General features: G+C 62.0%; 67 protein-coding genes and 2 pseudogenes (1 of these 69 cut by a window edge). 33 read left to right on the forward strand and 36 right to left on the reverse strand.

The features are described from left to right. Window positions 1-45 precede the first annotated feature (45 nt). The 3 genes from NKJ77_RS21650 to NKJ77_RS21660 all read right to left on the reverse strand — a co-directional run bounded on the left by NKJ77_RS21650 (window position 46) and on the right by NKJ77_RS21660 (window position 3,486). Window positions 46-1,203 (reverse strand): amino acid ABC transporter permease, encoded by a 1,158-nt coding sequence (locus tag NKJ77_RS21650; protein ID WP_031195954.1) that lies wholly within the window; start codon window positions 1,201-1,203, stop codon window positions 46-48. 4 nt (window positions 1,204-1,207) lie between these two features. Continuing rightward, window positions 1,208-2,395, reverse strand: coding sequence for an amino acid ABC transporter permease (locus NKJ77_RS21655; protein WP_023671481.1), 1,188 nt, complete (start codon window positions 2,393-2,395; stop codon window positions 1,208-1,210). Between the two features lie 62 nt (window positions 2,396-2,457). Continuing rightward, the gene (locus NKJ77_RS21660) at window positions 2,458-3,486 is read right to left on the reverse strand and encodes an amino acid ABC transporter substrate-binding protein (protein ID WP_023671480.1); all 1,029 of its coding nucleotides are present in this window, start codon (window positions 3,484-3,486) and stop codon (window positions 2,458-2,460) included. Between the two features lie 458 nt (window positions 3,487-3,944). On the opposite strand from NKJ77_RS21660, the gene NKJ77_RS21665 reads away from it, so the two are divergent. From NKJ77_RS21665 to NKJ77_RS21685, 5 genes are all read left to right on the forward strand, one after another. Continuing rightward, a complete protein-coding gene (locus tag NKJ77_RS21665; protein WP_023832810.1) occupies window positions 3,945-5,114 on the forward strand; it encodes a cystathionine beta-lyase in 1,170 nt (389 codons plus the stop codon). A 225-nt stretch (window positions 5,115-5,339) separates the two neighbouring features. Beyond that, a complete protein-coding gene (locus NKJ77_RS21670; protein WP_023684330.1) occupies window positions 5,340-6,494 on the forward strand; it encodes an HPP family protein in 1,155 nt (384 codons plus the stop codon). A gap of 38 nt (window positions 6,495-6,532) precedes the next feature. Beyond that, window positions 6,533-7,201 (forward strand): RNA polymerase sigma factor, encoded by a 669-nt coding sequence (locus tag NKJ77_RS21675; protein ID WP_031195951.1) that lies wholly within the window; start codon window positions 6,533-6,535, stop codon window positions 7,199-7,201. 115 nt (window positions 7,202-7,316) lie between these two features. Next, window positions 7,317-7,841: a DUF4142 domain-containing protein gene (locus tag NKJ77_RS21680; RefSeq protein ID WP_352535739.1), complete on the forward strand. Its 525-nt coding sequence runs from the start codon at window positions 7,317-7,319 to the stop codon at window positions 7,839-7,841. 10 nt (window positions 7,842-7,851) lie between these two features. After that, window positions 7,852-8,163, forward strand: a complete 312-nt coding sequence (locus NKJ77_RS21685) for a cupredoxin domain-containing protein (protein ID WP_023832808.1) — start codon at window positions 7,852-7,854, stop codon at window positions 8,161-8,163. On the opposite strand, the gene NKJ77_RS21690 is transcribed toward NKJ77_RS21685, so the two are convergent. After that, window positions 8,139-9,023, reverse strand: a complete 885-nt coding sequence (locus NKJ77_RS21690) for a crotonase/enoyl-CoA hydratase family protein (protein ID WP_023832807.1) — start codon at window positions 9,021-9,023, stop codon at window positions 8,139-8,141. The genes NKJ77_RS21685 and NKJ77_RS21690 overlap by 25 nt on opposite strands. Window positions 9,024-9,104: 81 nt before the next feature. Here NKJ77_RS21690 and NKJ77_RS21695 point away from each other — a divergent pair, with 81 nt between their 5' ends. Next, window positions 9,105-9,695, forward strand: coding sequence for a TetR/AcrR family transcriptional regulator (locus NKJ77_RS21695; protein ID WP_352535740.1), 591 nt, complete (start codon window positions 9,105-9,107; stop codon window positions 9,693-9,695). A gap of 99 nt (window positions 9,696-9,794) precedes the next feature. Here NKJ77_RS21695 and NKJ77_RS21700 read toward each other — a convergent pair whose 3' ends face one another. Both NKJ77_RS21700 and NKJ77_RS21705 read right to left on the reverse strand, forming a co-directional pair. Next, window positions 9,795-11,021: an anion transporter gene (locus tag NKJ77_RS21700; protein ID WP_352535741.1), complete on the reverse strand. Its 1,227-nt coding sequence runs from the start codon at window positions 11,019-11,021 to the stop codon at window positions 9,795-9,797. A gap of 766 nt (window positions 11,022-11,787) precedes the next feature. After that, the gene (locus tag NKJ77_RS21705) at window positions 11,788-12,024 is read right to left on the reverse strand and encodes a hypothetical protein (protein WP_023671471.1); all 237 of its coding nucleotides are present in this window, start codon (window positions 12,022-12,024) and stop codon (window positions 11,788-11,790) included. Between the two features lie 273 nt (window positions 12,025-12,297). On the opposite strand from NKJ77_RS21705, the gene NKJ77_RS21710 reads away from it, so the two are divergent. Next, the gene (locus NKJ77_RS21710; RefSeq protein WP_023730432.1) at window positions 12,298-12,624 is read left to right on the forward strand and encodes a hypothetical protein; all 327 of its coding nucleotides are present in this window, start codon (window positions 12,298-12,300) and stop codon (window positions 12,622-12,624) included. A 294-nt stretch (window positions 12,625-12,918) separates the two neighbouring features. On the opposite strand, the gene NKJ77_RS21715 is transcribed toward NKJ77_RS21710, so the two are convergent. Next, window positions 12,919-13,122, reverse strand: coding sequence for an HWE histidine kinase domain-containing protein (locus NKJ77_RS21715; RefSeq protein ID WP_352535761.1), 204 nt, complete (start codon window positions 13,120-13,122; stop codon window positions 12,919-12,921). Here NKJ77_RS21715 and NKJ77_RS21720 point away from each other — a divergent pair. From NKJ77_RS21720 to NKJ77_RS21745, 6 genes and pseudogenes are all read left to right on the forward strand, one after another. Continuing rightward, entirely contained in the window at window positions 13,061-13,510 is a 450-nt protein-coding gene (locus NKJ77_RS21720) for a hypothetical protein (protein WP_352535742.1), read from the forward strand. The two genes, NKJ77_RS21715 and NKJ77_RS21720, sit on opposite strands and share 62 nt — an antisense overlap. A gap of 105 nt (window positions 13,511-13,615) precedes the next feature. Continuing rightward, a pseudogene (locus NKJ77_RS21725) lies at window positions 13,616-13,957 on the forward strand (FUSC family protein); the annotation flags it as partial. Between the two features lie 180 nt (window positions 13,958-14,137). After that, complete coding sequence (locus tag NKJ77_RS21730; RefSeq protein WP_352535743.1) at window positions 14,138-14,290, forward strand: Thivi_2564 family membrane protein; 153 nt, start codon at window positions 14,138-14,140, stop codon at window positions 14,288-14,290. 28 nt (window positions 14,291-14,318) lie between these two features. After that, window positions 14,319-14,612, forward strand: coding sequence for a hypothetical protein (locus NKJ77_RS21735; RefSeq protein WP_023734282.1), 294 nt, complete (start codon window positions 14,319-14,321; stop codon window positions 14,610-14,612). A 161-nt stretch (window positions 14,613-14,773) separates the two neighbouring features. After that, on the forward strand, window positions 14,774-15,244 hold the full coding sequence (locus NKJ77_RS21740; RefSeq protein WP_352535744.1) for a GFA family protein: 471 nt from the start codon (window positions 14,774-14,776) through the stop codon (window positions 15,242-15,244). Window positions 15,245-15,811: 567 nt separating this feature from the next. Beyond that, the gene (locus tag NKJ77_RS21745; protein WP_023835341.1) at window positions 15,812-16,006 is read left to right on the forward strand and encodes a hypothetical protein; all 195 of its coding nucleotides are present in this window, start codon (window positions 15,812-15,814) and stop codon (window positions 16,004-16,006) included. 83 nt (window positions 16,007-16,089) lie between these two features. On the opposite strand, the gene waaF is transcribed toward NKJ77_RS21745, so the two are convergent. Next, on the reverse strand, window positions 16,090-17,112 hold the full coding sequence (gene waaF / locus NKJ77_RS21750) for a lipopolysaccharide heptosyltransferase II (protein ID WP_352535745.1): 1,023 nt from the start codon (window positions 17,110-17,112) through the stop codon (window positions 16,090-16,092). Further along, window positions 17,109-18,050: a glycosyltransferase gene (locus NKJ77_RS21755; RefSeq protein WP_023808296.1), complete on the reverse strand. Its 942-nt coding sequence runs from the start codon at window positions 18,048-18,050 to the stop codon at window positions 17,109-17,111. The genes waaF and NKJ77_RS21755 overlap by 4 nt, the downstream gene beginning before the upstream one ends. 489 nt (window positions 18,051-18,539) lie before the next feature. On the opposite strand from NKJ77_RS21755, the gene NKJ77_RS21760 reads away from it, so the two are divergent. Next, window positions 18,540-19,133, forward strand: coding sequence for a glycosyltransferase family 25 protein (locus NKJ77_RS21760; protein ID WP_198029717.1), 594 nt, complete (start codon window positions 18,540-18,542; stop codon window positions 19,131-19,133). A 269-nt stretch (window positions 19,134-19,402) separates the two neighbouring features. Here NKJ77_RS21760 and msrA read toward each other — a convergent pair whose 3' ends face one another. The 6 genes from msrA to NKJ77_RS21790 all read right to left on the reverse strand — a co-directional run bounded on the left by msrA (window position 19,403) and on the right by NKJ77_RS21790 (window position 21,721). Next, window positions 19,403-19,921: a peptide-methionine (S)-S-oxide reductase MsrA gene (gene msrA / locus NKJ77_RS21765; protein ID WP_352535746.1), complete on the reverse strand. Its 519-nt coding sequence runs from the start codon at window positions 19,919-19,921 to the stop codon at window positions 19,403-19,405. Window positions 19,922-19,989: 68 nt separating this feature from the next. Beyond that, window positions 19,990-20,313 carry a hypothetical protein gene (locus NKJ77_RS21770; RefSeq protein ID WP_023689880.1) on the reverse strand — a complete coding sequence of 108 codons (324 nt, stop codon included), beginning with the start codon at window positions 20,311-20,313 and terminating at the stop codon, window positions 19,990-19,992. A gap of 3 nt (window positions 20,314-20,316) precedes the next feature. Beyond that, window positions 20,317-20,508: a hypothetical protein gene (locus NKJ77_RS21775; RefSeq protein ID WP_023671459.1), complete on the reverse strand. Its 192-nt coding sequence runs from the start codon at window positions 20,506-20,508 to the stop codon at window positions 20,317-20,319. Further along, window positions 20,493-20,732: a hypothetical protein gene (locus NKJ77_RS21780; RefSeq protein WP_023734290.1), complete on the reverse strand. Its 240-nt coding sequence runs from the start codon at window positions 20,730-20,732 to the stop codon at window positions 20,493-20,495. The genes NKJ77_RS21775 and NKJ77_RS21780 overlap by 16 nt, the downstream gene beginning before the upstream one ends. Window positions 20,733-20,828: 96 nt before the next feature. Then, window positions 20,829-21,263 carry a Pam3-gp28 family putative phage holin gene (locus NKJ77_RS21785; protein WP_352535747.1) on the reverse strand — a complete coding sequence of 145 codons (435 nt, stop codon included), beginning with the start codon at window positions 21,261-21,263 and terminating at the stop codon, window positions 20,829-20,831. A 2-nt stretch (window positions 21,264-21,265) separates the two neighbouring features. After that, the gene (locus NKJ77_RS21790) at window positions 21,266-21,721 is read right to left on the reverse strand and encodes a glycoside hydrolase family 108 protein (RefSeq protein ID WP_502902124.1); all 456 of its coding nucleotides are present in this window, start codon (window positions 21,719-21,721) and stop codon (window positions 21,266-21,268) included. 52 nt (window positions 21,722-21,773) lie between these two features. Here NKJ77_RS21790 and NKJ77_RS21795 point away from each other — a divergent pair, with 52 nt between their 5' ends. Then, window positions 21,774-22,097, forward strand: a complete 324-nt coding sequence (locus NKJ77_RS21795; RefSeq protein ID WP_156937223.1) for an LbetaH domain-containing protein — start codon at window positions 21,774-21,776, stop codon at window positions 22,095-22,097. Here the strand turns inward: NKJ77_RS21795 and NKJ77_RS21800 are convergent. Further along, window positions 22,094-23,875 (reverse strand): phage terminase large subunit family protein, encoded by a 1,782-nt coding sequence (locus NKJ77_RS21800; protein WP_352535748.1) that lies wholly within the window; start codon window positions 23,873-23,875, stop codon window positions 22,094-22,096. The two genes, NKJ77_RS21795 and NKJ77_RS21800, sit on opposite strands and share 4 nt — an antisense overlap. A 241-nt stretch (window positions 23,876-24,116) precedes the next feature. Next, window positions 24,117-24,428 carry a hypothetical protein gene (locus NKJ77_RS21805; RefSeq protein WP_155922511.1) on the reverse strand — a complete coding sequence of 104 codons (312 nt, stop codon included), beginning with the start codon at window positions 24,426-24,428 and terminating at the stop codon, window positions 24,117-24,119. Between the two features lie 372 nt (window positions 24,429-24,800). Between NKJ77_RS21805 and NKJ77_RS21810 the strand changes: the two genes are divergently transcribed. After that, entirely contained in the window at window positions 24,801-25,688 is an 888-nt protein-coding gene (locus tag NKJ77_RS21810) for a HEAT repeat domain-containing protein (protein WP_352535749.1), read from the forward strand. A gap of 334 nt (window positions 25,689-26,022) precedes the next feature. Here NKJ77_RS21810 and NKJ77_RS21815 read toward each other — a convergent pair whose 3' ends face one another. The 4 genes and pseudogenes from NKJ77_RS21815 to NKJ77_RS21830 all read right to left on the reverse strand — a co-directional run. Next, window positions 26,023-26,760 carry a terminase large subunit domain-containing protein gene (locus NKJ77_RS21815; RefSeq protein ID WP_352535762.1) on the reverse strand — a complete coding sequence of 246 codons (738 nt, stop codon included), beginning with the start codon at window positions 26,758-26,760 and terminating at the stop codon, window positions 26,023-26,025. Continuing rightward, window positions 26,660-27,046 (reverse strand): hypothetical protein, encoded by a 387-nt coding sequence (locus tag NKJ77_RS21820; protein ID WP_352535750.1) that lies wholly within the window; start codon window positions 27,044-27,046, stop codon window positions 26,660-26,662. Before NKJ77_RS21820 ends, NKJ77_RS21815 begins: the two co-directional genes overlap by 101 nt. After that, entirely contained in the window at window positions 27,039-27,464 is a 426-nt protein-coding gene (locus tag NKJ77_RS21825; RefSeq protein ID WP_352535751.1) for a hypothetical protein, read from the reverse strand. The genes NKJ77_RS21820 and NKJ77_RS21825 overlap by 8 nt, the downstream gene beginning before the upstream one ends. A 440-nt stretch (window positions 27,465-27,904) precedes the next feature. Then, window positions 27,905-28,233: pseudogene (locus NKJ77_RS21830) on the reverse strand (integrase core domain-containing protein); the annotation flags it as partial. Window positions 28,234-28,519: 286 nt separating this feature from the next. Between NKJ77_RS21830 and NKJ77_RS21835 the strand changes: the two are divergent. Further along, window positions 28,520-28,804 (forward strand): DUF3892 domain-containing protein, encoded by a 285-nt coding sequence (locus NKJ77_RS21835; RefSeq protein WP_352535752.1) that lies wholly within the window; start codon window positions 28,520-28,522, stop codon window positions 28,802-28,804. Here NKJ77_RS21835 and NKJ77_RS21840 read toward each other — a convergent pair. Together NKJ77_RS21840 and NKJ77_RS21845 are read right to left on the reverse strand one after the other, a co-directional pair. Further along, window positions 28,743-28,943: a hypothetical protein gene (locus NKJ77_RS21840; protein ID WP_352535763.1), complete on the reverse strand. Its 201-nt coding sequence runs from the start codon at window positions 28,941-28,943 to the stop codon at window positions 28,743-28,745. The genes NKJ77_RS21835 and NKJ77_RS21840 overlap by 62 nt on opposite strands. Beyond that, window positions 28,918-29,070: a hypothetical protein gene (locus NKJ77_RS21845; RefSeq protein WP_352535753.1), complete on the reverse strand. Its 153-nt coding sequence runs from the start codon at window positions 29,068-29,070 to the stop codon at window positions 28,918-28,920. The genes NKJ77_RS21840 and NKJ77_RS21845 overlap by 26 nt, the downstream gene beginning before the upstream one ends. Between NKJ77_RS21845 and NKJ77_RS21850 the strand changes: the two genes are divergently transcribed. From NKJ77_RS21850 to NKJ77_RS21875, 6 genes are all read left to right on the forward strand, one after another. Next, window positions 29,060-29,617: a hypothetical protein gene (locus NKJ77_RS21850; protein WP_352535754.1), complete on the forward strand. Its 558-nt coding sequence runs from the start codon at window positions 29,060-29,062 to the stop codon at window positions 29,615-29,617. The genes NKJ77_RS21845 and NKJ77_RS21850 overlap by 11 nt on opposite strands. A 94-nt stretch (window positions 29,618-29,711) precedes the next feature. Then, window positions 29,712-30,527, forward strand: a complete 816-nt coding sequence (locus NKJ77_RS21855) for a class I SAM-dependent methyltransferase (RefSeq protein WP_352535756.1) — start codon at window positions 29,712-29,714, stop codon at window positions 30,525-30,527. A 247-nt stretch (window positions 30,528-30,774) separates the two neighbouring features. Then, the gene (locus NKJ77_RS21860) at window positions 30,775-31,218 is read left to right on the forward strand and encodes a Ros/MucR family transcriptional regulator (protein WP_023671447.1); all 444 of its coding nucleotides are present in this window, start codon (window positions 30,775-30,777) and stop codon (window positions 31,216-31,218) included. A gap of 42 nt (window positions 31,219-31,260) precedes the next feature. Continuing rightward, window positions 31,261-31,455, forward strand: coding sequence for a hypothetical protein (locus NKJ77_RS21865; protein WP_023689866.1), 195 nt, complete (start codon window positions 31,261-31,263; stop codon window positions 31,453-31,455). 128 nt (window positions 31,456-31,583) lie between these two features. Then, entirely contained in the window at window positions 31,584-31,853 is a 270-nt protein-coding gene (locus tag NKJ77_RS21870) for a hypothetical protein (RefSeq protein ID WP_352497259.1), read from the forward strand. A 94-nt stretch (window positions 31,854-31,947) separates the two neighbouring features. Next, window positions 31,948-32,253, forward strand: a complete 306-nt coding sequence (locus NKJ77_RS21875; protein ID WP_023671444.1) for a hypothetical protein — start codon at window positions 31,948-31,950, stop codon at window positions 32,251-32,253. A 22-nt stretch (window positions 32,254-32,275) separates the two neighbouring features. On the opposite strand, the gene NKJ77_RS21880 is transcribed toward NKJ77_RS21875, so the two are convergent. Both NKJ77_RS21880 and NKJ77_RS21885 read right to left on the reverse strand, forming a co-directional pair. Further along, a complete protein-coding gene (locus NKJ77_RS21880; protein WP_023693743.1) occupies window positions 32,276-32,689 on the reverse strand; it encodes a DoxX family protein in 414 nt (137 codons plus the stop codon). 145 nt (window positions 32,690-32,834) lie between these two features. Further along, window positions 32,835-33,338 carry an Lrp/AsnC family transcriptional regulator gene (locus NKJ77_RS21885; RefSeq protein WP_023671442.1) on the reverse strand — a complete coding sequence of 168 codons (504 nt, stop codon included), beginning with the start codon at window positions 33,336-33,338 and terminating at the stop codon, window positions 32,835-32,837. A gap of 84 nt (window positions 33,339-33,422) precedes the next feature. Between NKJ77_RS21885 and NKJ77_RS21890 the strand changes: the two genes are divergently transcribed. The 4 genes from NKJ77_RS21890 to NKJ77_RS21905 all read left to right on the forward strand — a co-directional run bounded on the left by NKJ77_RS21890 (window position 33,423) and on the right by NKJ77_RS21905 (window position 35,415). Beyond that, entirely contained in the window at window positions 33,423-33,980 is a 558-nt protein-coding gene (locus NKJ77_RS21890; protein ID WP_023697757.1) for an RBBP9/YdeN family alpha/beta hydrolase, read from the forward strand. 83 nt (window positions 33,981-34,063) lie between these two features. Beyond that, entirely contained in the window at window positions 34,064-34,429 is a 366-nt protein-coding gene (locus NKJ77_RS21895; RefSeq protein ID WP_023697758.1) for a VOC family protein, read from the forward strand. A 402-nt stretch (window positions 34,430-34,831) separates the two neighbouring features. Then, window positions 34,832-35,008 carry a hypothetical protein gene (locus NKJ77_RS21900; RefSeq protein ID WP_023671438.1) on the forward strand — a complete coding sequence of 59 codons (177 nt, stop codon included), beginning with the start codon at window positions 34,832-34,834 and terminating at the stop codon, window positions 35,006-35,008. Between the two features lie 113 nt (window positions 35,009-35,121). Beyond that, entirely contained in the window at window positions 35,122-35,415 is a 294-nt protein-coding gene (locus NKJ77_RS21905; RefSeq protein WP_023685943.1) for a DUF982 domain-containing protein, read from the forward strand. Window positions 35,416-35,464: 49 nt separating this feature from the next. Here the strand turns inward: NKJ77_RS21905 and NKJ77_RS21910 are convergent, their stop codons facing one another. Next, window positions 35,465-36,184 (reverse strand): Crp/Fnr family transcriptional regulator, encoded by a 720-nt coding sequence (locus NKJ77_RS21910; protein ID WP_023671436.1) that lies wholly within the window; start codon window positions 36,182-36,184, stop codon window positions 35,465-35,467. 283 nt (window positions 36,185-36,467) lie between these two features. On the opposite strand from NKJ77_RS21910, the gene NKJ77_RS21915 reads away from it, so the two are divergent. Together NKJ77_RS21915 and NKJ77_RS21920 are read left to right on the forward strand one after the other, a co-directional pair. Beyond that, window positions 36,468-36,698: a DUF6894 family protein gene (locus NKJ77_RS21915; protein WP_023671435.1), complete on the forward strand. Its 231-nt coding sequence runs from the start codon at window positions 36,468-36,470 to the stop codon at window positions 36,696-36,698. Window positions 36,699-36,804: 106 nt separating this feature from the next. Further along, the gene (locus NKJ77_RS21920) at window positions 36,805-37,305 is read left to right on the forward strand and encodes a hypothetical protein (protein ID WP_023671434.1); all 501 of its coding nucleotides are present in this window, start codon (window positions 36,805-36,807) and stop codon (window positions 37,303-37,305) included. Window positions 37,306-37,342: 37 nt separating this feature from the next. Here the strand turns inward: NKJ77_RS21920 and NKJ77_RS21925 are convergent, their stop codons facing one another. The 3 genes from NKJ77_RS21925 to NKJ77_RS21935 form a co-directional block, all read right to left on the reverse strand. Continuing rightward, window positions 37,343-39,457: an EAL domain-containing protein gene (locus NKJ77_RS21925; protein WP_023819043.1), complete on the reverse strand. Its 2,115-nt coding sequence runs from the start codon at window positions 39,455-39,457 to the stop codon at window positions 37,343-37,345. A gap of 145 nt (window positions 39,458-39,602) precedes the next feature. After that, complete coding sequence (locus NKJ77_RS21930) at window positions 39,603-40,160, reverse strand: RNA polymerase sigma factor (protein ID WP_023689856.1); 558 nt, start codon at window positions 40,158-40,160, stop codon at window positions 39,603-39,605. A gap of 151 nt (window positions 40,161-40,311) precedes the next feature. Next, on the reverse strand, window positions 40,312-40,701 hold the full coding sequence (locus tag NKJ77_RS21935) for a DUF427 domain-containing protein (protein ID WP_023824480.1): 390 nt from the start codon (window positions 40,699-40,701) through the stop codon (window positions 40,312-40,314). An 818-nt stretch (window positions 40,702-41,519) separates the two neighbouring features. Between NKJ77_RS21935 and NKJ77_RS21940 the strand changes: the two genes are divergently transcribed. From NKJ77_RS21940 to NKJ77_RS21955, 4 genes are read left to right on the forward strand one after another with little or no spacing between them, the layout of a single operon-like run. Beyond that, complete coding sequence (locus NKJ77_RS21940; RefSeq protein WP_023685937.1) at window positions 41,520-42,011, forward strand: Csu type fimbrial protein; 492 nt, start codon at window positions 41,520-41,522, stop codon at window positions 42,009-42,011. Between the two features lie 26 nt (window positions 42,012-42,037). Next, entirely contained in the window at window positions 42,038-42,760 is a 723-nt protein-coding gene (locus NKJ77_RS21945; RefSeq protein WP_023715167.1) for a fimbrial biogenesis chaperone, read from the forward strand. Then, complete coding sequence (locus tag NKJ77_RS21950; protein ID WP_352535757.1) at window positions 42,732-45,149, forward strand: fimbria/pilus outer membrane usher protein; 2,418 nt, start codon at window positions 42,732-42,734, stop codon at window positions 45,147-45,149. Before NKJ77_RS21945 ends, NKJ77_RS21950 begins: the two co-directional genes overlap by 29 nt. A 14-nt stretch (window positions 45,150-45,163) precedes the next feature. Then, window positions 45,164-46,108 carry a Csu type fimbrial protein gene (locus NKJ77_RS21955; RefSeq protein ID WP_023827213.1) on the forward strand — a complete coding sequence of 315 codons (945 nt, stop codon included), beginning with the start codon at window positions 45,164-45,166 and terminating at the stop codon, window positions 46,106-46,108. On the opposite strand, the gene NKJ77_RS21960 is transcribed toward NKJ77_RS21955, so the two are convergent. From NKJ77_RS21960 to NKJ77_RS21990, 7 genes are all read right to left on the reverse strand, one after another. Then, a complete protein-coding gene (locus NKJ77_RS21960; RefSeq protein WP_023727091.1) occupies window positions 46,102-47,088 on the reverse strand; it encodes a branched-chain amino acid ABC transporter permease in 987 nt (328 codons plus the stop codon). The genes NKJ77_RS21955 and NKJ77_RS21960 overlap by 7 nt on opposite strands. Before the next feature lies 1 nt (window position 47,089). Continuing rightward, window positions 47,090-47,977, reverse strand: coding sequence for a branched-chain amino acid ABC transporter permease (locus tag NKJ77_RS21965; protein ID WP_023693757.1), 888 nt, complete (start codon window positions 47,975-47,977; stop codon window positions 47,090-47,092). Window positions 47,978-48,155: 178 nt separating this feature from the next. Continuing rightward, entirely contained in the window at window positions 48,156-48,860 is a 705-nt protein-coding gene (locus NKJ77_RS21970) for an ABC transporter ATP-binding protein (RefSeq protein WP_023727088.1), read from the reverse strand. After that, window positions 48,857-49,648, reverse strand: a complete 792-nt coding sequence (locus tag NKJ77_RS21975; RefSeq protein ID WP_352535758.1) for an ABC transporter ATP-binding protein — start codon at window positions 49,646-49,648, stop codon at window positions 48,857-48,859. Before NKJ77_RS21975 ends, NKJ77_RS21970 begins: the two co-directional genes overlap by 4 nt. A gap of 14 nt (window positions 49,649-49,662) precedes the next feature. Then, on the reverse strand, window positions 49,663-50,871 hold the full coding sequence (locus NKJ77_RS21980) for an ABC transporter substrate-binding protein (RefSeq protein WP_023689847.1): 1,209 nt from the start codon (window positions 50,869-50,871) through the stop codon (window positions 49,663-49,665). Between the two features lie 208 nt (window positions 50,872-51,079). Further along, window positions 51,080-52,138, reverse strand: a complete 1,059-nt coding sequence (locus NKJ77_RS21985) for a GSU2403 family nucleotidyltransferase fold protein (protein WP_032898147.1) — start codon at window positions 52,136-52,138, stop codon at window positions 51,080-51,082. Between the two features lie 210 nt (window positions 52,139-52,348). Continuing rightward, window positions 52,349-52,568, reverse strand: partial view of a YdeI/OmpD-associated family protein gene (locus NKJ77_RS21990; protein ID WP_023693762.1) — the 3' end only. Its footprint extends 377 nt past the window's final position; the window shows 220 of its 597 coding nt (coding positions 378-597); its start codon lies off the right edge, out of view — the gene reads right to left on this strand; its stop codon occupies window positions 52,349-52,351.

Below are 52,568 nucleotides of genomic sequence, written 5' to 3' on the forward strand. Positions count from 1 at the left end.
CATGTCGTTGTCCCAAAACCGCTAAACACTTTTGGGCGACATGCATCAACGTTTGTGGCCGGTGTCGAGCCGGCGTTCCGTGTACATCGAATAGCGCGACATGCCGAAGCAGAACAGCCAGAAGACGAAGGCTGCAAAGATGAGACCGGATCTCGCGGTCTGTGGCGTCGCCCAATTGGCGTCCGAGAAGTTCTGCTTGACGACGCCAAGCAGGTCAAACATCGAGATGATGATGACGAGGCTTGTGTCCTTGAACATACCGATGAAGGTATTGACGATGCCGGGGATGACCAGCTTCAGTGCCTGCGGCAGCACGATCAGCACCATCTTCTGCCAGTAGCCCAGGCCAAGCGAATCCGCCCCCTCATACTGGCCCTTGGGGATCGCCTGCAGGCCGCCGCGCACCACTTCGGCCATGTAGGCGGCGGCAAACAGCGAGACGCCGATCAGCGCCCTGAGATATTTGTCGAACGAAACACCAGCGGGCAGAAACAGCGGCAGCATGACGCTGGCAAAGAACAGAACGGTGATCAGCGGGATGCCGCGAACGAACTCGATGAAGACCACGCACAGTGTCTTGACGATCGGCATCTTGGAGCGCCGGCCGAGCGCCAGCACGATGCCCATCGGCAGCGACACGGCAATGCCGACAAAGGACAGGCTCAGTGTCACCAGCAGCCCGCCCCATAGCTGGGTCTCCACATGCGGCAGGCCGAAGATGCCGCCGACCAGGAGCACGAACGCGATGATCGGCAGTGCCAGGAATAGAAGAATGGCGTTCAACCCCTTGCGCGGCACGCGTGGCATCAGCAACGGCACCAGCAGCGCCACGAACAGGACGGCGACCAGGATCGGCCGCCAGCGCTCTTCCAGGGGATAGCGGCCAAGCATCAGCTGGCCGAACTTCGCGTTGACGAAGGCCCAGCAGGCGCCTGACCAGCCGTCCGGCTGGATGCCGCCTTGCGCCACCGTGGCGCATACAGTCCGGTCCGGCCCCGTCCACTGGGCGTTGATGAAGGCCCAGTTGACGATGGGCGGCACGATCATCATCACCAGCGCAATAGCCACTACAGTCAGGATGACGTCGCCCACCGAACCGATCAGGTTCTTGCGAACCCAGGCCAAAGGCCCCCGCACGCCGGCCGGGGCTTGTTGAGCGAGTGCCATTTCGGTCCGCACCCAGGAGGTATCATGTTCCTGCATGGTCTTACCTCTCCACCAGCGCCATCCTGGCGTTGACCACATTCATCACCGCCGACGTCACCAGGCTGATGATGAGATAGACGACCATCATGATCAGCACGCCCTCGACCGCTTGACCGGTCTGGTTCAGCACTGTGCCGGCGATCGCCGTCAGGTCGGGGTAACCGATGGCAATGGCCAGCGACGAGTTCTTGGTCAGGTTGAGATACTGGCTGGTCAGCGGCGGGATGACGATCCGCATGGCTTGGGGAACGACGACAAGCCGCAGGATAGATCCCGGCCGTAGCCCCAAGGCGCCAGCCGCTTCGGTCTGACCCTTGCTGACGCCGAGAATGCCGGCGCGCACGATCTCGGCGATGAAGGAAGCCGTGTAACAGGACAGCGCCAAATAAAGAGACAGGAACTCCGGCCCGATCTGAAAGCCTCCGGTCAGGTTGAAGGTCGATTGTTTTGGAAAGTCGAAGCTCAAGGGAAAGCCGCTCAGCGCATAGGCCAGGAGCGGCAGGCCGACGATCAGCGCCGCCGAAGTCCAGAATACGGGAAACTGCTGGCCGGTTGCCATTTGCCGCTGGCGTGCCGTGCGCGCGACAAAAAACGCCATGGCGATGCCGACAAGCAAGGCGACAAACATCAGCCAGGAGCCGTCGCCCCAGATAGCGCGCGGAAAATAGAAACCGCGTTGGTTGAGGAAAGAGCCGAACGGCAAATTGAAACTGTCGCGAGGCGCCGGCAGTACCGCGAGCACGCCTGAATACCAGAAGAAGATCACCAGCAGCGGCGGGATGTTGCGGAACACCTCGACATAGACCGTGCAAATCTTGCGAACCAGCCAGTTGCGCGATAACCGGCCGACGCCGACAATGAAGCCAATGATGGTCGCGGTGATAATGCCGGCAACGGCGACTATAATGGTGTTGATAAGCCCGACGACAATGGCCTGGCCATAGGTCGAATCAGAATCATAAGCGATGGGCCTGACTGGAATGTCAAAGCCTGCTCGGTTGTTCAGGAAGCCAAAACCGGAAGTAATATGCAGGCGCTGCAGGTTGACGATGACGTTGTGGACGATCCACCAGACGCCCGCCACCAGCAAGATGACAACCACCGCCTGGAAGAAAAACCCGCGGACTTTCGGATCGTTGATGAAGGAACCGCGGCTCGGCTCCTCGCGAAGAACTTCCTGCGATGCCATTGCTCATCCCCTGGAAAGAGAAACCGGAAGGCAGATGATCTGCCTTCCGGATCACATTTCGATCAGCGGATCGGCGGTGCGTATTGCAGGCCGCCCTTGGTCCACAGCGCATTGATGCCGCGCGCGATCTTCAGCGGGCTGCCGGTGCCGACATTGCGCTCGAACATCTCACCGTAATTCCCGACTGCCTTGACGATGTTGACGACCCAGTCATTGCTCACGCCAAGGTCGGTTCCGATCTTGGTTTCGGCTTCCTGACCGAGCACGCGCTTGATCTCCGGATTATCCGAGGTCTTCATCTCTTCGACATTGGCCTGGGTGATGCCCAGTTCCTCTGCCTGCAACAGGGCGAAGTAGGTCCACTTGACGATATGGTACCACTGGTCGTCCCCCTGGCGTACGGCGGGGCCGAGCGGCTCTTTGGAGATGATCTCGGGCAGCACGACATGGTCGGCCGGCGCACTCAGCGTCAGGCGGATGCCATAGAGGCCGGATTGGTCGGTGGTGTAGACGTCGCAGCGGCCGGCGTCATAGGCAGCGTTGACCTCTTCCAGCTTTTCGAAGACGACCGGGTTGTACTCCATCTTGTTCGCCTTGAAGTAATCGGCGAGGTTGAGCTCGGTGGTGGTGCCGCTCTGCACGCAGACTGCCGCACCTGAAAGCTGCAGCGCCGAATTGACGCCAGGCAGTTTCTTGGCGTTGATCATGAAACCCTGGCCGTCATAATAGGTGACGCCGATGAAGTTCAGGCCAAGCGCGGTATCGCGATTGATGGTCCATGTGGTGTTGCGCGACAGGAGATCGATCTCGCCCGACTGCAACGCGGTGAAGCGCTCCTTGGCGCTGAGCGGCGTGAACTTGACCTTGGAGGCATCGCCGAAGACTGCACCAGCGACAGCGCGGCAGAAATCCGCGTCGATGCCTTTCCAATCGCCTTTGTCGTCAGGCGCCGAGAAGCCGGCCAGGCCCGTCGAGACACCGCACTGGATGAAGCCCTTCGCCTTGACGGTATCGAGCGTTGTCGCCGACGCGGCCGAAGCCATCCATCCAAGCGCAGCGGCACCGAGAATGCCAATTGCAATATGTTTCATAACCCACAGACCCTTTTCTGTTTTCAGGTAAACCCTGATCCTCAGGCAAATCCTGATCTTTTCCCGCGTGAACCCGGCTCCCATCCGGCTCATTCCGGAACCTCGCGTCGTAACCGACGCCCGGCCCCTCCCATTCACGAACTGCATCGAAGGCGATTATCTCTGTGGGGTCAAGGGAAATGACCGTTTCACGACAGCTTTGAAAACCAATTGCCGCAAATGCCTGAATTGCGGACAACACCCTCAGGAAAGCAGCAAGCCCCGCAAACAAAAACGGCAAAGTCCGTCGACGCTAATCCACATCCACTCATGAAATCCGCGGCTCTGGATTGCCACGCGTTCCAGACTATTCATAGGGGAATTGGCCTATGCAAAGGGCACCGCGTGGCGGGCGCCCGCTGTTGCACGGCCAATGCCGCCGCTCTATGGCTAGCGCTTTCACCACAAGGCGAAGAGCAATGGCGACTGACGGCAACGAAATGGGTATCAACACGCGGCTTGCCCATTCGGGCAACAATCCGCACGACTATTTCGGCTTCGTCAATCCGCCGATCGTGCATGCCTCGACCGTGCTCTATCCCAATGCGTCGGTGATGGCGGCGCGCAGCCAGAAATACACCTATGGCACACGCGGCACGCCGACCACCGATGCGTTGGCGCATGCGATCGACGCGCTGGAAGGCTCCGCCGGCACAATAATCGTGCCGTCGGGCCTGGCGGCGGTGACCGTCCCGTTGCTGGCGTTTCTCTCGGCAGGCGATCACATCCTGATTGTCGATTCCGTCTACCATCCGACCCGCAATTTCGCCGACACGATGCTGAAGCGGCTGGGTGTCGAGGTCGAGTATTACGATCCGCATGCCGGCGCCGGCATCGCCAGCTTGATCAAGCCGAACACCAAAGTCGTGTTTACGGAATCACCGGCCTCCAACACCTTCGAGGTGCAGGACGTTCCGGCGATCGCCAAGGCGGCGCATGAAACGGGCGCCATCGTCATGATGGACAACACCTGGGCAACGCCGCTCTATTTCCGTCCGCTCGACCACGGCGTCGATATCTCGATCCATGCGGCGACGAAATATCCGGCCGGGCATTCGGACGTGCTGCTGGGCACAGTGTCTGCCAATGCCAACTGCTGGAAGCAGCTTTGCGAGACGTTCTACACGATGGGCTGCTGCGCCGGCCCCGACGACGTCTACCAAGTCCTGCGCGGCCTGCGCACGATGGGCGTTCGGCTGGATCACCATCAAAAGAGCGCGCTTTCGATTGCCACCTGGCTTGAAGGCCAGCCCGGCGTGGCCCGCGTGCTGCACCCGGCGCTTCCCAGCCACCCCGACCACGCGGTGTGGAAGCGTGATTTTTCCGGCTCGAGCGGCATCTTTTCCATCGTGCTCAAAGGCGGCGGCCAGAGACAGCAGCATGCCTTCCTCGATGCGTTGAAAATCTTCGGTCTCGGCTATTCCTGGGGCGGCTATGAGAGCCTTGCCGTGCCGGTCTTCCTCGGCGACCGTACCGTCGCCAAGGGCCCCTATGACGGCCCGCTGATCCGGCTGCAGATCGGGCTTGAGGATGTCGAGGACCTCGAGGCCGATATCCTGCGCGGGCTGGAAGCGGCCGCTGCGGCATGACACCAGCAAACTTGCCAAGCTGATTCCGCTAGCCGGCTTAACCCGTTGAAAGGATTGGCGAGCGACTTTCGTAGGACGATCGACCTCGCAACCCGCTCATGGGTCGACCAAGCGCAATGTTATTTCCCCAACGTGCGCTTTTTCGGATCGGTTTGACTTTCAAAATCGTCGGGCCAACGCCATTGCAGGCGCTGCGCGCACAATTCCAGCCGGACTGAGCTTGCCATGGCCTTTCGTCTCTTTGTCCCCATTCTCGCCGGCGCGACGCTGCGCGAGCGCCTCATCGCCTGCATCGGGGCGATGATCGGCATTGCGCTGACCGGCGCGATCGGCGCGCTGGTGCTTGGCAATGGCCCGCATGTGCCGCTGCTGGTGGCGCCGATGGGGGCGTCGGCGGTGCTGCTGTTCGCGGTGCCTGCAAGCCCGCTGGCTCAGCCATGGTCGATCATCGGCGGCAATACAATATCGGCGCTGGTCGGCGTGATCGTGGCCCATTTCGTCCATCAGCCCGTTCTCGCCACGGGCATTGCCGTGGCGATGGCGATCGCCGCCATGTCGTTCTCGCGCTGCCTGCATCCGCCGGGCGGAGCCGCCGCACTGACCGCCGTGCTCGGCGGGCCGGCCGTGATCGGTGCCGGCTTCCTGTTTCCGTTCGTGCCGGTGGCGCTGAACTCCATGATGCTGGTCGCGCTCGGCTATGCTTTCCACAGGCTGTCGCGACGCAGCTACCCGCATGTGCCGGCCCCTGCCCCGAAAAGCACGCACGGAACCAGCGATCCGCCGGCTCAGGAGCGCATCGGCTTCCGGGCCGAGGACATCGATGCCGCGCTGGCTGCGCTCGACGAGACCTTCGACATCGACCGCAACGATCTCGAACAACTGCTGCGACAGGTCGAACTGCAAGCGACGATGCGCGCACACCGAACCATGTTGTGCGAGGACATCATGTCGTGCGACGTGATTTCGGTCGATGAACACGCGTCCGCCGATCGGGCGCGTCATCTGCTGCTCGACCACAATATCCGCACGCTGCCGGTTGTAGACAAGGACGCCAGGCTGGTCGGCACCGTTGGATTAAGGGAATTGGCGCGAGCCGACGAAGCCGTCGGAAGCGTTACCTCGACAGCGTCGACCGCCGCCGCCGGTACGCCCGCCATGGCCCTGCTACCGGTGCTCACCGACGGCCGCACCCATGCAGTCATCATCTTGGACGGGGACAGCCGCATCCTTGGCCTGATCACGCAGACCGACCTGCTTGCGGCCACGGCGCGAGTGCAGGCTGCTGACAAGCCGCTGGCGGAAGCAGTATTTCTAGGCGCCGTCGGAGCCGGGCGAAAATGGCCGGGAACCTTTTGCCGGCGATGTCATCCAATGTCTTGATCGAGGTTTCGGACGGGGATTGGATCGAGGAACTGGCCATGCCTGCTATGTCTTTACCAATGCCCACGGCTGCTTCAAGCGAGATGCTTCTCGTGCGCCGCGCGCTGGCACGCGAAGGCAACGCCTTCTGCATCATCATGAAGACCCATAATCAGCGGCTCTATCGCATCGCTCGCGGGGTGGTGCGCAACGATGCCGAAGCCGAGGACATCGTCCAGGAGGCCTATGTCAGAGCCTTTGCCCATCTCGATGCCTTTCGCGGGGAGTCCTCATTGGCCACCTGGCTGTCGCGCATCGTCATCAACGAGGCGCTCGGTCGTCTGCGCAAAAGGCGGCGGACGGTGGCGAAAAACCCGCAAGCCGAAATCATCCAGTTCCCCCTCAATCCCAGCGACGATCCGGAGCGGACGATGGCGCAGCGGCAGATCCTCGAGTTGGTGGAACGGGCGACCGACAGCCTACCCGATGTTTATCGGACGGTGTTCGTGGCGCGGGTTATCGAGGGGCTCAGTATCGAGGAGACCGCCGAGCTGCTTGGCGTGCGGCCGGAAACCGTCAAGACAAGGCTACACCGCGCCCGCGCCCTGGTACGCAAGGCACTCGACGACCAGATCGGGCCGGTGCTGCTCGACGCCTTCCCGTTTGCCGGCCGGCGCTGCGACAGGCTGACCAGCGCCGTCATGCAGCGGCTCGGCCTGGAGAGCTGATCATCGGCTGATTTGGCCGATTTCCCCGGGAACGTTTGCCGCCGCTGCGCATCCAATGACCGTCAACTGAAAAACACGGCCCGGCGCGATCCCGCGTCCGGGCGAAGGAGATGCCATGGTTACCCGACACACCGCCGCCCTCGCTGCCTTGCTGCTGCTTGGCGCTGCCCCGCTCGCACAAGCCGCCGACAAGCCGACGAACCCGCAGATCGCCCACATCGCCTACACGGCAGGCGTCATCGATGTGGAAGCCGCCAAGCAGGCGATCAAGAAATCGAAGACCAAGGAGGTCGTGGATTTCGCCAACGACATGGTGCGCGATCACGAAGCGGTCAACGCGCAGGCACTGGAACTGGTAAAGAAGCTGAAGGTGACGCCGGAAGACAACGCAACCAGCCAGGCGCTGACCAAGGCTGCGGCCGAGGAGCGGGCGAAGCTCGCCAAACTCGACGGCGCAGCCTTTGACAAAGCCTATGTCGACAACGAGATCGCCTACCACAAACAGGTCGACGGCGCGCTTGAAACCCTTTTGATCCCATCGGCCAGTAATACCGAGTTGAAGAGCCTGCTGGAGACCGGCCTGAAGATTTTCCAGGGCCATGAACAGCACGCCGAGCATGTTGCAGGTATGCTGAAGTAAGGACCAGGCTATGTCGAAACGGCAGCTGTGGATTGCACTGGCGCTGGTCTTCGGGACCTCACCCGTGCAGGCCGAAACCATCCAGGTCACCATCAACAAACTTGTCTTTTCGCCGGCCACCGTCGACGCGAAGGTCGGCGACACGATCAAGTGGGTGAACAAGGACGTGTTCGCACATACGGCTACCGTCAAGGGTGGCTGGGAAGTGATGATCCCGCCGAAGACAACAGCGAGCCTGACCCTGCGGAAGGCGGAAGCGGTCGAATATTTCTGCCGCTTCCACCCCAACATGAAAGGTCATGTGGCCGTGACGGCGCCTTGATCCCGGTCCGCAAGCCCGTCCTGCTGCGTTGAGGCTCGCCTGGCTTCATCCGGACGGGTGATGTGTGTCCACGAGCCGTCACAGCCCGGCTGGCGCCGTGCGATCCAGGCATCCAGCCCTTCGCGCAGATCAGCGGTCGGAGCCATGCGGGCGAACTGCTCGGCCTCGACAGCCAAGCCTTCCGCGATGCTCTGGTTCAGGCCCCTCGCCACTGCTGTGAGGATCGAGGCAATTGCTGCAGGAGAATGTCTGGTCATGCGCCGGGCAAGATCAATTGCGGCGGGCATCAGCTCCTCATGCGGCACCACCTGGTTGACGAGGCCGAGTTCGACGGCGCGGGGCGGCGGGAACCAATCGCCGGTCAACAGCAGCTCGAGCGCCCTCTTGCGCCCTGCCAGTCTCGGAAGCCGCTGCGTGCCGCCGAAAGTAGGCGGCATTGCAAGGTTGATCTCAGGCTTGGCGAACAAGGCGCGGTCGCTGGCGATAGCGAGCGGCACGGCTTCGGTGATCTCGCAGCCGCCGCCGAAGGCGATGCCGTTGACGGCGGCGATGACGGGCTTGCGGAATGCCTCCAGCCTTGCCGTCAGCCGCTGTCCGCGCATGACGAAGTCGCGCAGGGCAACGTCGACGCCGATGGCCACGCTGCCTGAGAATTCATGGATGTCGCCGCCGGCGGAGAAGGCGCGCTCTCCTGCTCCAGTGAGGATGACGGCGCGGATGGCGTCGTCGGTCTCGGCGGCATCGAGGAGCGCAAGCAGGCGATCAATCAGCGCATAGTTCAAGGCATTGAGCTTTTCCGGCCGATTAAGTGTGAGGATGGCGATCCCGTTGCGGGCCTCGGTGAGCACAAGCTCGGTCATGTCTTTTCCTTCCCTGTGTTTGTCGACGGAGAGGATCAGGCTTTCGGTTGTATGTATATTCACTAGTCGGTATACTTGCGTATGAGCGAAGCACTAAGCGCTACCCGCAAACGCATTGTCGATGCCGCAACGAAGCTGTTCTATGCCGAGGGGATCGGCCGCGTCAGCGTCGATGCAGTGGCGGAAAAAGCCGGGCTGACCAAGCGCACGCTCTACTATCATTTCAAGAGCAAGGACGATTTGATCGCGGCCTATCTCGACGGTCGCGACCAGCCGAACCTCAAGCAGATGGCCGGCTGGTTCGAGACGGCCGAAGGCGATGTCGAGCGCAAGGTCGAGGCGATTTTCACCAATCTGGCGCGCGTGGCGAAGCACCCGAAATGGAGAGGCTGCGGCTTTCTGCGCACGGCAGCCGAACTCGCTTCCATGCCCGGACACCCGGCCGTTAAAGCGGGGGCGCGGCATAAGCAGAATTTCGAGACCTGGCTGGCCGGCGAACTCACAGGCCACGGCGTCGACGAGCCGCGGACCCTGGCGCGCGAAATCGTGCTTTTGATGGACGGCGCGTTCTCGATCATGCTGATCCACCGCAACCCCGACTATGTCGAGGCCGCCGGACATGCAGCTGCAACGCTGGTTCGGGCAAGGTCAGGGTCGGCGACTATCCGCTAGAGCGTTCACCGTTTAATGGAGACGGCGAAACACGCTATCTCTTTGTTTTGACGCAATTCCGGACCGAAAAACCGCTTCACACTTTTTCCTGGAATTGCTCTAGAATCCAGCCGCCAGCCATGCCGTGCCGACGGCAAGGGTCAGCAGCGTCAGCGGCAGGCCGACCTTGAAGAAGGCTGAGAAGGACAGCTGCGTGCCGGCCGCCCGCGCCTGTTCGGCGATGATCAGGTTGGCGACCGAGCCAAGCAAGGTGAAGTTGCCGGCCAGCGTCGAACTCATCGCCACCACCAGCCAGGCACGCCCGGGGTTTTCAAGGCCGGGTATGAATGGCCGCAGCGCCAGCACGGCCGGAACATTGCTCATGAAGTTGGAGAGCACCGCGGTGAAGCCCGATAGACGCCAGACGTCGTCCAGCCCGAGGTTCTTGGCCGAGGCGATGATGTCGGGCGTCAGCAGCGTCTTTTCGGCGCCGGCGACAACGATGAACAGGCCGGCGAACATGAACAGCAGCGGGCCGTCGATCTCGCGGTAAATGCGTGCCGGCTTGATGGCGCGGGTGAGCAGCAGGATGGCGCCGCCGATGAGCGCTGCCTTGGCAACCGGAACGCCGGCGAAGAAGGCGATGGCCAGGCCAATGCAGACAACCACCGCCTTCAGCACCTGTCCCGGCAGCATGCGGCCGCGATAGACTTCCGGGTTGAGATCGGCGGTGCGGGCGAATTCGGCGCGGTAGACGATGCGCACGATGACGATGACCGCGACGAGGCCGAAGAGGGCAACCGGCGCCAGGGCGGCCGAAAAGGCTGGGTAGGGAATTCCCGACAGCGCGCCGATGACCATGTTCTGCGGGTTGCCGGTGATGGTAGCGACGCTGCCGCAGTTGGACGCGGTGGCGGTGGCGATCAGATAGGGAATGGGATTGCGATTGATAACACGGGTGACGTGGACGACGATCGGCGCCATGACCAGGCAGATGGCGTCGTTGACCAGGAACGCCGACAACACGCCGGTCAACAGCGTCACCATCACCAGCAGCACGAAAGGCGCGTGCGCATGCTCGATAGCGTAGGCGCCAAGCGCCCGGAAGGCGCCGGACACCTTCAGATGCGCCACCACGATCATCATCCCGAGCAGCAGCGTAATGGTGTCGAAATTGATGGCGCGATAGGCATCTTCCATACTGAGTGCGCCGATGGCGATCATCGCCGCCCCCCCCAGCAAGGCGATCCCTGCCCGGTCGAGACGGAGGCCTGGAATACGCCCGACTGCGACGCCGGCATAAGTCAGGACAAGGATCAAAAGTGCCGCTGCGCCCATCAATGTCATTGGCAGACATCCTTGTCCAAACGAACCGACGCAGGAACGGACTGTTCCCGCTCAGGCATTTGCCGGGCAGCTTTAACGCCGCTCCAGCAAAGCGAAAGCCTATAACGATCCGAATGCGAAAATCGGTGGGCAAAATCGCGGGTCGACCGATGCCGGGAGCAACCGGAGCTTGATCTTGAGACGGCCGAAATTGGGAATGAGACACGCGCGGCGGACTGCGGCGGACTGAGATCGCCATCCGCGAAACTTCCCCCTCGGAAGGCTCGTGATCTATGTGATTAAATTCTAATTTAGGCTTTCCGGGTATGGATAGCTTAGCCGTATTTCGGCCTTGGGGTTTCAGATGGTCCAGGTTCTTGAGAGGGAATGCCGTGTCTCGGAAAACGAGGCTCTGCTGGCGCGTCCGATAGAATGTCCACAATGCCACGGAACCCGCAAGGTGTTTGTCTGTGCCCGGTGGGCGAGCTCGAACGGCCATTGCTGCCCTGGAGGAACACACCGGCTCAGGTGCCCCGGTCACAGCGTCACGTGCATGGAGTGCGAAGAGAACCTTGAGCGTATCTGAAAGCGATCGCGACCATTTCCTGTTCGGAAAACGCAAAAAGCCCGCTCCGGCGAACCGGAGCGGGCTTTGCAACCATACGCCAAGAGTACCCTGCTGAGACCAGTACCCTGCCGAGAGCCGACCCGCTTTGCGTTTCCGCCACTGCAATAAATTGGTAGCGGCACTTCCAGAAAAAGCGATTGTTGGCTAACCGCCGTCGGATTACTCGCCCGACTGGCCGTCGCCAGTCACACTGCTGCCCAGAATTCCAAAGTCCTGAGACTTAGTTCCTTGTCCCGCAGTCAGGAATCCATCCGCATCCAAGCCGCGCCGCAGCAGTTCCCGCACCGCCGCGGACCGGCTTGGCATGCGCTTTTCGAAGCGCCAGTTTTCCAAGGCAGCCAATTCCTCGGCTGTCAGCATGATCTGCAGTCGCTCGGGTCGTTCCAGCTCGGCCATTCGCGCCTCCAACCGTCAAGACCAAAAAATATGGTGAGTTAGTATGTGTCTCAATTGCAGTATAGCTAGGGGTCCCCGTGCAGCGCGTCAAGAGAGGCTGATGGGTGACTCACATAGAAGACCAACGATGAGGAAGACACGCCGATAGCACAACCCGCGCAGTCTGCTAACTACTTGATTACTCAAGAATATTTTATATTCTTCTTGCCATCTGAAGGTCGTTGGCGCATCTTGACCACGACGGGACAACCGGCTCCTGAAAGGAAGGTTTCCATGCGCTACGGATATTCGGCTCGGCTACGGGAGGATCTCAATTCACGGGTCCTGGGCGCGCTGCGCTCGCGCGGAATGGTCAATATTGCGGTGGTTGCCGAGGACATACGATTGCGTAACCTGGACGAGAACGTCGCCCTTGAAGATGTCGAGCGGCTTGTGATGCAGACGGCCCAACTCTACGGCGCGGTGATGGAGTTGGACGGACTGACCTCCGTCGAGGCGGGGAGATTGACTTCGGTTGCCGACGATAAGCACGAACTGCCTGGCATCGGCAATTCCGACACCACAGGCGGCCAAACCGCTCCCCTGCTGGGATTGTCCTAAGGCGCGACCCGCTCTTTCAATCGACAAAAATCCGCGAGAGAGATTTGGACCGAGCGCAGCGGCGCCTTGAGCGTCCAGACAACGCCTTGTTCCCCAAATTTTAGTTGTCCGGTGCCGCTAAGCGCTTGTGGTGCAACCCGCTTGAGCACGACGGAGCCAAAACCGCGGCGCGTCGTCCCACTCAGGTTCGGCCCACCCAATTCACGCCAGATCAAGCTAAAGGTATCGGTGCCGTCGGTTGCCGGCGCCGTATCCCATTCGATTTCGACTCGTCCGCCGTGACGTGACAGTGCTCTATGCGGAATTGGTGGCCAGTTCGTGGAAAGCGATGCCGAGATACTGCACGGCATTCGGGCGAAGTGTGATCACAGGCCCGGCCACCGACAAACGGTCCTGCGCCGCGAAAGCTTTGAGTTGCGCCTTGAGCAGGTCGCCGATGCTGGCGCCGCGCCATACGGCGTCGACCAGGAGATCGTGCGATTGCGAAAGCGCCGAGATGCGCTATCGCACCTGTTCGAGGAATGTCGCCGGACTGCCCGCCGATTTGCTCGTCTCACAGATCATCGAAATGATGACCGGATGCGGGCTTCGTCGGCTTGCGTTTGCGTGCGCAGATCAAGCAGCTGTTGATGGCGCCGACAATTTCGCCCGATACGTCGCGGAGCAGGCGTGGTTGGGCTCTAAACGGAATAAGTTCGCCGTCCGGCCGCTCTGCAATGGCCTGGTCCTACGGGATATCGCTTCCTTCAACCATGGAAACGGCCATCGGGCACTCAGCATGCGCCATCGGCCGACCATCGAGGTGACGGAGTTTTCACGAACCGCACCACAGGTCTCGGCCAATGACCGGACGATGCCCCAAACGTCGGCAGCGGCCTCGTTGTAGAACGTGATGCGGCCGTCTTTGTCGGAAGCTCGTCAACCCGAGGCGGTTCTCCCGTTAGCCCCGCCTGAGGCCAGCAACAAGTTGCCTGGAACTGTGTCGCCGACGCAATGGGCGATGATGACGGTCTTCATCGTCGCCCAGCCGGTCGCCGGCATGGTGCTGGCGAAAGGTTTTTACCGGCTGCTCGGCACGCTGGCCGGTGGACTTGCGGCGATCGGCATCACCTCGGTTTTCGGCACCAATCCCTGGCTGCTGGTCACGGCGCTGTCCGTCTGGATTGGGCTGTGCACGCTGGTTTCGTCGCTGCTGCGCAATCCGGAAGCCTATAGCGCCGCACTTGCCGGCTATACCGCGATGATCATTGGGCTGCCGGCTTTCGGCCAGCCGCATGTGATCGTCGATCTCGCTGTCGCGCGCTGCGCCGAGATCGTGCTCGGCATCGTCTGCGTGGCAAACGACAACCATTGCGGCAAACAGGCCCTGATCGGCGTTCAGCTTCAAAGGCCGCGGAACGCTGTTTCGCAGCCTTTACGTTCCCGATGGCTTCGCATCGACAGGAACCAATCAAGGGCCAGAGCGTTTGCCGCTGCGTACTCTTCTCAGACGTAGCCAGACGGAGTGAGGGACATGGCTTCATCGGTACTTATCGGCATTCTAATCACTTTCCTGGTGATCATCCTGGTGCTCTATCTCGTCCAGCGTCTGCCGCTCGATGGCCGCACGAGGCAGATCGCGCAGATCGTTGTCATCATTATCGGCATTATTTCGCTGTTGAAATAGCTGGCAGTATTTTAGGATATGGATCGCCATGACATCACAAGCAATCGCAGGGATCATCGGAACGGCGTTGTTTGTCGCGACAAGCACGGCCTACGCCCGACCCGACACGCGTTCGATGACCTGCGAGGAGACGCAGCGCCTGATCCAGAGCCATCACTCGGCGGTGTTGACGACCGGCCGGAATACTTACGATCGCTATGTCCGCCAATACGGCAACGAGTGCGACTGGCCGGAGGTGCCGGTCGCTGCCTCCGTTCCGACACGTGATGGCCAGTGCCGTGTCTATTGGTGCCGGGAACCGGTGTTCGATTTCCCGAACTGACATATCCAGCAGCCTTGCGGCGGTCGTTGCCATGGCGCTCCCGGGTTCAGACGATGCATTGCGCGAGGCGACATGGAACCCTTGCGCCGCGCGTGAATTGATTGTGCGCATGGCGCTGCAAGATGTAGCGGTGTGATGCCCAACCAGATGGAGGAGCGGTCATGCCCAATGATACAAGGCGGAGCGGCAGCTGCCTGTGCGGCGGCATCCAGTTTTCGGTGACGGGAGATCCCTTTCGGATTGGCCTTTGCCATTGCAAGGACTGCCGCAAGGCTAGCGGGTCGGCTTTTTCGACGTTTGGAGTGTGGCCGCTCGAGGCGTTCGAAACGACGGGTATCGTCAACAGCTACGGCGACAGAAGTTTTTGTCCCACCTGCGGCGGCCGGGTGCCTTTGGTTCGGGAGAATGAGGTGGAAGTGACAATTGGCAGCCTCGATGAGGTGCCCACCGAAGGGCTGGAGCCCAGCTATGAACTCTGGGTCAATCGCCGTGAGCACTGGTTGCAACCCTTGCCTGCTGCCCGGCAATTCGAGCACGACTGGGTCAATGACGAGCCGACAAACCGGACAGCCGAACCGATTTCTGACGGTGTCGAGACGCCGTCTAGCTTGCCGCAACGCAAGTCGGCCTAGCGCGAGCGGCGCAGACAGCCGGCAGGCAGGAAATCGTTCTCGAAACCGCCCGATGCCGACAGGACCGGGTCCGACAACATTTCACCCGGCAGAAGCCAAACGCAAAAAGCCCGCTTGGCGTCAATCCAAGGCGGGCGGTAGATCATCCGGCCTGCGCTGCCGTGGAACGATGGGTTGGCCAAAGCCCTGGGCTGAGACCCATGCCGTTTGTAACCGGCGATTGACTACGGAGCGGCCCCGGTCAGCTGGAATTCGTCTTGTGGTTGCAACGATGCGACGTTTTGTTTGGAAACGAGAGCTTAAGACCACGCAATATCGTTACGTCAACTATGCTGTCCAAGTATCTCGTGGTGTGAACTGAAGGAATCTTCCTGTCTTGTACAAAAGAACGCTTTGTTTATTTTCTTTCCGTCACATAGTGTAGCGAATCTTGAAGCCGGATGGGGCGGCTTTCATGCAGCCAGCGCCTTCGCAGGATCGCGGTCCGCACGTGCAATATCCACTTCACGGCAATCTTCATGCAGCATAGCCAGCGCAAAGTTCATACGCAGACGTTGGGGGGCACCAATGGACCAGCCGAGCAAAATGGAGAACCTGCAGTTCGCGCAAGGGATACTGCGGGAGCTTCGGCAGAAAGCCGAAGCCGACGGCCAGAAGCTTCTGACCTACCTCATCGACATGGCCTACCTTGAAGCCAGCGACCGCATCCGTGCACATTGGGTCGGCAATCACGAGCCCGAAAACCGCAGGGCCAAGGGGTAGTGTCAAGGGGTAAACCCGAAACGGGGCTATGGTTGCCCCCACGGAGCGTTTGATCAGACGCTTGGGGCCGGCGAGGCCACCGGTCAGTTGGCAATACCGGCTGAGAGGTCAGCCAGAACCTCCCTCACCCGAGTTTCGCTGACGCCGCGCGTGTCCTTGACCCAGCTGGGCGTCGAAAGCGGCGGTTCGATAAAGCGAACATGGTTGTTTACAGGCCCATGCACATAGGGGCGATTCAGCCCGTAGATGAGCGCGCATGGGACGTTCAGGGCAGCGGCGGCGTGGGAAATCCCGCCATCAACCCCGAGGAACATGGTCGACGCAGCGATTTGGCACATCGCGTCAGCAATCGACGGGGTCGAGGTGAAGTCGATTGCCTCAGGAATGGCGGCGCGGATTTTTGCGGCACCGGCGTGCTCGCGCGGTCCGCCTACAATCCAGATTGCCCAGCCGCGATTATGATGGTCTCTGGCGATCGAAATGAAGCGCTCGACGGGCCATGAGCGGAAATTCTCAATGTCGGCAGTATAGAGCGCCAGTGCCGGTCGGTCGGCATCGATCTTCTTGTGCTGGCGCCATTCGTCCAGTTCGGCCGGATCGACCACAAGCCGGGGCGCCGGCCACTCTGCGCCCGCAGCCGGCTTTTCGCCAAGCGAGGCAATCGAGCAGACCTCCTCGAACAGCCGCGTCTTGCGGGGTCCGAAGGCCCATAGATGGGCCAACCAGCCGGCGGGGAAGCGATTGAGGAGGCCGAATTGCAACTCCTGCGGATAGCCGATGCGCTCCTCTATTCCGGCCATGAACGCCATCAGCGCCGCCTTGGTGCTGCTGGTCATCAGATAGGCCGTACGGTAATTTTCCTTGCGCAACTCGCCAACCAGGCGGCTGCGCTCGCCAAAACCGGGGCGCTGATGACGCTTGGCAAGCGCCCAGCCCTTCCTGACATGCGGCATCAGGCGCGCCAGCGGCGCTGCAACGGGCGAGGTGACGACATCTATGGGGCGATCAGGAAATCGCGCGGCAATGATCTGGATGGCGGAATGGCAACGGACGAAGTCGCCGACCGCGGGGAAGCCGACGAAGAGGATTGGATCGCCGGTCGTCAAGGAAGCGCTTCGCCGTCAAGGATGCGGGCATAGAGATCCAGATAGCCGCGCGCCGCTTTTTGGATGGGAAATCTCGTCGCGGCCGATTCGCGGCATTGCTGAGGCGTAAGGTCGGCGACGGCCTCGAAAGCGGCCGCAAATTCTTCATCGGTCTCAAAGAAGCGCCCGCTGTCGGCATCGACCGTCTCGGGCAATGCGCCTCGCGTCGTCGTCAGCACCGGAGTGCCGCACAACATGGCTTCGACCGGTGCGTTGCCGAACGGCTCCTCCCAGGCGATGGGGTTGAGGAAGGCTCGCGCTTCGCCGAGAAGGCGAAGCTTCGGCTCGCCGTCAACGATTCCGTGGAAACGGTATCGCCTGCCAAGGCTCTTGAAAAACAACCCTTCGCGGCGGGTCTGACTTCGGCCCAGCAGTTTCCAACGCGAGCCACCGGCGATATCGAGACCGAAATCGAATTTTTTGGCGAGATCGACGGCGCGGTTGAGGCCTTTGCTTGATCGTGCAATGCCGGCGAGAAATAGCAGGCGGTCGCCCTTTGCAGCCGACAAACGATAGGCGTCCACCGGAAAGCCATTGTAGACGAATGTCTCGCGCCCATGCTGGCGGGCATGATTGGCGCTGATAAAGCTCCAGTTCGCAACTGGCATGGGCTGGTCCGGCATAAAGCCGCGCTGCGTATTCAGCGTTGGAAATGGCACCTCGACGGGCCAACTATGGGTGTGGACGATTTGCGTGTCGCGCGGAATGGCTGCCCGGCATTCGGCATCGGTCGAAGCGTGCCGGACTTCGAAGAGCGGGTGGCTGGAGCCAGGGCCAGCGATCACCACGACTTCGTGTCCGAGACGAACCATCTCCGTGGCCAGCCATTCGACCTGACGCTGAATCCCACCGTAACCTCGGCAGGGTATTACGCCCTTCAAAACGAGCGTCACCCGCATTGACCTTGCCTCACAATGCTCTCAAAGACGGCCCAGTTGCGTCACGGGCTGGGCATTGTCAAGGTCGCGCCAGAAACGCAAAAAGCCGCGGCGGCCTCGATCGGGTTACGGAATCGTTAATCAGCGCTTGCTACTATACCGGATGACCAAGAATCTCGGCAATGCGCCCACGACCATCTCCAGGCAACAGCCAAAGACCTCCGCTCTTGGTCGGCTGGCGCCCGCCCTGTTTCCCCTTGTGGTCGTCGCGCTTGGATACATGATCGGCCGGCAATTCTTCGGCTTCTAGGGCGACTCGACTCGTCTACCCGCGCACGGTTAAGCCTCGCGCCTCGCCGGGGATGCAGTCAATGTCCACCCAACCTCCAAAATCAACCGGCGGCACGTACGCCCGCTACCTACTGCCCCGCACGTAAGCAAATTTTGTGCAATCACGGGAACGTGATATTCACTGATCACCGGACAAAGGGGGCGCTGATGAGGTGTCTGGTGATCAATCTTGATCGTTCTCGCGATCGGCTGGCGCATGTCGCGTCCGAGTTCGGCCGGATCGGAGTACCATTTGAGCGTGTCTCCGCCATTGATTGCCCCGATTGCTGCTCTGTCGCCAAAAGCCCGCTGAGCGCTGCTGAGGTTTGCTGTTTCCTGAGCCACCGCTCGTGTTGGGAGATCGTTGCGGACGGCGCGGATCAATATGGCGCGGTTTTCGAAGACGACGTCGTTTTCGGCGCTGGCGCCGGCTCGCTGCTTGCTTCCGATCGATGGGTGCCACGCGATGCCGATGTGATCAAGCTGGAAACGCATTTTGCCAAAGTAAGGGTCGGACGCAAGGAAGTCGCTCTCGATGATGGGTTTTCGCTTGCCAGACTTTATGGCCTGCACGCGGGCGCCGCAGGCTATGTCCTCTCCAGATCGGCAGCGCAAAGATTGCTGCGCGGGACCATGCATCTGAGAGGAGAGGTCGACTTCGTTCTTTTCCACCCAGGATTCATGACCTGCTCGCTCAACCGAATCTATCAGATCATGCCGGCGCTTTGCGCACAGCACCATTTTGTTTCGGACGAGAGCGCTTTCCAAGCCTAGTGCGACGGCCCGGGAGGCGGCCAAAACCGTTTCTCGATCGAATTGTTGGAGAAGCGGTGCGAACCTTCGCCTATCTTCGAAACCAGAGCCTGACCGGAACAAAGAAGATCGAGGCCGTCGCGTTCTCAGGCTCTGAGGTCGACGGCAAACCGTCCACGGCGCGTTCGTCTATGTGCAGCCCGAGCACGGCCACCTCTACGAGGCGGCCGGCATACCGATCGCGCGGAAGAATAGTTCGACCGCCAGATAAGCAGACGATAGCGGCTGCGTTACGAAACAGCCTTTTCGCGGACCGGAAGCTTCCAGCCCGGCCTGACAAAGTGGCAGGTATAGCCGTTGGGGTATTTCTCGAGATAGTCCTGATGCTCTGGCTCCGCCTCCCAGAAATCGCCCGCCGGCGCAAGCTCGGTGACGACCTTGCCCGGCCACAGTCCAGAGGCATCGACATCGGCGATGGTGTCTTCGGCGACGCGCTTCTGCTCGTCGCTGGTGTAGAAGATCGCAGAGCGATAGCTCATTCCGACATCGTTGCCCTGGCGGTTCCTGGTGGTCGGATCGTGGATCTGGAAAAAGGATTCGAGCAATGTGCGAAAGCTGATCCTGGCCGGATCGAAAACGATCTCGATGGCTTCGGCATGGCTGCCGTGGTTGCGATACGTGGCGTTGGGCACATCGCCACCGCTATAGCCGACGCGGGTAGAGATCACGCCGGGATAGCGCCGGATCAAATCCTGCATGCCCCAGAAACAGCCGCCGGCAAGGACTGCACGTTGGGTGGACGTCGCCATATCATACCTCCATTGGATTGCTCCTTAGGTAGGCATTGTCGCTGGCTTCTTCCAGCATCTCAAGTGAATCACTCGTTGCCGGCCGAGCCGAACCGCCGCACGATGACCTCGAAGACGATGTCGGAAATCCACATGGCCGAGACGCCGATCAAAAAGGCGGCGGCGAGCGTCGTGGTATCGTCGGCCGGATCGGGGATAGGCATGCCGGTTGCCCTGAACCAGGCGACGGCAGGCAGCGTCAGATACGCAGCCGCCAGCGCCCCGCAGATCGGCGAGGCAATCATCTCGCGCAGCTTGTAGCGATGGCGCGACAGTGCTCGCAGCACGCCGCCGGCTAGCCCGGCGGCGACGACCGGCCCCTTGATGCCGAGCATGTCGAAGAGGTCGTGCATCGGCTAAGGCCTCCATCCGCAGAGCTTTTGTCCCTTGCGGTTGTGCGCCAGGAGCGCTCTCGCCTCGGCGTCCGACAGGACGTCGACGGCTTCGGCCGACAGGCGCAGCGGGCTCGAAATCGCGCAGAAGCCGCCCGAAGCAGTCGTGCACCCGGCAAGCGCCACAAGCAGCGCAAGCATCAGTCCCTTGCCCATGATTTCAGCTCCTTTCGAACAGCGTCCGCCGGCAGTGCGCCGACGTCGTTCTGCACCTGCTCGGCGACCGCGCGCGCCGCGGCCTCAGCGGCCGCCAGTTTGCTGCGCTCGGCCCTGGCGCCGGCCAGCCGCTGGTGAACGCCCCAGCAAAGGGCGGCGATGACCGATGCCAGGAAGCCCAGCAGCGCTTTGTTGCCAAGCAGGACGGCGAGGAGCGCGCTCACAGCAGCCACCCGGCGACAAGCCCGGCGGCAAAGCCGATAGCATAGGGTTTCGCGGCTTCGAGATAGGCGATGAGCAGTTGTTGAAACCCTTCCATGTCAGTGCTCCCAGCCGGATTTGCGGGCCAGCCAGTGCCAGGTCTCGGTGACCGAGGCGATGGCGAGACCGGCGGCGATCTCCAGACCAGCTTGAATGTCGGGGTCGGAAGAAAATGCCGCCGCGTCGTTGGCGCCGAGCAGGCCACGCGCGACCAGAACACCGGCGCCGTAACGCAAGCCGATGCGGATGAAGACGGCGATCATGTCGAACTCCTTGCGAAAATCGATTTCAGGATTTGAAGCAGCGCACGCCAGAACGGCAGGCGTTCGACGGGGCTGACGCGCCCGCCGGTAGACACCGGCGGCATCGCACTGCCGGGCTTCGGTGAGAGCGCTGATGGCTGGGTCGGAGAGCCCGGCAAAGGTGCCGGAGCGGGCTGTAGTGCCGACATCAACAGCGCCTGGGAACGGACCGACCGGATGCGATCGCTCCAACCCTAGCCGAAATCCGGCCAGGTCGGCAGCCGCCGCAGGAATGCCAGACGGGCATCGCAAAGATCGTCGATGACTGCGCCCGGTGGCCTGGCGCCGACAGCTTTGAGCGTGGCCGGGCCGATCCTGCCGTCCTGTGCGGTGCCAACTGCCGCCTGCAGATATTTAGCCGCCCTGCCCGGCCCACTGTTCACGGCGAAGTCGAAGACGGCATAGTCGACACCGCCGGGAAGCTCGACGCCCGCAGCGGCATCCCAATAGAAGCGGCGATAGACCGTCGCCACCTGAGCATCCGTGATGTGGCGAAGGTCGTCCTTCGTCGCATCCGCCTTCACGTAGCGGCGGAAATTGGCCAGCGTCACGCCCTTCATGGTTGCGCCGCCGGGATCGGCCGGATTGTCGGACCAGCCACCTTCGGATTTGAGGACGAGCGCAAGCGCCCGCGCGAAGTTGCGGTCCATTGGGGTTTTCCTTTCTGCCCGCGAAAGGCAGGTTGTCGATTTGCGAAGCTGCTTGCGGTTAGGCGTCGATCACCGAGACAACGTCGCTGGAGACCTTGGCGGGGCGGTATTTGGTGGCGTCGGCCGGAAAGGAGATCGGAACGGCGAATCGAGCGACGGCACCATTGCCGTCGTCGCCGCTGCGATGGTGATCGAAGATGCACCTCCGTATGCAGTGTTAGGAAGAATTCCGGCAAAGGTGATCAAGAAGCGCTTCGACGACGAAAATAGCCGAGGCTTATTGAGATTCGGTGGTGGATTGGGCAGACGCCATATCTCGGAAAGAGAGAGCGGCCTTTTGATCTTTCTTTTGAAGATTCACTCGAATTTATGTTAGGCCCATGCCCTAATGACAAGCCGCCAGCTTGCATTGGTAATATTTAGAAATCCACCAGTGTCTTTGCGTGTAACCTGAACGGCACTAGAAGCCTGCGACCCAAATCTAACGACCATATTTGTAGTATCGGGAACGACACTTAGGCCTCGATTGGTGCTTGCTTCGTGCGATCCAATCGAGACAGGTTCTTCGTCTCCAATAGAATAGCCACCCTCAGCAGTGGTGCACTGTAAGAATGCAAGGTAATTTTTCGGCTTCACCCCCAGCCCATGAGCCAACGTCAGCGACCCGCCGGATGTGATGGTCTGTTGCGGGCTTTCATAAAACTTCTGAAGCAACGCCGTGGACGACTGGACATAGCGTGCATCCTGTTCGGCCTGCGACCATTGCAGCTTGATCCATCCTCCCCAGGCACCGCCAGCCTGCCTGCGCCGCCATAGCTTTTGGTCTGCCGCCGTAGTGTCGTTGACGAAATCATGCACCGTCTGCGTCCGGTAGCCAGTGCTTCCGTGCGCTTCCACAAACCCCAGGAACCAATTTACGCCGTCTGGCGCATTAGCCGCCGCCGAGGCCATATACCAGCCATTGTCCAGGGCGTTGTTCCAATCGGTGATCGTCTGCGCGACGACACCGAGGTTGGGTCGGCTATCAAGTTTCAGATCAAACCCAGCCTTGACGAACCCCGTTGTAGCCAATTGCGTGGTATTCGTTCCAGGCGCTGCGGTCGGCCCCGTTGGCGTCCCGGTAAATGTCGGGCTGGCCTTCGGCGCCAGGCTGGACACCGCGATCCCACTATCCTTCCCCACCTTGCCCGTCGTGCCCGCGAAAGTGACAATATTGTCGGTTGCCGAAGACGCAGGCCCCAAAAAATCTCCTACTCCCGTCCCGTCGGCGCCTCTGTCGCCGGCCCGGTCGAACATCAGCCAGATGCCGTTGGCCGTCGTCGGCAAAGTGCCGGCGCCACTGACATAGGCGAGCGTCAGTTTGCGGTAGCGCGTCGCGGCCATCAAATCGTCGCGCAGTTTCACCACCTTGCCGTCCTTGCGATGGTAAAGCCGAAATTCCTCGAACCAGGGCAGCAGCGACGAGAACACCTTGAAGCGGCCGGACTGCATGCGGTCGAGCATCTCCATCAGCCCGGCCTCGACCGAGACCGAGCCGTCGGCGAAGCGGGCGTGGCCCGACAGCATGTTCAGCCCATGCGCGGAATATTGTCTGGCAAGTGCGGTGCCCGCCCCTTCCAGCGTCTCGCGGCGGCCGTCGCGCGGCCAGGCCCAGGGCAGCCACTCGCCCCACGGCTTCAGGGCCAGTACCTGCATGGCCGGCGTCTGCTGCGAGGCCCGCGCCGCCTTGGAGATATAGACGACATCGGCCTCCGTATCCCAGGCCAGCTCGACCGCGGCCGACGGATGGTCCCAGCCGAAATCGAGGGCGCCGATCCGCGGCCAGTAGCGCGGCAGCCGGAACGGCTCGCAGGCAATCAGCTCCTCGGCAATCGGAAAGATGCGGCCGGAGCCCAGCACCGGAATGCCCTTGGCCCTCGCTTCGCGCTCATGTTCGGGATAGGCGGCGATGATCGCGGCACGCTCGTCCGGCGAATAGTGTTCGACGTCGTCTATGGTCATGAAGGTGACGTGACGGGTCATGCAAGCATGCTCCAATAGAGTGTGGCCATTGATACCAGCGCTCATCAATGCGAAGCTGACCCAAGACTTGGGGGAACACATGATTCGGATTGCAATCGTTGTCGGCATTGCCGCCAGTGCATCGGCATGCACCAGCCAGGCGAATGTTCCTTACGATACTAGTAAAAAAATCTGCAGAACCCGTACCGATCCAGGAACAGGGTTCAAACGCGAGGTCTGCGTCCCCGACACTCCCAATCAATCCTGTATGCTCTATATATATCAGTATACCGGTCGAGAGAAAATATTGTGCGGCCCATTAACGCGCAAATCGTCAACCGCCGAAGGTCGTGCCAGGCAACTTGCCGGCACCAAATACCCCTGATTCGACTTATCAACTGGGTTTGATGCGGATCACCTTTGGCGCCTGCGCATCCATGAACATGTAGCACCTGCCAAGCAGCGCCTTTTTGCCGAGCTCATCGAACACATTCTGCCCCAGCGGCGTGATCAGCACCTCGCCCGTAGCCAGCCCATCCTGGTGGCGGGCCTCGATCTCTTGCCAATGCGCATTCGCAACGTCGGAAAGCACGACATTGAAGGCTGGATGATTGTAGCTGACCAGCACGTTGCCATCATCCATGTCAGACGGCTTCATGTCCGGGTGATAGTTGTAAATCATGGCAAGCGTCTGGATGGCGGCCATGGCTGCCGCCTCATCGGACAGGCCGGCTTCCGTCAGCACGCAGGTGCCGTTTCAAGGATGGCAAAGTCACGGCCTCTGTCGAAGTAATAGCCGAACCGTTCCTCGATGCGATCGATGGGTTGTGAAAACGAGGGTCGCCATTTGGGCACCTGGGGCTTTGATACCTCAGCACCACCCGCCGGCGACACGACAAGCGAAGACAAACCGCCTGTCAATACCTGCCGCCTGTTCATGGACTTGGTTCCTCGACAACCTGGCCACCAGTCTAGTCGCGGTTCGCGATTCCGCAACGCGCCGAAACGGGAAAGCTTCGCTCTCATCTTTTCCTTTATCGCTTTATGCGGTAGGTCTTGCCGTGCATCGGCGACATCGATGCGTCTGGGCTGGTGCATTCTGCGCGGCCTGTACTCTACGCGGGTGGGACAGCCACTCTTTGCCATGACAGATCTATTCGAGGCGATGCGCCTGTCCGCCGAGGACAGCGAGGTTGCTCATCTTTTTTTCAGCGAAGGCGGTAAGATCCTGCTGCCACTCGGCAAATCGACAAATGCCATGACAGGTCAGGAGATGCTGGAGCGGCTGCTGTCGTCCCCGCATGATGACGATGGCGCGCTTGCCAACGACCTTCTCGGCGAGCTCGGCAAGACGGTGCCGTTGGAAAGCCTTCGTCTCCTGCTGACATCTGCCAATGCTGAGACGCGAGTGGCGGGTGCGTTTATTGCCACCTTTCAAAACCAGAACATAAGTTCGATGGTGGGTGAGCTGGCCGCGCTGCTTGGGGACAGCAACCCGCGCACGCGCTTCGACGCCGTGGAGTCTATCTTGCGATGCAGTACGCGGAACGATGGTCAGCATCTCGCGCAGGCGTTGTTTGCCCTTGATGATTATCACGATGGTGTACGCATGGGAGCCGTCAAATTTGTGCGCTTTGCAAAAGACTGGCAGTTAAAGCTTGCGCGTCAGCACGCCGCGTTGCTCAGGCCGCAAACGCCGTTTTCGGCGATCGCCGATATCTCCGGGCAATGGCGAGATGATGCATCAGGCATGATCCGTGCGATGCTCGACCATTCAGAGCCGGTAGTGCGCCGTTACGGCCTGGGGCTGGCCAGCCGGGCGAGGTTGGTCGTTGTTGACGCGTTCGTCGAATGGGCGCAGGCGTCCGCCGATCCTGAAATCAGCAAACTGGCAACGGATTGCATCGAGCACAACCAGATATCGCACCACGCCGTATGGCAATCATCATTGCCGGCAATCGCCTGAGGCACCGCTGATCTCGAGGTCAAGATAGCGACGTGACAGGACGTAGAGCCTGCCGAACTGATTCAAAGTAATGGTCGTATGATGTTGTCCGCGCACGATATTTGCGTCGGGCGTGGCGGTTCTTACCTTCTCCCCTTGTGGGGTGAGAAGCGGTCCGCGTAGCGGACGAAAAGCCAATTGCTTGGCTTTTCGAGCTTCGAACGCCGTGTGCCTGCGAAGGGCCGGGTGGTGGCCGATCCATCCCTGCCGGGTCCCGCTGCTCCGCAGCGTCCCGGCGTTCGCCGGCCTTTCGTCGTGCCACTGGCACGACGAATTCGCTTCGCGAACCAACTGCTCACCCCACAGGGGGAGAAGGAAGAGCCTCCTGCGCCGACAAAAACCTTAGCACCACATCGCTCATGCCCAGCAGCGGCGTGAACGTCACGATGGTGATGCCGCCGGTGGCGTTGGTGCGGGTCAGGCCTTCGGAATAGATATCGAGCGGCGGCTCCTCGTCGAACCAGACGCCGTGCAGGGTTTCGCCCTGCCACTTTTCGCGGCCCTTCTCATAGCTCTTGAACGACAGCACCGATTCGTCGGCCTGCACGTCGCCGCCGCCGCCCCAGCGCACCACGATGCTGTCGAGCGCGCCCGGCGCGCCGCGGCCCATCGTGGTCTGGCGGATGGCATCGGCGGGGATCATGCCGGTGCCCCATGCCGCCTGCTGCTGCGGCGGGCCGACCAGCACGCGCTGCGGGTTGTCTCGCGTGCCCTCGCCGGTCACGCCGGCAGCCCATAGCCTGACGGCGGCGTCGAAGGTCTTGCCCTGCCACCACGCGGGATAGCGGCCGGTGAGATGCATGGCCCATTCGGCGCCGCCGGCCCTGGTCTTGCCCAACTGGTTGCCGGCCATGAACAGACGTTCCCGGTTCTGCGCGCCGGCGGCGTGAAACTGCGCCTGCCTGGGATAAGGCCGGTAGGCGGCAAGCTGGTTAGTCCTGCGCCTGCGGTCCAGCTCCTGCAGCAGCGCCAGATAGTGGCGGCGCGTCTTCAGGCTGGTCGCCAAACGGCCCGAGGACGGCTTCGAGGCCACGGATGCGGCGGCGGATCTCGTCATCGCTCAGGGCTTCCAGATTGTCAGATGAAACATGCAAATCCTTGGCCAGATCCTTGGGTAGCACCGATTGCACGATCTTCAGATACTGGTCGGGCTTGTCGGCCCGGACCGCGGCAATCACGCCGGCGCCATGGGCGCTGAAATCGGCGCGAACCGCGTCGAGGAAATCATCGCCAAGCGTCTTCTTCGTCCGCTTCGGCTTGGCAGCGGCGGCAGGCGCCTTGCGGTCAGGGCGCGCACGCGGCGCCGTCCGGTCAGCCATGATCCGAGATCCCGGCGGGCTCGGCAGTCGCTGCCTGCTTCGCCTGCTTTGCCGGCCTTGCCCGCTTGATCTTGCCGGACTTGATCTTGCCGGACTTGCGCCGTGCCGATTTTGGCCCTGACCGTTTTGGGGCGGCCTTGCGGGCTGCATCAGCGGCCGGCGCGTGGCGCTTTCCGGCAGACGCGGCTTTCAGGCTTGCCCTGGCGATCGCCCTTGCGTCGTGCGCGCCGCGCGGAAAGCCGAAGCCGCCGATGGCATCGACAGGACCACCGCGAACCATGCCGATCAGCACGCCCGGCACGACCGGCTCGATACGGCCGATGCGCGCCTGCGGGGCAGCGCCCTCGAACACGCCAATGGCGCTGACGACCTCGCGGCCGTCATCGTCGGTGATGATGGTGGCATAGCGGTTGGACATGGGGGCCTCGCGGATAAGGCAGAATGAACCGAGGATAGCGTTCCTTCACGCCCCCCTCTGTCCTGCCGGACATCTCCCCCTCAAGGGACCCTCAAGGGGGAGATTGGCAGCTCCAGGGTCGCGACCAATTTGCAGCGCTGACGATTGGCGAAAGCAAAGCGGCAGTCCGATCTCCCCCCGTGTGGGGGTTGAGGAGTGGTCCGCGCAGCGGACGGAAAGCCAATTGCTTGGCTTTCCGAACGACGAACGTCCGGCAGGACAGAGGGGGGCGCTGTCCCGAGACGGCCCAAAAACACAAAACCCGCCGGGCGGCGGGTCGGTGGCGCAAATCAGCACCATGGGCAAATCATAGCAAAGCTGCCCTCACCCGTCAATGCAAATAAGAAAGAATTCCTAAATATATATATGACAAAGCACGAGAAAGGGTCAACGGAGCCCGACTAGCTGTGGAGCCTCAACAGGTTGTCCAGGGTTAGGTCGAGGCGACTGATGGGTGGCTTGGACTTTAGGCTGCCGTGTGGGCGATGCCAATTGTATCTATGCAGCCAGACAGGCAGTTCGGCGGTGCGGTGATCTGACGTCGGATAGGCGATGGCATATGCCCAGTCGCGCAGCGCCGTCTGGATGAAGCGCTCGGCCTTGCCATTGGTCTTGGGCGTATAGGGTCTTGTCCTGACATGTGCTTGAGGCCGAGATCGCGGCAGGCCTTTGCGAAGACCTTCGATGTGTAGCAGGAGCCGTTGTCGGTCATGACGCGGGCTATCGCGACGCGCCTTACGTATCGGCGGATTGGTGAAGCCGGTCTCGCCTAAGCAGAAGGCTCGCCGTCTCATTCAAATCAGGAAACGAAAAGGGAACAAATAACCATGTGGGGAACCCTGAAACGGGGGACTCCACGGTTGATTTAGCCTTAGAGTTGAAAACGGCGGTGATTCGCAGTCACCGCCGTTGATGCAACCGAGCCACAGGACGGGCTAGGCACATGACATTTGCCAAACTAAACCTACCGGTGATTACGTCAAGCCGTCCTGTGGCCACACACAGGAACTTTTACCATGACGCAGTCTGCTGAAATCTCATGCATCAACAAAAACCCTCGTCTTGACCCATACCACGCAATCACTCACGTGGGCGGCTTTCAGGGTAAGCAGTGGAAGCTTACCCTTGATGACGCTATTGGGAAAATCGAACGAAGCGAATGGGCGTTTCACGTCGGTAAGACCATTCTTACCCAAGTTGACGTTGTGGTCGCCGTTAGCCCGTACGGCAACAAATATCTCAAGACGGAAAGGGATGGGAAGGAGCCGAACAATCTCCTAAGCCTTCCTGAATGCCCTTAAGCATGGCGTAAGGTGACTTTATGCCGTTCGGCTCCAGTGCCCATTCGAGCGCCTGATGGGCGGCATAAAGTTCCCTCTGATCTGGATTCGCTACAAGATCGAGCCGGATGCGATCAATCTCTCTTTGAATGAAGCTCATCGCGCTTTCCGCCCTTGGGTTTTTCTTCGGCTGGCTTGTTCTGTTTTGGCTTTGGCGGCGTCTTCAGCATCCGCTGTACGGTCTCGTTGAACCGTTTCTCGTCGGACTTTTGATCAATGACGGACATGGACACATTCCCGGAAGACGATAGGCGCTGGTTTATGCATATCGGCTATTTAGCACAAAACTGGGCTGCAGTCGAAACGACGCTAGACGGCATAGTCAGGCAAATCCACACTCAGTATGGCGGGGTACGCGGTGAGCTTGAGCCGCCCCAGGCTTTCAACAGAAAACGGACCTACATCCGTAAGGCCTTCGCTGCACACCCGGCGCTCGTCGGCTTCTCTGAGGGAATGGAGGGTCTTTTAGACACCGCGACGAGACTCGCCGAAATTCGGCACTGGGCATTACACAGCGGTTGGGCGGAATCCGATGCGGCAACAACCATGCTGCGGCGCTATAGCCGAGCAGAGCCGCTAAAACTGGAAGAACGACAATTCTCAATTGATGACATTTATGCCGCCGCCGTGGAGTGCGCGAGCCTAATGCTCACCCTCTCCCTCTTTGGGCGAAGAGCCTTCGGCCTCATGACGCAGGAACAGATCGAGGAGTTCATCAGCAAATTCGCTGGCCAAGTTGGAACTCCCCTCCCAAGCGATGATCCTGCGAGTTAATTCCTGCCTTCCAGTCAAAGCCTCGTCCTTGCCGCCGCCAGCATTGCGCGAGGGCCGCTTCGATGGGATGCTGCGTCTCGTCGGAGAGCGCACAATGAGCGATGTGACCAGTCACTATGGCAGCGGCGGCATTGTCGAGCGCATCTTGTCGGCTGTGCCGGACGCAAAGGCCGGCAGCCTCGCAGCCAAACAACTCTATCCGTTCGATCAGCTTCATGGCCGCGAGCTGATCGCCACGCAGGAGCATGCCGCGCGTCTTGCGCCCTCCGCTGGCGATCGGGTTCTGGACATCGGCAGCGGCATTGGCGGCCCGGCCCGGTTCCTTGCCGAGACCTATGGGTGCAGCGTCGACGGCGTCGACCTGACGCAGGCGTTCGTCGAGGCATCCCGCCGATTGACCGAGCTCTGCGGCCTCGGCGACAAAGTGCGTTTCTATGAGGCCGATGCGACAAGGCTGCCTTTTGCAGACGACACATTCGACGCGGCAATCTGCTTCTATGTCGGCATGAATATCGCCGACAAGGCGGCGGTCATCGGGCAAGCGTGGCGCGTGCTGAAGCCGAAGGCCAGGCTTGTCTGGACCGAGGCGGTGCTGGCGGACGGCGAGCCTTACTATCCCTTGCCTTGGGCGGTGTCGTCGGCGGCCAGCCATCTTGTCGACGGCGAGACCCTGAAGGCTCTGTTTGCTTCAGCCGGATTCCGGGTCGACGATGTCATCGACGAAACCGGCGATCACGTCGAGCTGGCGTTGAAACGGGCAAATTCCGGCATCGTGCCCTCGCCCGCCCAGCAGCAGGCCAATGAGATCGTGCTCGGCGCCGAGTTTGTGCAGCGGCGAAAAAACTACATAAGCAGCCTGAGCGAGGGAAAACTCGCGTCACTGGCCGTTATTGTTTCCAAGCCGGCATGAAACAAAAACCCGCCTCGGCGGCGGGTCGGCGGCGCAAATCAGCACCATGGGCAAATCATAGCATAGCTGCCCTCACCGATCAAGATATGCCAGGAAAGAATTCCTACATCGGTGTCGATCGGAGACTCGGCGATGTTAGCGCTACCACATCCGGCGTCAAGTCATATGCATATGTTCTAAAGTGCCATGCCGTCGGCGGATGTTGTCTGATAATTTGCCCTTTGGCATCAAGGGGGCAAAAGAAGCCATGTCTGAGGACAAAATCCGAAATATAAATCTGACCGCCGACATCGTCGCGGCATTCGTGCGCAACAATTCAGTGCCTCCGGATAGCCTGCCGGCGTTGATCGAGAGCGTCAATGCAGCGCTCGCGGCCGTGGACAATCCCGTTGCTCCGCCGCAACCTGCGCCTGAGCCTGCGGTCAACCGCAAGCGCTCGGTAACGCCGAATTTCATTTACTGCCTCGAGGATGGCAAGAAGTTCAGGTCGCTGCGGCGTCATCTCGGCTCCGCCCATGGCATGACGCCGGAAGCCTATCGCGCCAAATGGGACCTGCCCGGCGACTATCCGATGACGGCGCCCAGCTACGCCGCCAAGCGCTCGGAGCTGGCAAAGGAGTTCGGGCTCGGCATCAGGACACCCGAGGCGCCGGCCGCCAAGGCGCCGGCCAAGAGTAAGACCAAGGCGTAAAGGCACGCCCCCTCCGTGCCGTACGCCTGCTGGAGGACGATCGTGGTGGCCGGAGAGCCCAATGACGTTCGCGTGGAACGTGTCGACCGCCGCCAATGGGCGGTGCTGGTTGCCGAGAATGGCACGGTGACCCAGCATCTGTTCATGGCCCAGGAAGCGGCCGAGGAGTTTGCCGACGGCGAGCGGACAAGGCTCGGCCTCCCCGCCAGGCCGCCGGCGGCGGATCCGCTGGCCTGAACAGTCCTTCAACCGGCTGCAGCATATCGCCGGCACTTGCGGCGGATCACAAGACGCAGCCTTCTACAGGCATCGACCGACTGGTCATTAGCTGGCTCTTATGGAACTCCAACTCGGGGGAGAGCGGGATGGACAAACCAGCCATGGCATCCGTGTTCAGGATGCGGCAAGCGCCAGCCACTGTTTCGGGCGTTCGCAGCGTCGGCCAAGGCCAGGCCGATCCGGTCATCGGCAGAAGGCCGCTCGGCGAGGCGATCCGCTTCGTCATCGACGCCCATCCCCATTACGACATCAGCTGCGTTTTGATCGCCTATGGCGACGGCTCGGCCCCGCGCCTCGGCAGCCGGGAGGTCAAGGCGCTGTGGGCCGAATATGGCCGCCGCTGGATGGAAGAGTAGCGCAGGCCATCGGCCGACGCCTATCGCTTGCATCCCCGTCCGGATCGTAACAGCGGCTCATGCGTTGAGCGTGAGCCAAATGGGAGCAACAGCAATGAACGTCGCCAATCTGCAACTCGAAGGCCTGCTGATGGCCGTCGCTTCGATCAATCAGGTGCTGGTGCGCAAGGGCCTGCTCACGGTCGAGGATATCGACATCGCGCTGCGCAAGGCCGAGGCCATCGAAACCGGCGAGGAGCGGTCCGACGGCATGTCGGAGTCCAACCGCGACGCCGTCAACTTTCCGATCAGACTGCTGGAACTGGCCAATCAATGCCAGCCGGAGGCGGACATGCCGTCCTTCTCGAAACTGGCCCGCATGGTCGGCCAGATGAAGGAACCCTACAACGACCAGATGTGAGGCGGTCTGCCGACGCGGGGCCTCACCCTCGGCCAAGTTTCGAGGCAAGCACGCTGCCCGGTCCATGCACGGCGGCAAACAGCAGGCCGGCGGCGAACGGGAAATGGGACATGAAGGCGCCGAACTCGGCCTGATTGCCGGCCCAGTGCGACGGACCGTGGAAGGCAAAGCCTAGGAAGACCACGTAGACGGCGGCGACCACGGCGGCCGGCGTGAAGAACGCTCCGGTCAGCAAGGCGATCACCAGCAGCGTTTCGAGGATCGCGGCGCACCAGGCCAGAAACAGCGGGAACGGGAAGCCGGCGGCGGCGATGTAGCCGGCGGTCATGTTCATATCCATGAACTTGAACGCTGCCCCCATCGCGAACATGGCGGCCAGGGTCAGGCGGGCGATGAGAATGGCCGCGGTCTGCCACGGCGATTGAACGGCTTCCATGATGTGCTCCAAAGGTTTGCAACGGGTTTCGCCCCAAGGACGGGCGCCACGCCGCCGATCCTACACCAGCCCGCGAAATTCTTTCGCGGCAAAGCCGGACCTCGCAAAAGGAGGCGCTTGCAATCCTCTTGCCGCGCGTGGCCGCTCAGAGCTTCGCCATCAGCTCCCGCCCCAACCGTTTCGGCGGCTCGGCGCGCAGCACCACATTGGTCGTCACCGCGCCGTAGCGCCCGATGGCATCGACGATGCTTTCGAGGTCGGGCGGCGACGGCACGACCACCTTGACCAGAAAACAATCCTCGCCGGTCACCCGCAGCACCTCGACCACTTCCGGCATGGCCGCGAATTTCTTCAGGCAGGTCTGGATGTGCTCATGCGTGGTGCGCAGGCGGATCATGGCCATGGTGCCGAGACCGAGGGCGGTGGGATCGATCGCGGCCCGGTAGCCGGCGATGATGCCGCGCTCCTCCAGCCGCTTCACCCGCTCCGACGTCGCGGGCTGGGACAGGCCGACGCGGCGGCCGAGTTCGGAAATGCCGATGCGGCCATCCTCCTGCATGATCTCGATGATTGCCATGTCGGTGGGGTCGAGCCGTGGCCGGTAATCGCCGTTTGCCATGAACACCTTCAATCCATCGGAATTCTTCATCGCTTTCCGATGATCTCTCATTCCGCGAACAAGGAGAAGCCCTAGGATTGGGACATCATCTGCGGCGAAGAAACAGGATTTTCCATGACCGACTTCATCATTCTGCCGGGCAGCGGCGGATCGGGCGAGGCCCACTGGCAGACACGCTGGCAACAGGCCGACCCGGCGATGCGCCGCTTCAGCCCGGCAAGCTGGGAGCTGCCGGATTTCGACGACTGGGTGGCGGCGCTGGACGTCGCGGTGTCACAGGCACAGACCCCGCCGGTGCTCGTCGCCCACAGTCTCAGCTGCCTGCTGGTCGCGCATTGGCAGGCGGTGTCGAGCCGTCGGATCGGCGGGGCGTTTCTGGTTGCGGTTCCCGACCCGGCCTCGCCGGTCTATCCCGCTTACGGAATTCCCTTCGCCGATACGCCGCGCGGGCCGCTTCGCTTCCCCTCGCTGATCGTGGCCAGCACCGACGATCCCTATGATCCGAACGGCTATGCCGGTGAGAAAGCCACACAATGGGGCAGCGAACTGCACATCGCCGGGCCGCTTGGTCACATCAACAGCAATAGCGGGCTGGGCGACTGGCCGGCGGGAATGGAGCTGCTGACGGCCTTCGTGAGAGACAGACAGGCCGACCACGCAATCGCACCGTAGGCGCCCGAAGCGTGCGCGCGGGCTTGCCCCGACTTGTCCCGCCAGCTATCTCTCGGGAGGGGCGTTTGTGAGGGAGCCTGCGAATGGTGTCCGTCCGATATCTGGTCCGCGATGTCGATCTGTCCATCGCGTTTTATACGAGCTATCTGGGCTTCGCGCTGAAGCAGCAATTCGGTCCGGCGATGGCCATCCTGACGCGCGGCGACCTCTCGCTCTGGCTCGCCGGTCCCTTGGCGTCGGCAGCCAGGCCGATGCCGGACGGCCGGACACCCGAGCCGGGCGGATGGAACCGCTTCGTGCTCGAGGTCGAGCAATTGCCGTCAATCGTGACTAAGATGGTCGAGGCCGGCGTGCGGTTCCGCAACCAGATCGTCGAAGGTCCGGGCGGGCGACAGATTCTTTGTGAAGACCCGTCCGGCAACGTGATCGAGCTGTTCGAGCCCAGCTAGACTTCGGCCGTCGCCTCGGATTCGGCGCCGGGCTTTGCCTGGCCTTCCCACTGCCGCTCCGCCTCTGCTTTACGCTTCGGACAATCCTCGTAGTCATGCTCTCGCGAACCGCAATAGGAGCAGCATTTTGCCGGCGTGTCGGTTCGAAGCATTGTGGCCATGCACAAGAATGCACGAAAATTCATCCGGTTGCAGCAGCGTCCGCGACGTCGCTGCTGGGATGCGTGACCGCCAGCCTGGCACCGCCCTCAATAGCCGCCGCCGAGGATCGGCAGAATCTCGGCGGCAGACATTGCGCGCGGCGCGTATTCGTCCGGCCTATATCAAAGTTAAATGCGGATGCTGGGCGTGAGGTGGTAGGTGATCGCGATGGGGGGACTCTCAACGCGCTCGAGGTGTCCCATGGACGTTCGAAATCTGATTGCCAAATTGTCAGCCGCGGTATTGCACCGCCGCGCCGCGTCTTCGCCGATACTGTTCAGGCCGATCCGCAACTCGCTCGCCGACATCCCGTTGAAGCCGGCGCCGCGGCCGCCTTATCGTCCGCATCGGCCGATCTGGCCGGCAAGCAACATGTAGCTCGCCGGGCTGCAACCAGTTTGTGATTTCCTCGTTTATGGCGATCCCGTTTTCAAGGAGGCAAGTGATGAGATCGATCCGGGCGAGGCGCGAATGGTTTGGATGGTGAGCGCATGAGCCGTTTTCTGCCCCTGACGATCAGATTCGTGGACGGCAGCGCGATGACGGTGTCGTCGATCGCCGACGCCAGGAGGGCGCTAGGCGGAACATGGAAGAACAAGCAGACGGCGGCCTACAAGGCGGCCGACAGGCTGGTGGATGACGCGTTGAACGGCATTTGCCGCCCGGACATCGCCTTTGCCGCTTTCCAGAATGCCGCCGCCCAACAGGGCTTGCTGAAGCCGGCGAAGCCAAGTGCCGCCCTTGCCATGCTCGACGAATTGGCGTCGCTGGATGGGCATCGTTGAAAGACCGGCTGACGGATTGCCTGCGATGTCATGGCGAACGCCGGATAGCCTATCTCGGCTCGCGGTTCATGCTGAGATAAGTTGGGTCGAACTCGGCGATTTCCACCAGCTGCTGCCAGTCCAGAATGGTCACCATGTAATTTGCCCAGCCGATCACACCGATCTTGCGCAGCGCGCCGATGACCCGGTTCATGTGGACGACCGAAAGCCCAAGCACATCGGCCAGTTCCGCCTGCGACAGGGGAAGCCGGAAACTCATGCCGTTGGTCTGCTTGACGACCTGGAGCCGCACGAACAGCTCGCACACAAGATGCGCCAGATGCGAAGTCTTGGACCGCCGGCCCATGGCCACGATCCATTCCCGATGGATGGCGCCATCGACGAGCGTGTCCAGCCAAAGCAAGCGGCTGAGATGAGGCGCCTGTTCGGTGATCGTCCTTAGCCGACTGTGGTCGGCGGCGATCACCCGGCATGGCGACAAAGCTATAATGCCATGGTCCATTGTCTTGAGCAGGAAGGCGTGCAAATCGACAAAATCGCCTGGCACCTGCAACGAGGTGAACTGGCGGCCGCCATCCTCCAGCACCTTGTAGCGCGCCGCCAGACCCTCGATGATGAGCGTGCTGTAGCCTGGCCTCGATCCCTCTGAAACGATGTCCTGACCGGTGGCAAAATCCATCTCGATGGTCATGGCGGCGGCCAGCAGCCCCTTTTCCTGCTCGGACAAAGCGTCATGCTGGCCAAGGTTGAGATAAAGCGGTTCTAGCATCGAGGATCCAGTTCGAGATTTCGTGGACATTCGTGGCCTAGCCAAACGCCGGAGATCGGGTGCGGTTGCAATCGGCCGGCACGGCGACGGCTCCTGGCAGGAAATCTGCTCAGGGCACAGTCGCATGGAACCATGGGTGCGGGTTGGGATTTAATCCATGTCGCTCAAAAATGGCCCCGCTTTTGAGACAACGACATGCATAAAAACACAGACCTGAAGCGCGTCGCCTGCGTCCTTCAACCGCGATGCGCCTTAGCGTTCTCACGCAGGGATCCTTGCACACATGGAACGGTTCTACTTCGACTTGTACAACGCCGAGACCCAGATTGATGAAGAGGGGCAGCTTTTTCCCAGCCGGGAGCGTGCGGGAGCCGAAGCGCTGCGCATATTGCACGATGTGGCGCGCGACGAGATACCGGAGGGCGACCACCGGCGGATCACCGTCAAGATGCTGAACGAGAACAGGGAGCAGATATTCGAAGCGTCGCTGACCATGGCGTCGCTGTGGAGTTGAACTCGTCGACCCTGTCGAGGACTGTATGGAACCTCTTGCCCTCCCCTCTGTTTCCTAAGGAGGGGCCAGCGGCAGAAGCTGCACGGCTGATTGACTGGAGGCATCTATGTCCTTGCAAAAGCTTCATCCCGAGCAGGTCGACGACACACGCAGGCTTGCCTATTCGACCTTTGCCCCGGCGCTGATCGGTTCGCTCACCAAGCGTCTGGCGCGGTGTCAGGGCGTCAAGGAACTGGGCGCCCTGGAAAAGTCGCTCATCCGCCTGATCGAAGACTCTGATGTCGATGGGCCGCAAGCCGAGGCGATGAAAGAGTTCGCCATCGAGCTGGTGGTGTCGACGATATCGGAAGCCCGCGCTCACCCCGACACCAAGAGCGATGTCGAAGCCGTTGGCGAGCGCCGCGCCGAAGGCCGCTCCGAGAACCCGCAGACGCTCGAGGAGCAGTTGCAATCAGGCCTCGAAGACAGTTTTCCGGCCAGCGATCCGCCCGCCGTCCTCTCGACCGCCATTTCCGGCGGCTCGAAGGACCTTGTCGGCACCGACGAGGTGTTGCGCCGCAAGAAGGAGGCGGCGCAGCGAAAGCAGGAGAAGGCCGACGCCGGTTAGCCGGACAAGTCGCGCCAGCTCGGGCGATGAGAAGCCGTCAGCCGAAGCGCTTTTCCGGTGACTGTCCGCTGGATGGTGACTGTTCGCCGGCCCGCGCGACGATCGCCTCGAGCGGCTCCGGCCGGTGCAGCAGAAAACCCTGGCCATAGGCCACGCCCATTCCGCGCAGAATGTCGAGCGCTTCCTGCTGCTCGATCTTTTCGGCCACCACCGCGCAGCCGAGACTTTTGGCGATGCCCGCTATGGCCGAGACGATCTCGCGGTCGAAACGGCTTTCCGCGATATTCTCGATGAACGAGCCGTCGATCTTGATTTGATCGACCGGAAAGCGCCGCAAATATTCGAACGAGCTCATGCCGGCGCCGAAATCGTCGAGGCTGACACGGCATTGCCGCTCGCGCGCCTTGCGCACGAACTGCTCGGCGGCGTCGAAATTGGTGACGGCCGCGGTCTCGGTGATCTCGAAACCGATGCCGGAATGCGGCGCCCCGGTCTCGGCGATGACGGCGTCGACGAAATCCCACAGCAGCGGATCGCTCAGCGTCTGCGCCGACAGATTGAAGCCGAGCATGATGGCGCCTGACCGCATCGCCTCGCCATGCTGCGAAAGCGCTGTCCTGATGATCCAGCGGTCCAACCGCGAGGCAATGCCGAAGCGCTCGGCGACCGGAATGAATTCGCTGGGCGGGATCAGCTTGCCATTGCGCCCGGCAAGCCGCGCTAGCACCTCGACATGGCGGCTCTCCTTCCAAGGCTGGCCCAGAAGATGGATCTCCTGGCCGAACAGTTTCAGCCGCCCGTCATCCATGGCGTCGACCGTGTCGGCGGCGACACGCGCCGCGTTGAGGCCGCCGGAGCCCGACGCCGCATCGGCCGAAAACACCGCGAAGCGATTGCGCCCGGCCGCCTTGGCGGCATAGCAGGCGTCGTCTGCGCAGGCCAACGCATCGGCAACTGTGGTGGTGGTGTCCTCGACGAAGGCGATGCCGATGCTGGCCGCGAGTTTTCGCGAGGTCGCCGGCAGTCCGAGGTCGGCGTCACGGACCGCCGCAAGAATCGCGCCGGCCAGCGCCTCGGCCTTGGCCGATTGGCAATTGGGCACCAGCAGCGCGAACTCGTCGCCGCCGAGGCGCGCGGCACGCGCCGATGCCGGCAGGCAGCCCAGAATACCGGCGGCGACACCCCTCAGCGCCAGGTCGCCGGCGGCGTGGCCGGCAAAGTCGTTGAGCGCCTTGAAGTAGTCGAGATCGACATAGAACACCGCCAGCGGCAAAGCCCGCTCGGTGGCGATATGCACGGCCAGCAGCCGGTCGAAGGCGGCACGGTTCAACAGGCCGGTCAGCGCATCGTGGTGAGCGGCGTAGGCGAGTTCCCGCTCGCGCTTCTTGTCCTCGGTGATGTCGCGCACGGTGCCGAGAATCTGGCCCGCCGTCTCGGGCGCCGCGATGAAGCGCACCAGCGATTCGACATGGCGGATTTCGCCGTCGCGCCTGACGATGCGGTATTGCGCGGCGACGACGCCGTCGGTCGAAAGCGGCGCCAGATGGGCGCGCTCTGCGGCATCCTTGTCGTCGGGGTGCAGATAGGAATGCCAAAGGTCGGCAGCCACCTCGTCGGTGTCGGCGACCAGGCCGAATATCTCCCTGGTGCGGGCGTCCCAATAGCTCTTGTTGGCGTCGATATCGTGATGCCAGATGCCGGTGCCGCTGGCCGCCAGCGCCAGGCGAAAGCGCACATTGACCCGCTCCAGTTCGGCTTCCGCCTCTTTCTGCCGGCTGATGTCGGTCTGCACGCCCATCAGCCTGACCGGCCTGCCCGTCTCGTCACGCTCGACAATGCCGCCGCGGTCCAGCACCCAGATCCAGTGGCCGTCCTTGTGCTTGAGGCGTAGCTCGGTCTCGATCGAGGCGGTCAGGCCGGAAATGTGCCGCTCTCCGCTGGCCAGCGCCCGCTGGCGGTCGTCGGGATGCGTCAGCTTCAGCCAGAGGTCGTCGCTGTTGGCAAGCTCGCCATCCTCATAACCCAGCATGTGCGACCAGGTCGGCGAATAGAAACAGTCGCCGCTCAAAATATCCCAGTCCCATACGCCGAGATGAGCGCGTTCGAGCGCAAGCGCCCAGAATTCGCCGTTGCGTATTTTCTCTTCAGCCATGCCCTGGTTTCGCTCACTCCGTCGCCGCCACTATGCACGCAAGCAGAGAAGAAAGCGTTACCGGGTGCGCCGCGCCCACAGTGCGGACAAGGCCTGCAATCGTGCCGGACCATGCCGTAAGGCGTCATCATGCGATTGGGGCTCGTCATGCCATTGGCGCCCTGATTGGAACCGCCCTGGCCGGGCCTGGCTCGACGATCCTTATCGCGCGGCGGCGCGCATTGTCCTCGAGCAGGCCGCGCAGTTCCTCGCGGCCGCGCGCGATGCGCGACATCAGCGTGCCGGCCGGCACGCCGAGCATCTCGGCGGCCTCGGCATAGGAGAAGCCTTCGATGGCGACCATGGTCAGCGGGGCACGGCGGTCCGGGCTGATCGCCTGCAGCGCGTCGATGATCTCGCGCGCGGCGACGTTCTCCAGCTGGTCGGCGGGAGAGGCCTGCACCTCGCCGGCCTCCAGCGGCAGCATCGAGGCCTCGCCACGCCGGTTCACCTTGCGCATCTGGTCAATGAACAGATGATGCATGATCGTGAACAGCCATTTTCGCGGGCTCTCTCCCGTCTGCCAGTTGTCCAGCCGCAGCAGCGCCCGCTCCAGGCAGTCCTGGACGAGATCGTCGGCGGAATCGCGGTCGCGCAGCAGCGAGCGCGCATAGCGGCGCAGGCGCGGGATTTCGTCGAGAATTGCTCTCTGCTTTTCGTCCATGACCTTTTGTCTTCGTTTCGGCATGCCGTTGCCGCAAAACCGCTGCGCCCCCGGGTGAGGACAGCTTTGGCTGATCTGAAAAAATTCCTCTGTTCATGCCTGTCGTCGGCTCCAAGAACGCTGGGCACTTTTGGGCGACAGGCATGACGCGCTAGCGCGGCGTGGCGTCGATGGCGACCCGGTCGGGATAGAAGGCGCCGTGGGCGCGAATCTCGGCCATCTCGTCGAAGGGCTGCTCATAGGCCCACATCGCGTCGTTGCCGGTTTCACCCGCCGGCAGCACGTTCCAGTAGCTGGCGTCACCCTTGTAGGGGCACAGCGTCGACCGCTCCGTCTTCTTGAGCTTGCGGAAGTCGATGTCCTCGAACGGGATGTAGAAGGAGAAGGGATGGGGCGGCTCGGTCACCATTTTGGCTTTTGCCGAGGAAGCGATGATGGTGCCGTTTGCAAACACGACGACACGCCCGGTGAAGGGCTCGACGGTGATCACCTTGCCCGGATTGCGCCTGAAGCCGGGTGACGGGTTCGCATGCTGATCCATGACTGCTCTCCTTGTCCGCTGGTGGTTCGATGCCGGTCGACGGCGTCAGCTCTCACTGGTCACTGATGGGCCGGCGACAGCGGTCACACGCGACAGCTTCTGGCGCTTTTCGAGCTGTGGCTTTTCATAGGTCTTCTTCATCGTTCTTCCTTTTCTGACGTCTGGCAGCCGGTCCGCGCGGCTGCCGGTCGTGGATCATGGCTCCAAGGGACAACAGGCGCATCTCCCGTCCGGCCGATGCGCCGCCGAAGGAAATCCGGGCCAGCGTGGCAAGAACGATTCGCATGTGTTTCGCCGCGATCCGACGGCGGTGGATTTATCTCAGCCGGGACGGCCATGCTTGGGCCGGGCGGAACACGGTTTTGGCGAATGCGGCCCTGTCAGCACGACCGCAAGGCTTGGACAGGCGCGAACAGCTACCGGCGCGGCTATGGCGATGGCTGCTTGGCGCCGGTGCACGCCGCGAAATATCGATAATAAAGGACGACAGGTGAGACTCTACAAAATCAAGATGATTTGCCAGATATTTCGCCTTTTCGGCACGAGAAGCAAAATAAATTTTCGACAGACAAACTTTCACTTCGGAAAAATGTCCATTTCATCTCTGTTAACCAAATATTAACCAAAATTATCCGATACATACCGAAGTTATTCGCTGTCGCAATCCGAATCTAAGTTGTAATAATCATTGCACAGTTCGCTTATGACATTACTGTATCGTTGATGTCTTGCGAAGCATGCAACGGAGGAGCTGTAGGAGTGAAATCCGGGTCAAGACTGTGTTGCGAGGAACGGTCTGCCCGACGGAGGAAACACGCATGAGATTGCTGAAATATGCGCTGCTGGCGGGAGCGTCGCTGCTTCCCATCCTGCCCGCGATCGCCGCGACCGCGACGGGCAGCATGAATGTCCGCATCACGATTACCGACGAATGCAAGGTGCAGACGGCGAGCGATCTCGATTTCGGCTCGCACGGTGTCATTGATGCGAATGTCGACCAGACCAGCACCATCAACGTGCAATGCACGACCGGCAAGTCCTACAATGTTGGTCTGAGCGCCGGAGCGGGCGCGGGCGCAACGGTTGCTGTTCGCAAGATGACCGGGCCGGCGTCGGCGACGATCGACTACACCATCTACAGGGAAAGCACCCGGACGCAGCTTTGGGGCACCACGATCCCCACCGACACGGTCGGCGGAACCGGCAACGGCGCCATTCAGCCGCTGACGGTCTACGGGCGTGTTCCACCGCAGACGACACCGGCGGCGGGCCTCTACACCGACACCGTTGCGATCACCATAACGTACTGACAATCGATACCAACACGAGGACAATCATGCGATCCATGCTTTCACGCATCGGAGCCACGGCTGTTCTGTTGCTGTGCGCCGGTCTCTCACAAGCCGCTTCGCTCAGGGTGGCGCCGACAGGTCTCGAGCTGATCTCGCCCGACGCCTCGGCGGTTCTCAACCTCAGCAACGATGACCCCAAGCGGCCGATCAATGTGCAGATACGCGTCTTCGCCTGGAGCCAGGCTGGCGGGATCGAGACGCTGACGCCGACTACCGACGTCGTCGCCAGCCCGCCATCGACCAAACTCGGACCCAATGCCCAATACGTGGTTCGCGTCGTGCGCGTCAGCAAGGCGCCGGTGCGGGCCGAGGAAAGCTACCGCGTCATCGTCGACGAGTTACCCGACCCGTCGCGCAAGAAGGCCGGTACGGTCGCGCTCGCGCTGCGCTACTCCGTGCCGGTGTTTTTCCGCGACGCCGATGCGGCCGCGCCGGCAGTCGCCTGGAGTGTTTCGCGCAAGGGCGGCAGTCTTGTGCTGACAGCCAGCAATACCGGTGAAAGTCGTCTCCGCTTGTCCAACCTATCCCTGACCCAGAACGGCAAAAAGCTCGGCAACCGAAACGGGCTCGTCGGTTATGTCCTGGGCGGCGCGACCATGCAGTGGCCGATCGGCAGCGGCAAATCACTGTCCGCGGGCTCCGTGCTTTTGAAGGCACAGAGCGATCTTGGACCCTTCGATGCCAACGTTGCCGTCAAGGGCAAGTAGCGTCGCTGTCATCGTCGCGGTTGCGACTTTCACACCTTGCTTGGCGGTGCGTTCGCAGGAATTTCCGGCCGTGACGAACCTCGAACAGCCGGCTTCCGTTTTACCAGCGGGCCGCAGCCTCTATCTCGAGGTGTTCATCAACGACGTTTCGACCAAGCTGGTCGGCAATTTTATCGAGATGCCGGATGGTGGGCTGGCGGCGGCGCCCCAAGAGCTGAAGGAGGTCGGCCTGAAACCGCCGGAGGACATAGCCGACGCCGGCGGCCTGGTCAGGCTCGACCAGTTGGCCGACGTTTCGTTTCGGATCGATGAGGTAGCCCAGCGCCTCTACGTCACCGCCGCCAATGACAGCCGCGAGGCGCGCATGGTCGATCTCGGCTTGCGCTTGCAGGACCGGCCGGCGCCGCAATCGGGCTTGGGCGCGGTTCTCAACTATTCGCTGTTTGCCAGCTCCAACACATTGTTCGACAAGGACGTCGAGCTGTTCCAAGGCGTTTCCGGCGGCTTCGATGCGCGCGTGTTCAGCCCCTATGGAACGCTCAGCCAATCCTTCATCGCCGGCTATTCCGACGGCAGGCTGGGCGGCTTCACGCGGCTCAACACGACATGGAGCTATTCCGACCCCGACCGGCTGATGACCTACCGCGCCGGCGACTTCATCTCCGGTGGATTGTCGTGGACGCGTCCGATCTATCTCGGCGGCATCCAGGCGCAACGCAACTTCCACCTGCGATCGGACCTGGTGACGCTACCTCTGCCCTCCTTCGGCGGCACGGCGGCGGTGCCGTCGACGCTCGAGGTCTATACGCAGAACGTGCGCACCTATTCCGGCGACATCCAGCCCGGGCCGTTCCAGGTCACCAATCTGCCGGTGTTCACGGGCGCCGGACAGGCGCAGGTGGTGCTGCGCGACAGCCTCGGCCGCGAGACCACGGCCACCTTGCCGTTCTATGCCTCCAGCATGCTGTTGCGCCAGGGACTGCTCGACTTTTCCGTCGAGGCAGGGATGGCGCGGCGCAATTTCGGCATCTCCTCCGACGATTATGACGGCCGCGTCATGGGGGTCGCCAGCGCGCGTTACGGCGTGACCGACCGGCTGACATTGGAAGCCCATGCCGAGGGCGGCGCCGATCTGATCAATGGCGGCATAGGTGCTGCCTTCCCGCTCGGGGCATATGGCGCAGCTTCGCTGGCGGTCGCCGGCAGCCATCATGACCGGCGCACCGGCTCGCTGGTCGATGCCAGTGTCGAATTCGGCTATGACGGCTGGGCGATCAACGCCCACATGCAGCGGGCCTTTGGCGGCTATGAAGACATCGCCTCGGTGACGGCGGAGCCGGTTCTCGACCCCGACGACTTCACCCGTTTCAGCGCCGGCGTGCCGCGCGCGGTCGACCAGGTGACACTCAGCGTGCCGATGCCGATCGATTTCTCCAGCCTCAACCTGTCCTATACGCATTTGAAGAGCGCCGAGGGCGAAAGCAGCCAGATCGTCGGCCTGTCCTACAGCCAGGCGATCTTCAAGCGCAGCACGCTCTATGCCACCGCCTTCGCCGATCTCGACGACGACAGCAGCTATGGCGTGTTCGCCGGGATTTCGATCCCGTTCAACGACGAGATCTCGGCGTCGACAGGCGTCGAGCAAGGCCCTGACGGCCTCAATGTCACTGCCGACCTCGCCAAATCGGAGCGGGCCGAGGACGGCAGCATCGGCTGGCGGCTGCGCACCTCGGAGGGCGAGGTACCCAATCGTTCGGCAGCGGTCAGCTACCGCGCGCCGTTTGCGCGTTTCGAGGCCGGCGCCCAGCAATTCGACAAGGACTTTCGCGTGACCGGCCAGATGGACGGCGCCATTGCGGTCGCAGGCGGCGGGGTGTTCGCCACCAACCGCATCGACGATGCCTTTGCCGTCGTCGATGTCGGCACGCCTGATGTCGAGGTCTTGCATCAGAACCGGCCGGTAGGCAGGACCGACAGCAAAGGCCGCATCCTGGTCACCGGGCTCAACTCTTATGAGCTGAACACGGTCTCCATCGACCCGAAGAATCTACCAGTCGACGCGGATGTCCCGGCTACCAAGGAGACCGTCGTCCCAGCCGACCGCAACGGCGTCGTGCTGAAGTTCGGCGTGTCTGAGGCGGCGCAGGCCGCGCTGGTGACGCTGGTCGACTCGAGCGGAACGCCACTCGAAGCCGGGCTTGCCGGCCGCGTCGACGGCGGCACGGAAGATTTCGTCGTCGGCTATGATGGGCAGGCCTACATCAAGGGCCTCGGCAAGCAGAATGCGGTGGTGGTCGGTCTGGCGGACGGCAGCTCGTGCCGAGCGGATTTCCCGTTCGAAGCGGTGCGAGGCCGGCAAGTGACGATCAAGGATGTGGTGTGCCAATGAAAATCCCAGGCCAAATGATGCGCGCTGCAGTCGTTATAATCCTCGTACTGCTCCCGTCGCTGGCCCGGGCGCAGAGCTGCACCGGTACCGTCACCGACATGAATTTCGGTCTCATCGACACGCTGTCGGCCACCGCAGCCACCGCGACGGCGACACTCAACATGAATTGCACCGGCGGCGTGGTGCGCATCCTGTTCTGTCCGCATATCGGCGCCGGCAGTGGGGGTGCTACCTCGGCGGCAGCCAGGCAGATGGCGAGCGGCGCCAACAGCCTTAACTACCAGCTCTATTCGGACCCCGGAATGAGCGTCGCGTGGGGTTCCTATACCTGGGCCTATGCATCGCGCCCGCCGCCGCAGGTGCTGGTGCCCATTCTCATCGGCAATGCATCCGGCAGCGCCACGATCTACGCTCGGGTGACCGGCGGCCAGTCAGCGGTTCCGCCGGGCACCTATCAGTCGATATTTTCGGGCATCCACGTCGAGTTTCGCTACCAGAACGACCTGCTCGGCAACAGCTGCAACACCGGCTTCGGTCTGACGGCGCCCGATCCGACCTTCACCATCAACGCCACGGTCGCGGCAAACTGCCTGGTCGCCACCCAGAACATCGATTTCGGCTCCAAGGGCGTGCTCGACGCCAATGCCGATGCCACCGGCCAGGTCTCGGTCACCTGCACGCCGTCGACCGCCTATACGGTTTCCCTGAATGGCGGCACGACAGGCGGCACGCCGACCAATCGCAAGATGTCGAAGGGCGGCGAGCGGGTCACCTACGGCCTCTACAAGGACGCCGCGCGCTCGCAGCCCTGGGGTGACGCCGGAACGCCGGGAAGCACGGTGGCCGGCACCGGAACCGGCTTGGCGCAACCGCTCATCGTCTACGGCCGCGTGCCGCCGCAGACGACGCCCTCGGCCGGCGTCTACACCGACACGGTGGTGGTGACCATCACCTATTGATCGCGGCCCGCCTCGCCGTTGGCCGGCGCCAGCCAGCGCGCGTAAATCTCGCCGACGATGCCGCGGCGAAAGACCAGCACGCAGATCATGAAGATCAGGCCGGTGGCGATGGTCACCGGGAAGCCGGAGGTGGCGAGCGTGTTTTCCAGCCCGACGACGAGGCCGGCGCCGACGACAGGACCGACCATGGTGCCAATGCCGCCGAGCAGCGTCATCAGGATCACCTCGCCCGACATCTGCCAGGTGACGTCGGTCAGCGTCGCGAACTGGAAGACGATCGCCTTGGTCGCGCCGGCAAGCCCGGCAAGGGCTGCCGACATGACGAAGGCGGCGAGCTTGTAGCGGCCGACCGAATAGCCCAGCGAGATGGCGCGGTTCTCGTTCTCGCGGATCGAACGCAGGATCATGCCGAACGGCGAGTTGACGATGCGCCAGACGGCGAAGACGCCGATGAGGAAGACGGCAAGCACGACGAAATACATGTTGAGCGTGACGTTGAGATCGACGATGCCGAACAGATGCCCGCGCGGCACGCCCTGTATGCCGTCCTCGCCTTCGGTGAACGGCGCCTGGACGCAGAAGAAATAAAACATCTGCGCCAGCGCCAGCGTGATCATCGAGAAATAGATGCCTTGCCGGCGGATGGCGAGGAAGCCCATGACCAGGCCGAGCACGGCCGCGCCGGCGGTGCCGAGCAGGATGCCGGCCTCGGGCGGCCAGCCCCATGCCTTGACGGCGTAGGCGCAGAAATAGGCGGCGGCGCCGTAGAAGGTGGCGTGGCCGAACGACAGCAGCCCAGTGTAGCCGAGCAGCAGGTTGAAGGCGCAGGCAAACAGCGCGAAGCACAGCATCTTCATCAGGAAGATCGGATAGACGAAGAAGGGCGCGGCTATCAGCGCCAGTATGGCCAATGCCAGCAATACCCGCTTAAGCCGCACGGAGGCGGCGGTGCGCTGGTCGTGAAGGGCTGCCTCGCTCATCTCAGGCGTCCCTTCCGAACAGGCCGGCGGGGCGCAGGAGCAGCACGATCGCCATGATGACGAAGACGACGAGGTTCGACGCCTCGGGATAGAACACCTTGGTCAGGCCCTCGGCGAGGCCGAGCATATAGCCGGTGACGATGGCCCCAAGAATCGAACCCATGCCGCCGACCACAACGACGGCAAAGACGACGATGATGATATCGGAGCCCATCAGCGGACTGACCTGGTAGACGGGCGCGGCGAGAATACCGGCAAGGCCGGCGAGCGCCGCGCCGAGCCCATAGGTGAGCGTCAGCAGCAGCGGCACGTTGACGCCGAAGGCCTGCACCAGCTCCGGATTCTCGGTCGCGGCGCGCAGATAGGAGCCGAGCCTGGTCTTTTCGATCAGGAGCCAGGTGCCGATGCAGATAATGAGCGAGGCCACCACCACCCAGCCGCGATAGTTGGGCAGGAACATGAAGCCGAGATTGGTGCCGCCGGCAAGCTGCGCCGGAACGGCATAAGGGTTGCCCGACACGCCGTAGTAGAAACGGAACACGCCTTCGATGACCAGCGCCAGGCCGAAGGTGAACAGCAGCCCGTAGAGCGGATCCAGGCGGTAGAGCCGCGACAGCGCCACGCGCTCGACCGCCATGCCGAAGACTCCAACGATGAGCGGAACCAGGAGCAGCGCCGGCCAGTAGCCGATGCCGAGATGGACGAGCAGCAGGTAACCGATGAAGGCGCCGAGCATATAGAGTGCGCCATGGGCGAAATTGATGATGCGCAGCAGGCCGAAGATGACGGCCAGGCCGAGGCTCAGCATGGCGTAGAAGGAGCCGTTGATCAGCCCGACCAGCATCTGGCCGAGCAAGGCCTGGACGGGGATGCCGAAGATCATGGTCATGGCGCCGTCACCGAGGGTGTTGCAAGCGGGATGCGTCTGTGCGGCACGTACCCCCACCCGGACCTTCGGTCCGACCTCCCCACAAGGGGGAGGTAGGGCGGTGGCCCTCCACCCTCCCCCTTGTGGGGAGGGTCGCTGCGCATCAGCGGGGTGGGGGTACTGCCGTGGGCTGTCGTCATCATACCCCAAGCACATCGTGCAGCTGTTGCGTGTGAGCGGCAAGCTCGCTTACGGCAAAACCCTCCACCACCTTGCCATGCTCCATCAGATAGAAGCGGTCGGCGATGCGCGCGGCGAAGCGGAAATTCTGCTCGACGAGCAGGATGGTCATGCCGCGCTTCTTCAAGGTTGCCAGCAGTTCGCCGATGCGCTGGACGATGACCGGCGCCAGGCCCTCGGTCGGCTCGTCGAGCAGCAGCATCTGCACGCCCGTCCGCAGGATGCGGGCGATGGCCAGCATCTGCTGTTCGCCGCCGGAGAGTTTGGTGCCGGGGCTGTTGCGCCGCTCCTTGAGGTTGGGAAAGAGATCGAAGATCTCGTCGACGCTCATGCCGCCCTTGGCCACCACCGGCGGCAGGATCAGGTTCTCGTCGACGGTGAGCGTGGCGAAGATGCCGCGTTCCTCCGGCACGAAGCCGATGCCGCGATGGGCAACACGATGCAGCGGCAGGCGCATCAGGTCGCTGCCGTCGAACGCGACGCTGCCGCTGCGCTTGCGGACCAGCCCCATGATGGCGCGCAGCGTTGTGGTCTTGCCGACGCCGTTGCGGCCGAGCAGCGTCACGGTCTCACCGCGAAAAACGTCGAGGTTGACGCCATGCAGCGCATGGCCCTCGCCATACCAGGCATGGAGATCGCGCACGGCAAGCAGCGGCTCACTCATGCTCGGTCCCCCTGCTCGGTCCCCATGTAGGCGACCCTGACGCGCTCATCGTTGCTCACCGTCGCGTAGTCGCCGGCGGCGAGCACCTGGCCGCGCTGCATGACGGTGATCCAGTCGCAGAGGTCGGCGACGACGGTGAGATTGTGCTCGACCATCAGCACGGCGCGGTCCGTTGCCAGCGAGCGGATGATGCCGGAAATGACGCCGACATCCTCGTGCCCCATGCCGGCCATCGGCTCGTCGAGCAGCAGCACTTTCGGGTCGAGCGCCAGCGTGGTGGCGATCTCGAGCACGCGCTTCCTGCCATAGGAGAGATCGCCGGCCGGACGATGCGCGACATCGTCGAGACCGACGACGGCAAGCAGTTCGCGCGCCCGTGGAGTCAGTTGGTCAAGCGCGGCCAGCGAGCGCCAGAACTGGAAGCCGAGCCCGCTCGGCCGCTGCAAGGCGACGCGGACATTGTCGAGCACGCTCAGATGCGGAAAGATCGCCGATATCTGGAACGAGCGGACGAGACCCATGCGCGCCACCCTGGCCGGCGCGGTGCGGGTGATGTCGTTGCCCAACAGTTCGATCCTGCCGCTGCTCGGCTGCAGGAACTTGGTCAAGAGGTTGAAGATTGTCGTCTTGCCGGCGCCGTTCGGCCCGATCAGCGCATGGATCTGGCCGTGATGGACGTCGAGGTCGACATTGTTGACGGCGACGAAACCGGCAAAGTCGCGCCGCAGGCCGCGGGCGGAGAGCACCACCCGCGGCTTGATTCCGGCACCGTCCGGCTGGACGGCCACGGCTTGCGCCAGCGTCACTTGGTGACGAGCGGGCAGCCGCTGTCTTCAGCCTTGATGAAGGCCTTGTCGCCCGGAATGGTCGCAAGGTAGGTGTAGTAGTCCCAGTCCTTCTTCGACTCCTCGGGCTTCTTGACCTGATAGAGATACATGTCGTGCACCATCGAGCCGTCGGCCTGTACCTTGCCGTTGGCGTTGATGATGTCGTCGACGGGCATTTCATGGAGTTGCTTGGCGACCGCCTCGGTTTCGTCGGTGCCGGCCTTGTCGATGGCCTTGAGATATTGCAGCACCGCCGAATAGGTGCCGGCCTGGATCATGTTGGGCATGCGGTTGGTGCGCTTGAAGAAGCGCCCGGCGAAGTCGCGGCTCTTGTCGTCGCGGTCCCAGTAAAACCCTTCGGTGAGCACCACGCCCTGCGCCGCCTGCAGGCCGAGGCCGTGCACCTCGGCAAGCGTGAACAGAAGTGCTGCCAGCCGCTGGCCGCCGGCGACGATGCCGAACTCGGCCGCCTGCTTGATGGTATTGGAGGTGTCGAGGCCGGCATTGGCAAGGCCGATAACCTTGGCGCCGGAGGACTGCGCCTGCAGCAGGAAGGAGGAATAATCCGTCGATCCCAAGGGGTAACGCACCTCGCCCAGCACTTTGCCGCCGCTTGCCTCAACAACCTTTGAGGTCTGCTCCTTCAGCGAATAGCCGAAGGCATAGTCGACGGTGATGAAATACCAGCTGTCGCCGCCCTGCTGCACAAGCGCGCCGCCGGTGCCGACCGCCTGCGAGTGGGTATCGTAAGCCCAGTGGAAACCGTAGGGCGAGCATTGCTTGCCGGTCAGGTCGGCCGATGCCGCTCCGGTAACGATGTCGATCTTCTTCTTTTCCTTGGACAACCCCTGGACGGCGAGCGCCACCGAGGATGTCGTCAGTTCCATGATCGCGTCGACCTGCTCGGTGTCGTACCACTGGCGCGCAATGTTGGAGGCAATGTCGGGCTTGTTCTGGTGATCGGCGTTGACGATCTCGATTGGCGCGCCCTGCACCTTGCCGCCAAAATCCTCGACCGCCATCCTGGCGGCCTCGACCGACCATTTGCCGCCGAAATCGGCATAGACGCCCGACTGGTCGTTGAGGATGCCGATCTTGACCTTGCCGTCGGAAATTTCGCCGGCCGCCGCCGGCATCGCAGTCGCCGCAAGCAGCGCGGCTGAGACGAGATAGGATGCTTTCACAGGTGGTTCCTCCCTTGTGGCCGACGCTGGAAAACGCGGCGGCCTTGCAATGGTTCAACAGCTCCGTCCGGTTCTCGCTGAAATCCGGGCCAGCGCCCGCCACTTCTCCTCTTGGCAACCCCTCCGCCCTGGGTGCGCCGGGAACCGTAGCATCACATTTCGCGAGGCGAGAATGCTATTTTCGTAGCATGGCGTGCTAGCGCGGCCGCTACCAGTCGGGCTCAATTGGAAGGTCTTCGGAAAAGCCGCTCGGGCCAGGCAGAGAGAGCGTTGCGGCCGCAGCGTCCAGCAGTGCCCCCGGAAGCCCTTTGAGATGCTCGCTGTCCAGCGGAAGCGCAAGATAGCCCGTGGCAATGCGTGTAGCCGCTTCCGCCTGTTCACGATCTCTCATTGCCTTGACCGCAGACCGATCAGGCAGCGTGGCCAGCCAAGCCTTGTGCAGAGCGAACATTCGAGGGTCGACCGTCGGCATGCTTACGGGATAGCCACGCTCATCGATCGCCACAGCCTCCACCTTTGGAGCGTTGATGAGCCATTGCAGCCCCTCCATGGGTGCGCTGTCGAGATCGTCGGCAAGCTGTGTAATCGAGGTAGTGGCGTTGTCCTTGAGGACATGTCTTGCCTGCGGACGGATCAGGTCGACCAGATAGCCATCACGGTTCGCTGCCCTGAAGGCCCGGGGCTGGAGCGGCTTGAAGGACCTGTCCACTTTACGCAACACGCCTATCAGGCCGGACTGGCTTACCCTCTCGCCGGTCACGAAGCTGATGCGGCGTCGGGAATCGAAGAGCAGGTCGATGTCGCCGGTTGCCGTGAGACCGCTGGTGATCTGGACGCCCGCCAGAGCCTCGTAAGCGAACAGCGCATTCGTGCCGACGACCAGCAACTGCTTGCCCAGCAGGTCTGTTTCGGCGCACCGCCGCAATATCCGTGCGGCGATGGCCGGTACCCTGCCCAACCCCATTGCCACATTGACTTTCGCTAGGCCGTTCAGGCGATCGGCTAGACCTGCCAGCAGATCCTTGTTCTGCACCCTGCCCTCGGAAAACGCAGCGAACGCCTTCTCCGTCTGGCTGCTTTTCGGCCCGAGTGAATTCTCGACCTGCCGGACCTTCCGCAGCAGGTATTCAGCACCGCTGCGCTCAACCCAGCGCATGCTGCCTGCAAAGCGCCTTTGGCGCTGGTCATCAGCACGCTGCCAGGCCTCGTAGACCTGTTGCGTATCTATGAGTTGGCGCCGCTGCTCGCCGGTCAACTCTCTCAGCATCGTTTTCCACTCTTAAGCCAGGATCAAGTTAACATAGTGGAAAACTCTTAATTAACAATATGTTGCTATGTTTTTCCACTATCGCAGCTATCATCCACACGCCGAGTGGAAAGTACCGTAAAAACAATAGGTTATGTCCGAGAAAGGGAGGCCAGAACCTCACACGCGGGTTTTTAGCTGCGCGCGCCATGGCAGCCGCTTGCCGTCGCCTCACCGCTTCTGCGGATAGATCGTCTCGCCGCGCTTCAGCATCTCGACAAAAGCCTCGATCTTCTTCCTGCGCCCCGCCTCCGTCTTCATGTTGTGCGTTCGAAACGCCAGCGCGAACCGGTTCTGGGCGGAAAGCTTTGCCAGCATCTCCTTCGCCTTCGGCTCGGCGTCGATGGCGGCCTGCAGATCGTCAGGGATCTTCATGTCCTTGCCTGAGGCA

This window comes from Mesorhizobium sp. M0052 (genome assembly GCF_040323255.1).
Lineage (GTDB): Bacteria > Pseudomonadota > Alphaproteobacteria > Rhizobiales > Rhizobiaceae > Mesorhizobium.

Excerpts from the sequence above, each read along its gene's own strand:
- NKJ77_RS21710 (WP_023730432.1), top strand. The coding sequence starts at position 12,298 with ATGCGCTACGGATATTCGGCTCGGCTACGGGAGGATCTCAATTCACGG.
- NKJ77_RS21870 (WP_352497259.1), top strand. The coding sequence starts at position 31,584 with ATGGACAAACCAGCCATGGCATCCGTGTTCAGGATGCGGCAAGCGCCA.
- NKJ77_RS21895 (WP_023697758.1), top strand. The coding sequence starts at position 34,064 with ATGGTGTCCGTCCGATATCTGGTCCGCGATGTCGATCTGTCCATCGCG.
- NKJ77_RS21855 (WP_352535756.1), top strand. The coding sequence starts at position 29,712 with ATGAGCGATGTGACCAGTCACTATGGCAGCGGCGGCATTGTCGAGCGC.
- NKJ77_RS21810 (WP_352535749.1), top strand. The coding sequence starts at position 24,801 with ATGCGTCTGGGCTGGTGCATTCTGCGCGGCCTGTACTCTACGCGGGTG.
- NKJ77_RS21690 (WP_023832807.1), bottom strand. The coding sequence starts at position 9,023 with ATGACCGAGCTTGTGCTCACCGAGGCCCGCAACGGGATCGCCATCCTC.
- NKJ77_RS21890 (WP_023697757.1), top strand. The coding sequence starts at position 33,423 with ATGACCGACTTCATCATTCTGCCGGGCAGCGGCGGATCGGGCGAGGCC.
- NKJ77_RS21840 (WP_352535763.1), bottom strand. The coding sequence starts at position 28,943 with ATGAGCTTCATTCAAAGAGAGATTGATCGCATCCGGCTCGATCTTGTA.
- NKJ77_RS21925 (WP_023819043.1), bottom strand. The coding sequence starts at position 39,457 with ATGGCTGAAGAGAAAATACGCAACGGCGAATTCTGGGCGCTTGCGCTC.
- NKJ77_RS21805 (WP_155922511.1), bottom strand. The coding sequence starts at position 24,428 with ATGGCCGCCATCCAGACGCTTGCCATGATTTACAACTATCACCCGGAC.
- NKJ77_RS21695 (WP_352535740.1), top strand. The coding sequence starts at position 9,105 with ATGAGCGAAGCACTAAGCGCTACCCGCAAACGCATTGTCGATGCCGCA.
- NKJ77_RS21910 (WP_023671436.1), bottom strand. The coding sequence starts at position 36,184 with ATGCTAGAACCGCTTTATCTCAACCTTGGCCAGCATGACGCTTTGTCC.
- NKJ77_RS21940 (WP_023685937.1), top strand. The coding sequence starts at position 41,520 with ATGAGATTGCTGAAATATGCGCTGCTGGCGGGAGCGTCGCTGCTTCCC.
- NKJ77_RS21900 (WP_023671438.1), top strand. The coding sequence starts at position 34,832 with ATGGACGTTCGAAATCTGATTGCCAAATTGTCAGCCGCGGTATTGCAC.
- NKJ77_RS21685 (WP_023832808.1), top strand. The coding sequence starts at position 7,852 with ATGTCGAAACGGCAGCTGTGGATTGCACTGGCGCTGGTCTTCGGGACC.
- NKJ77_RS21945 (WP_023715167.1), top strand. The coding sequence starts at position 42,038 with ATGCGATCCATGCTTTCACGCATCGGAGCCACGGCTGTTCTGTTGCTG.
- NKJ77_RS21960 (WP_023727091.1), bottom strand. The coding sequence starts at position 47,088 with ATGAGCGAGGCAGCCCTTCACGACCAGCGCACCGCCGCCTCCGTGCGG.
- msrA (WP_352535746.1), bottom strand. The coding sequence starts at position 19,921 with ATGGCGACGTCCACCCAACGTGCAGTCCTTGCCGGCGGCTGTTTCTGG.
- NKJ77_RS21745 (WP_023835341.1), top strand. The coding sequence starts at position 15,812 with ATGGACCAGCCGAGCAAAATGGAGAACCTGCAGTTCGCGCAAGGGATA.
- NKJ77_RS21660 (WP_023671480.1), bottom strand. The coding sequence starts at position 3,486 with ATGAAACATATTGCAATTGGCATTCTCGGTGCCGCTGCGCTTGGATGG.
- NKJ77_RS21665 (WP_023832810.1), top strand. The coding sequence starts at position 3,945 with ATGGCGACTGACGGCAACGAAATGGGTATCAACACGCGGCTTGCCCAT.
- NKJ77_RS21775 (WP_023671459.1), bottom strand. The coding sequence starts at position 20,508 with ATGGGCAAGGGACTGATGCTTGCGCTGCTTGTGGCGCTTGCCGGGTGC.
- NKJ77_RS21720 (WP_352535742.1), top strand. The coding sequence starts at position 13,061 with ATGCTGGCGCCGCGCCATACGGCGTCGACCAGGAGATCGTGCGATTGC.
- NKJ77_RS21705 (WP_023671471.1), bottom strand. The coding sequence starts at position 12,024 with ATGGCCGAGCTGGAACGACCCGAGCGACTGCAGATCATGCTGACAGCC.
- NKJ77_RS21905 (WP_023685943.1), top strand. The coding sequence starts at position 35,122 with ATGAGCCGTTTTCTGCCCCTGACGATCAGATTCGTGGACGGCAGCGCG.
- NKJ77_RS21845 (WP_352535753.1), bottom strand. The coding sequence starts at position 29,070 with ATGTCCGTCATTGATCAAAAGTCCGACGAGAAACGGTTCAACGAGACC.
- NKJ77_RS21650 (WP_031195954.1), bottom strand. The coding sequence starts at position 1,203 with ATGCAGGAACATGATACCTCCTGGGTGCGGACCGAAATGGCACTCGCT.
- NKJ77_RS21700 (WP_352535741.1), bottom strand. The coding sequence starts at position 11,021 with ATGACATTGATGGGCGCAGCGGCACTTTTGATCCTTGTCCTGACTTAT.
- NKJ77_RS21920 (WP_023671434.1), top strand. The coding sequence starts at position 36,805 with ATGTCCTTGCAAAAGCTTCATCCCGAGCAGGTCGACGACACACGCAGG.
- NKJ77_RS21850 (WP_352535754.1), top strand. The coding sequence starts at position 29,060 with ATGACGGACATGGACACATTCCCGGAAGACGATAGGCGCTGGTTTATG.
- NKJ77_RS21755 (WP_023808296.1), bottom strand. The coding sequence starts at position 18,050 with ATGCGGGTGACGCTCGTTTTGAAGGGCGTAATACCCTGCCGAGGTTAC.
- NKJ77_RS21770 (WP_023689880.1), bottom strand. The coding sequence starts at position 20,313 with ATGCACGACCTCTTCGACATGCTCGGCATCAAGGGGCCGGTCGTCGCC.
- NKJ77_RS21935 (WP_023824480.1), bottom strand. The coding sequence starts at position 40,701 with ATGGATCAGCATGCGAACCCGTCACCCGGCTTCAGGCGCAATCCGGGC.
- NKJ77_RS21970 (WP_023727088.1), bottom strand. The coding sequence starts at position 48,860 with ATGAGTGAGCCGCTGCTTGCCGTGCGCGATCTCCATGCCTGGTATGGC.
- NKJ77_RS21860 (WP_023671447.1), top strand. The coding sequence starts at position 30,775 with ATGTCTGAGGACAAAATCCGAAATATAAATCTGACCGCCGACATCGTC.
- NKJ77_RS21915 (WP_023671435.1), top strand. The coding sequence starts at position 36,468 with ATGGAACGGTTCTACTTCGACTTGTACAACGCCGAGACCCAGATTGAT.
- NKJ77_RS21930 (WP_023689856.1), bottom strand. The coding sequence starts at position 40,160 with ATGGACGAAAAGCAGAGAGCAATTCTCGACGAAATCCCGCGCCTGCGC.
- NKJ77_RS21955 (WP_023827213.1), top strand. The coding sequence starts at position 45,164 with ATGATGCGCGCTGCAGTCGTTATAATCCTCGTACTGCTCCCGTCGCTG.
- NKJ77_RS21680 (WP_352535739.1), top strand. The coding sequence starts at position 7,317 with ATGGTTACCCGACACACCGCCGCCCTCGCTGCCTTGCTGCTGCTTGGC.
- NKJ77_RS21675 (WP_031195951.1), top strand. The coding sequence starts at position 6,533 with ATGCCTGCTATGTCTTTACCAATGCCCACGGCTGCTTCAAGCGAGATG.
- NKJ77_RS21965 (WP_023693757.1), bottom strand. The coding sequence starts at position 47,977 with ATGACCATGATCTTCGGCATCCCCGTCCAGGCCTTGCTCGGCCAGATG.
- NKJ77_RS21730 (WP_352535743.1), top strand. The coding sequence starts at position 14,138 with ATGGCTTCATCGGTACTTATCGGCATTCTAATCACTTTCCTGGTGATC.
- NKJ77_RS21655 (WP_023671481.1), bottom strand. The coding sequence starts at position 2,395 with ATGGCATCGCAGGAAGTTCTTCGCGAGGAGCCGAGCCGCGGTTCCTTC.
- NKJ77_RS21790 (WP_502902124.1), bottom strand. The coding sequence starts at position 21,721 with ATGGACCGCAACTTCGCGCGGGCGCTTGCGCTCGTCCTCAAATCCGAA.
- NKJ77_RS21740 (WP_352535744.1), top strand. The coding sequence starts at position 14,774 with ATGCCCAATGATACAAGGCGGAGCGGCAGCTGCCTGTGCGGCGGCATC.
- NKJ77_RS21835 (WP_352535752.1), top strand. The coding sequence starts at position 28,520 with ATGACGCAGTCTGCTGAAATCTCATGCATCAACAAAAACCCTCGTCTT.
- NKJ77_RS21985 (WP_032898147.1), bottom strand. The coding sequence starts at position 52,138 with ATGCTGAGAGAGTTGACCGGCGAGCAGCGGCGCCAACTCATAGATACG.
- NKJ77_RS21670 (WP_023684330.1), top strand. The coding sequence starts at position 5,340 with ATGGCCTTTCGTCTCTTTGTCCCCATTCTCGCCGGCGCGACGCTGCGC.
- NKJ77_RS21735 (WP_023734282.1), top strand. The coding sequence starts at position 14,319 with ATGACATCACAAGCAATCGCAGGGATCATCGGAACGGCGTTGTTTGTC.
- NKJ77_RS21820 (WP_352535750.1), bottom strand. The coding sequence starts at position 27,046 with ATGGCTGACCGGACGGCGCCGCGTGCGCGCCCTGACCGCAAGGCGCCT.
- NKJ77_RS21825 (WP_352535751.1), bottom strand. The coding sequence starts at position 27,464 with ATGTCCAACCGCTATGCCACCATCATCACCGACGATGACGGCCGCGAG.
- NKJ77_RS21950 (WP_352535757.1), top strand. The coding sequence starts at position 42,732 with ATGCCAACGTTGCCGTCAAGGGCAAGTAGCGTCGCTGTCATCGTCGCG.
- NKJ77_RS21885 (WP_023671442.1), bottom strand. The coding sequence starts at position 33,338 with ATGAAGAATTCCGATGGATTGAAGGTGTTCATGGCAAACGGCGATTAC.
- NKJ77_RS21875 (WP_023671444.1), top strand. The coding sequence starts at position 31,948 with ATGAACGTCGCCAATCTGCAACTCGAAGGCCTGCTGATGGCCGTCGCT.
- NKJ77_RS21880 (WP_023693743.1), bottom strand. The coding sequence starts at position 32,689 with ATGGAAGCCGTTCAATCGCCGTGGCAGACCGCGGCCATTCTCATCGCC.